The following is a 52681-nucleotide window of genomic DNA, read 5'->3' as shown; positions in this document are numbered from 1 at the left end:
CGGGCTGATCCAGAGCCAGGTGCTGCAGAACTATAACGGCCGCTTTCGCCTGGCGCTTAACGCCAGTGCCTCGCCGGATACCGCCAGCAACCGCTTTGTGCGCCAGTACGGTGGCTCGGGAATTCACCATGTCGCCCTGCGCACCAGCGCCATGCGTGACACCAGCGCAGGGCTGCGGCAGGCGGGCACGCCGCTACTGCCGATTCCCGGTAACTACTACCGCGACCTAGCCGCGCGCTTCGACCTACCGGCGCAAACCCTGCAATGGATGCAAGAACACCACATTCTCTTTGATCAGGATGGCGACGGTGACTTCCATCAACTGTATACCCAACCCGGCCGCCAGGCGTTCTTCTTCGAGCTGGTGCAGCGTGAAGGTTACCAAGGGCTGGGCGCACCCAATGCCTTTGTGCGCGTCACCGCGCAGCAGCGACTGGAAGCGGAAACTAACAGCAGCGCTCAAGATGCTGCTGTTTGATCCTAACCTTCTGCGGGATGAAAACATCGATTGCATCACCTCTGAACAGATCGATCCGCATGTGATACCGCTGCGTACACACTATATTGAGCAACTTGTCTCGCCTTCTGCTCACTCCATGCCATGAAGCGCCAGAGAAATAGCGTACACTTATTCGTTATTCGAACTTAACCAATTGCCTTCATGCGCTAAGGGGCCGCTATGCTCGCTATACTTGGGATTACCACGCCCATATTCCTACTTATTGGCTTGGGATATATAGCGAGATGGAGCGGCATTATCCAGCGCGATCAGATGCAGGGGGTGGGCGTCTTTGTGCTCTACTGCGCGCTGCCCGCGCTCGTGATTCGCGCGCTCACCCAGCAACCTCTCGAAGAGGTTTTCAAGCTCAACTATCTGGTGGCTTACGGGCTGGGCTCTATCGCCGTTTTCGGTGCAGGGTTCCTGCTCTGCTTAAAACTACAGCGCCAACCACTCAACGCCAGCGCCATGCAGGCGCTCGGCATGGCGGCCGCCAATAGCGGCTTTGTGGGTTATCCCGTGGCCGCCATGGTCATCGGTTCGCCTGCGGCGGTGCTGTTAGCGCTCAATATGCTCGTTGAAAACTTGCTGGTTCTTCCCGCAGCACTGATTCTGGCCGAAATGGGTAACCACCAAGGTGCTAGCGTATGGAGAACCGTTAAGAAGACCGCCCTAAGCTTAATAAAAAACCCGGTGCTGCTAGGTTTATTAATCGGCATTAGCATAGCCGTTACAGGCTTTTCGCTTCCGCTACCACTCTTTAAAGCCATTGATATGCTGGCCGAAGCAGCGGGCCCAGCGGCGCTGTTTGTGATCGGCGGCGCGCTCTTTGGCCTGCAGGTTAAAGGTATGGCGAGCGACGTAGGTCAAATTGTCATCGGCAAACTGATTATTCACCCCCTGCTCATCTTCATCGCCTTCTATTTTGTTCCAGGCATTGATCCGCTTTATATGGCCGGTGCCTTGCTGTTTGCTGCCGCGCCGATGATCAGTATTTATCCCCTGTTTGGCCAGCGCTATGGTTTAGGCGGCGTTAGCGCTGCGGCAATGCTGGTGGCGACAGTCGCTTCGTTCTTTACGCTTAGCCTGATCATCGGGCTGATGTCACTCTCAGGAATGCTAGCGTTTTAAAACTCTAAAAAACAAACACTTACCGTACATAAGGACAATAAAAAATGGGCCAACATTCTTATCAAGACAAAACCTCACAACAGCCCTGCGCCGTGGTTACCGGCGGGGCTAGAAATATTGGCCAAGCCATTGCTTTACGACTTCAACAGGATGGCTATCGCGTTATCGTGGCGGATATCGTCGCGCCGAAGGCCGACTCTTTACAAGAAGACGCCTACCAGGTCGACCTTGCCGACGCCAGCGCTACTCGCCGGGTGATGGAGGAAATCGCCGAACGATATGCGGTGTCCCGGCTGATCAATAATGTGGGTGTTGTGGCACCAGCGCTACTTGAAGAGGCACGGCTTGAGGACTTCGATAAGCTCATGCATCTGAACGTGCGCTCTGCGCTGGTCTGCACTCAAGCGCTACTGCCCACTATAAAGGCACAGGGCTTGGGCCGTATCGTCATGAATGCCAGTCGTGTGGTGCTCGGTAAAGAGGCGCGCACTATCTACAGCGCAACGAAAGGGGCACTGCAGTCCATGGCCCGCACCTGGGCGCTGGAGCTTGCTGAGCACGGTATTACGGTCAACTGCGTGGCACCCGGCCCTATCGCCACTAGTGCCTTCTGGCAAAACAACCCGCCCGACTCTGAGCGCGCCCGACGTATCATCGATAACATTCCGCTAAGCCGAATGGGACAACCTGAAGACGTGGCCCAGGCTGTCAGTTTCTTTTGCGACGAGCGTAGCAGCTTTATTACCGGCCAGACGCTGTTTGTCTGCGGTGGAGTGACGGTCGGTTAACTCAGCTTTGGCGTAACTCGTCAGTGCTATTCCGCGCGCCACGTCGGGAGGCGGCAAAGCGATAAACGGCCAGGCCGATGGAACCCACGGTCAGCGCGATGAATGCCCAGGTAATCGGCCCGCGCACAAAGATCGAGAGGTCGTTGGAGCCGATGAGTAGAGAACGACGTAGGTTGTCTTCGAACATCGGCCCCAGAATGAAGCCAATCAGAAACGGCGCCGCCGGTATGGCGACACGATTGAAGATATATCCCAACACCCCAAAAGCCAGCATCAGCCACACGTCGAACGTGGCGTTATTGACCGCATAGGCGCCGTAAACACAGAACATCAAGACGATAGGAAAGAGAATTGACTTGGGGATATCAGCAATTAACGAGAAGTACTTGATGGCAACGTTACCCACCACCAGCAGGATGACCGAGCTGCACATAATCCCCAGGAACAGCGCATAGATCAGCGACAGGTTTTCCTGGAACATAAGTGGGCCAGGGGTTAACCCGTGCACCATAAAAGCCCCCAGGATAATAGCGGTGATAACATCCCCTGGAATACCGAGCGATAACAGCGGAATTAGCGTTGCCCCAGCAACGCCATTGTTACCGGCCTCAGCCGCGGCCACCCCTTCTACCTCGCCCTTGCCGAAATTTGCTCTGTTAGGAGAACGCCGACGGGCATCGCTGTAGGAGATGAAGGCTGCCGCCGTCGCCCCGGTGCCGGGGATGGCGCCAATAATCACGCCAATTAAGCTACCTCGCACAATGCTTTTCATACAACGCTTGAGTTCAGAGAAAGCCAAACCCGCACCACTCGCCTTCGCCTTAATATGCGGGATCGCTTTCTTACGATAAAACTCGATGATTTCTGGAATCGCAAACAGGCCGATCAACAGGGGGATAAAGGAGATGCTGTCCATCAGGTTGTAGCTGTCGAAGGTCAGCCGCTGGGAACCGAAGACCTCATCCAGCCCTACCATGGATAACAAAATACCTAGCAGCGCTGCCATCAAGCCCTTGATCATAGAGCCGCTGGCTAGCGAGATGATAATGGTGAGCGAAAAACAGATCAGCCAGAAAAATTCGGGAGCCCCGAAGTTCAGTGCAATTTTGGCCAAGTAGGCGGCAAAAAAGATCAACGCTATGTTGGAGATAAAATCGGCAATAACCGATGAGTAAAGCGCAGCCTTTAGCGCTTTTTTTGCATGCCCCTGCTGAGCCATCGGATAGCCGTCTAGCAAGGTACAGGCCGAAGCGGGGGAGCCCGGGGTTCTGATTAGAATGGCAGTAATCGAGCCACCGTACATCCCCCCCTTATAGATGCCTACCAGCAGCAGGATAGCGGCAACTGGCTGCATGGAGAAGGTAAAAGGGAGTGCCAAGGCCACCGCCATGGTGGCGGTTAAACCAGGAATGGAACCCACCACCACGCCGATCACCACCCCTACGGCGATGGCCAGAAAGTTATCCAGGCTAAAGAATATACCAACCACTTCCGAAAAGTTTTCCATAGGACACCCAGAAAAATAAGTAGCGAATCAGAAACCGAGCGGCATTATCGGTAGTGGCACGTTCATTACTTCTACAAATAAGAGCGTCACAATAATAGGAAACAGAAATGCCAGGCTATATACCCACCAGGTGCGAACCGGGTGTGCTACGAAAAGAACGAGTGTTGCCAAAATACCGCAGAACACGGCACCCATCGCCTCAAACAAGGCAACATATATCACCAGTGACAACACCATTAGCACGAAACGCCGCGTAGAGCCTTTCTCAATCGCCCGCTCATCCTCCTCGGCTCTCTGTTCCATAATGAAGGCCTGAAGAATAAGCAGAACCGAAAACAGCAGGATCAGCCAGCCGATAATCGTCGGCAGCCATCGCGGCGACATCATGGGGTTTTGTAGGATTGGCGGTTCGTTTATATAGTTGGGTACCAGATAAAAGACCAACACTATGGCAAACCCCAGCAATACAATGCCGGTGATGAGGTCGCTGGTATCTTTTATTTTCACTCTGCGCTTGGAACCCGAGGGTGTCATCGCGGCCTTCTCCTGGGCAACAAGAGAGGCGAGGGTAGCGGCCCTCGCCTCTCTGTTATAACGGAAGAGTAGCTAGTTACTGGCTAATACCGGCCTGCTGTGCAACGCCTTCCCAACGTTCGACTTCATCGGCGATAAACTGCTTGAACTCTTCGCCAGACACCTGACCCGGTTCGGCGCCCAATTGATCAGCAAAGTCCACAAACTCTTCACGCTCCATCACCTTAGCCAGGGCATCCCGCATAACGTTTTGCGCCTCTTCAGGGAAAGAGCTGTGTGCCACCAGCCCAAACCATGCCGTTGTGACGAACTGGTCGAGGTTATACTCGCCCACTTCCGATAGCGTGGGTACATCAGGCAAATACTCTGACCGCTCAGCAGAGGTAACCGCCAGAGCACGCAAATCACCTGAGCGAATATGCGAAAGGACAGTCGGCATGTTCTCAAAGGAGACATCGACATCACCGCCCAATAGCGCAGGAAGCGCCGCACCACTGCCGGCAAAAGGCACTGCCGTCATATTGGTCTCTGTCAGCGTCTTGAATAGCTCACCGGACATATGGATGGAACTGCCCACGCCACTGTGGCTAAAGGTCATGTTCTCTTCCTTTGCGGCTTCAACGAACTCAACGACACTTTCATAAGGGCTATCGGCAGGCACCACCATGACATTGGGGATATCGATCATGTTCTGCAGGAAGACAAAATCTTCGACGGGATCGTAGCTAAGATCGGGATAAATAGCTGCACCGATAGTGTGGCCGGGTGATGCCATCAGAATCGTATGGTCGGCGTCACGCCCACCGCGGGCAAGACGACCGGTGCCCACCGTAGAACCCGCTCCAGGGCGATTCTCCACAACCACGTTAGCATCAAGCTCTTGCTGAAGAAGATCCGCGACCCGGCGGGATAATACATCCGTGGTGCCACCAGGGGCGTAGGGGACGACAAGACGAATATCGTCAGTAGGCCACTCATTGGCGCTGGCGGAGGAAACCGCTAGGCCCAGTGCCAGAGCGCTACCGAAGGCAGCCAGACATGATGCGCTAAGGAGTTTATTCATTGTTATCTTCCTGTGCGTTGCTAAGCGATTGCTTATACTTAATTATTGTTCGTAAGGCGTACACATATTCGTAACATCTAGCTGGAGATTACGTTGTTGCTAACCCTTTAAAAAACACAACTTTAGTAGTAAGAGGCGAGATAGTTGGCTGAAAGGGTGACTCACGTTCGCACTGCGAACTTTTTTACGCTAATCTTTTACCTCTCGTTTCAGAACAATGGATAGTAAAAATGCAGGAAGAAATGCTGAGTGAAGACAGTCGCGACTTTGTAACGGCGCTTGCTAGCGGCCTGGAAGTTATTCAGGCATTCGATCATGAGCACCCGCGTATGACACTAAGCGAAGTCGCCGCGCGCACGGGGATGAACAGAGCAAAAGCCAGGCGTTTCTTGCTCACACTGCATGCACTGGGATACGTACGAAAACAGCAACGCTACTTTGAATTGGCGCCCCGCGTGCTACAGCTCGGCTATGCCTTTTTATCGGCGAATAATTACCGGGATGTTATTCAGCAACATTTAGAAGACATTACCGCCGAAACCGGCGAATCTTCCTCCCTTGGTGTGCTAGATGGCAGCGATGTGATTTACGTCGCCCGCTCGGCAGCCAAACATCGCTTGATGGCGATTACGCTATCTGTCGGAACAAGGCTGCCAGCGGCACATACGTCCATGGGACGCATACTGCTGGCCCAGCTCAGCGAGGCGGATCTTGATCACTTCCTATCGTCGGTTGCTCTTGAGCCTTACACGGATAAAACGGTGACCGATGTTAATGAATTACGCAGTCAGATAATCAGTGCCAGGCAGCAGGGCTATGCGATTTCTGATCAAGAGCTGGACTCAGGTTTGCGCTCCATTGCCGTTCCTGTCTACGACGCCAAGCAGCATTTAATGGGCGCGATCAATATCAGCACTAACGCTGCTCGGGTCGATCTTGATACGTTGATTAATGTTTACTTACCTGTTTTACAAAAAAAAGTAGCTCAAGTAAGAGCGCATATTAATTAGATCCAACCATCACTGCCTCTAGCGCAGCTCGATAGCCTTGAACCCCTAGCCCGGCAATCACTCCATCAGCGCGCAGCGAGACGTAAGAGTGATGCCTAAACGCTTCCCGCTTATGCACATTAGACAAATGCACCTCAATCACTTTGCCATCAAAAGCATTGAGAGCATCAAGAATGGCCACTGAGGTATGCGTGTAGGCAGCGGGGTTAATAATAATCGCTTGGGTGCCATCCAGGCGTGCGGCGTGAATGGCATCGATTAGTTCGCCTTCATGATTGCTCTGCAGGCAAGTGATGTCCCAGTCGGCCATCACCGCTTTCTCCCGCAGGATGTTATTCACGTCGTCTAACGTATCGTACCCATATATTTCTGGCTGACGACTACCCAGCAAGTTCAGATTGGGGCCATGTAATACCAATACCTTTCCTTGACTCATAACTCTCTTCAACCTTATGGGTTAGTGGATAGATTGACCTAGCTGTCTGTTCTATCACTTAACCCGCCAACTGCGCCAGCGCCTGTTCAAGCGATGCTTCCTGGCGCTGGGCATACAGCTCGATTTCATCGATGACGGCTCTCCCCAGGGCCTGCTCAAATGCCTGCTGGCTTGCGCTGCTGGCGTAATGATCATGACTGCTTCCACCCAGGTTGGATTGAAAGATACCGGCCGCACTTACGGGTAAGAAATCTTCATAAATCATGGGGATAACGCTGAGGACGCCTTGTTCGATCAAGCTATCCACCTGCTCAACTGAAACCGGCCCTTGCACAGACGCTCCCGGAACCGCCTGGTAGTGGAAAAACGCTAACCCCTCACGGCGCAGTATTTCATACGCATCGGGAAACGCTTTAAATACGTCCGATAAATGCGTTTGATGGGCATCATTACTGGCTGCTGCGGGCGACTCTTCTTGGGCAGTTGCCAGCAGGCGATCATATAGCGCTCGCCCTTGATGCGTTAATGCGATGCCACGCTGTTCGATTTCGCCAAAGCGGGCGGTGTGTTTACCCTCAACATCGTCAGCGAAAGCAATCGTCTCCTCCAGCGCTTTAAAGCTGGTTTGGCGTAGCAGGATCGGACAGTCGCGACGTGGCGGGCCTTCAATAGTCGCTTTGGGGTTAATGCCCACACTGAGCATGCGCCGCTGCACTTCATCAATATCCAGCGTTCGCGGCGTTAGGTGGTTTATGTGCGGGCCGCGGAAGCAGACCACATCGGCAATTAAACGGTGTTCGGCATGCAAACGCTCATAGGTGGCCAAGTCGACCGTGGCGTTGTCGTGCCAGCGGAACGTTTCCAACGCTTCCTGGACAAACTGCTTGGCATCGTCGGCGCTTAGCCCCCCCTGCTGTTCAAAACGCTCGACCAGCATTTTGACGTTGGCAGTGAAGATATCACGGGCTTTTAAAATTTCACTCGCCTGCTCTCTTAGTTCCGCCTTTTCGATCAGCTCAAGGCGCAGCAAAGACGTAAAGACACGAAAGGGGTTACGCTTAAGTGCGCTATCCGCCACTGGCCGAAACGCGGTGGAGTGAACCGGCACGCCCGCCGCGGCTAAATCATAGTAGCCGACTGGTTCCATACCCATCACGGCGAACATGCGCCGTAGCATGGCAAGCTCGTCTGGGCTACCCACTCGAATAGCACCGTGGCGTTCAACGTTGATACGCGCCAGCTCATCGCTCTGCTTTAATTCACTGTTAAGTGCAGGATTAGTGGCGAGCACCTCTTGATTAACCGCCTCCACCAGCGACAGCAAGGTGCCGTATTGCGGCACCTCCTGCTGATACATTGCCGACATGGCGCGGGAAAACTGGTCGCGAATTTCATCACTGCTAACGTAAGCTGAACTCATCGGGCTGTCCTGTTTGTAAACGGCGATACCGGCCCATAAAGGGTGATACCTACATAGTAGCGCTATCGCCGTTTTAACAATTTCACTTTTTCCGCGCCTTGCTATAAATAAAAGCCATTTACACGCCGCCCTCAGCCCTTAACAGGAAGGTACCCAAACCTGTTAGATTAGCGCTCGATCTTGTTGACGCAGGCAGGCATCCATGACGCTTCCTCTTTATTTAGGCCTGCCTATGTGGGCCAATCAAGATTGGCTGGGCAATCTTTATCCCCGCCATGCCAAAACTGAGCTGCTCAGCGATTACGCGACGGTGTTTTCCAGCGTTGAGGGCAACACTACCTTTTATAGCGGTACCCCAAAGCCGGACACCATTGCGGCCTGGGCGCGTCAGGCACCGTCCCACTTTCGCTTTTGTTTTAAATTACCTGCCAGCGTCACTCACGACCAACGGTTAACGCGGTTAGAGGAGGCTTGGGCATTTTTAGCGGCCCTAGCACCGCTGCACGACCGCCTTGGGCCAACCATGGTGCAACTACCACGGGATTTCGGCCCCCAAGAGCTTCCTCAGCTCGAAGCGCTGCTCGCCGCTTGGCCTGCCCATTTGCCTTGCGCGGTAGAGGTTCGCCACCCAGAGTTTTTCCACAAGGGAGCCGCTGAAACAGCCCTTAACCGCCTGTTGATAACTTATTCGGCCAATCGCGTGATGCTCGACGTACGCCCGCTCTTCTCAACCCCGGCAAATGGCCATATGGGCTTGGCCCATGCCCAGCAAGAAAAGCCGAAACTCCCGCTACACGTGCTTTCCACGGCAAATTTTCCTGTCATTCGATTCATTGGCCATATTGACAAAACGATTAACAGCAGCTATTTCACCGCTTGGAAAGAGCGCCTAAAGCTGTGGATAAATCAGGGGAAAACCCCTTTCTTATTTGTGCATACTGCGGATAACCGCAAGTCTCCCCACATGGCTCGTATCCTCTATAACGCGTTAGGAGAAGTGACGCCCTTACCCGCTCTTGGCCCCTTTGCTGGCGAGAAGCAAAGCCAACTGTTTTAACCCACCTTTTTAGGTCAGCTAACTGGCATGCTTGCGGTCGATCAGATAAATTGCGCTTACTTTCGGAAAAGTACGCTGGCAATAACTCAATTTTCCGAAAACTAGCGTGTCCAGCACGCAGTAACTTACACAACAATCGACTTAATGGGTGATGTATGGCGAAGCTTGCGCATGCGCAGTGGTCATCGCGAATGACCTTTGTGCTGGCCGCCGCTGGTTCAGCGGTGGGTCTAGGCAATATCTGGAAATTTCCGTATATGGTGGGTGAAAGCGGCGGCGCTGCTTTCGTATTTGTGTATTTGCTCTGTATCGCGCTGATCGGCTTGCCCATTCTTGTCTCTGAGTGGCTTTTGGGGCGGCGCGGCCAGAAGAACCCCGCCAGCACGATGTCAGAGCTGGCGCGCACGGCTAAAAAGCCAAGAGCCTGGGCCATCGTGGGCATCAGTGGCATTGTCGGGGCCTTCTTGATTTTGTCGTTTTATAGCGTGATTGGCGGCTGGTCGCTCTACTACACCGTCAACTCGGTGAGCGGTGCTTTTAGCGGTCAAGATGCCGATGGCATTGGCGCGCTATTTAATGGCATGTTGAGTAACCCAGGGTTGCTGCTGCTGGGTCACTCGGTGTTTATGCTGCTGGTCATTGGGATTGTCGCCCGCGGCGTTACCAAAGGCCTTGAAGGCGCTGTACGCATTCTGATGCCAGTCCTCGCACTGCTGCTGGTCGTGCTGATCGGTTACGGCATGACGACCGGCCACTTTGGCGAAGCATTGACGTATATGTTCAACCCGGACTGGAGCAAGCTCACAGCAGAAACCGTGCTAGCCGCCTTGGGTCACGCCTTCTTCACCCTCTCATTGGGTATGGGCATCATGATGGCTTACGGCTCTTATCTGGGCAAAGAGATCGATCTGCTGCAAACCGCCCGCACGGTCATCATCATGGATACCGTCATCGCGTTAGGCGCAGGTTTAGCCATCTTCCCGATCGTCTTTGCTAATAGCTTGGATGTCGCTTCGGGCCCTGGACTGATTTTTGTCACCCTGCCGCTGGCTTTTGGCAACATGGGAGGCGGAACGATTTTGGGGTTGATGTTCTTCTTGCTGCTGACGTTTGCGGCATTAACGTCGGCCATTTCACTGCTGGAGCCCGTGGTGGAATTCATTGAAGAGCGCACGCCGCTGAGCCGTGTCATGGCTACCGTTGTGGCCGGTGTGGGTGCTTGGTTACTGGGTATTGCAGCGCTACTGTCGTTCAACGTGTGGAGCGAGCCGCTGCTGTTTGAATTAGGCGTGTTTGACTTACTGGATACACTAACCAGCAAAATAATGCTGCCGCTAACGGGACTGGGTGCGATTCTATTCACCGCGTGGTGCCTGGAGCGCAGCAGCGTGGAAGATGAACTGGGTCTTTCAGCGACCGGCAAGAGCGTATGGAACATCATCGCGCGCTATATAGCGCCCGCTGGCGTTATTGCCGTGTTCGTAACAGGGCTAATCTAAGCTTACGCTTAGCTTATTGCCAAGGCCCTGCTAATCGGCAGGGCGGCGCGATTGTGGAGAGATAACCGTTGCGCACTTAATCTCTTGGCAGCCTTATAGTTAGTGCAATTCGCTCTCTTGCCGATCTTCATCGGGCAAGGGGGCGATATCCCGCGATAATTTTTGAAACTCACGATGAAGCTCTATGCCCCGCCGCGCTCTTAAGCTGCGTTGGGCGGCGCTGCGCTGGCGTTGAGCATGCTCATCCACTTCCATACTCATAAAGATGTCGAGCAATTCGCTTTTAACCGAGGTGATTCGTTCGACGTTTCTCATAATCGACGTTCCTCCAGATGAATATGCCTTCGTCCACCTGCATCCGTGACGACTGTTATGATGCAGTGCGGCACTTCAATTATTACTATAACCTACTTGACAAAATGATGACCAATCTTAAAAAAACTGACTAACGACCTTTAAACGCTGTTGGAAGGCTGCCTAATAGTTCGTGGCCCAATGGACTCATTAAGGCATACTGTTGATTACCTGTTGGTTGAGCACCCAAGGAGCTGAACGTGAGTCGCGCCCTGTTTGATGAAATGAGACGCCGCATGGAGCACTTTCGACGCTCCGAACAAAAAGTGGCGCGGTTTGTGCTGCGCAACCCCGAAGAGGTCATCCACATGCGCATTGTGGATCTGGCCACCGAAGCCACCGTTAGCGAACCTACCGTGGTGCGCTTTTGCCGTGCGCTGGGGTGCAATGGCTTTCAGGACTTCAAACTACAGCTGGCGCAAATGCTGGCCAGCGGCAGTCAGTTCGCGCAGTTCTCCATGAACGATAGCGACTCGGTCGCTGAGTTTTCCCACAGCATCTTCGACTCGACGGTGGGTACGCTACTCTCGGTTCGTGACCGGTTGGATAACGACGCCCTGGGCCGTGCAGTCAACGCCCTGGCGATGGCCAATCGGGTCGAGTTCTATGGTTTTGGGGCCTCTGGCGCGGTGGCTTTTGATGCTCAGCACAAATTTTTCCGGCTACAAATTTCCACCTCCGCCTACGCTGACCCGCATATGCAGAATATGTCGGCGGTGACCTTGAACGATGGCGATGTGGTGGTGGCAATTTCACAAACCGGTCGTACCAAAGCGCTCGTCGCCAGCGTACGCCTAGCTCGCGAAGCGGGCGCGACCGTCATTGGCCTTTGCCCCAGCGGTTCGCCGCTCGCCGAAGAGGTCAGCCTGCCGCTGTATATCGATGTTCACGAAGACACCGAGATCTACACCCCGCTTAGCTCGCGGATTGCCCACCTGGTGCTTATCGATGTACTTGCCGTGGGCGTGGCCAAAACCCGCGGCCCGAAACTCGCCGAACAGCTTAAAGCGGTTAAAAAGAGCCTTAATACGCTGCGCTTTCCTGAAGACCCCTAACCGTTAACCTGTATACACAGCCAGTTCGCTGGCTGTGCTAGACTAGCCGCCTATTTTTTGATCCGGCAGCGGCTACTATGGACGACGTCACGGCGATTCTCGATCAGCTCAACTCCGCCCAGCGCGAAGCAGTGAGCGCCCCCCAAGGTAATTTGTTGGTGCTCGCAGGCGCAGGCTCGGGCAAAACCCGCGTGCTGGTTCATCGCATTGCCTGGCTGATGCAGGCCGAAGGGCTGTCACCCTACGCGCTGCTGGCGGTCACCTTTACCAATAAAGCCGCCAAGGAGATGCGCACCCGCCTCGAGGCGCTGCTGAGCATATCGATGCGCCATGTGTGGGTAGGCACCTTTCACTCCATCGCCCACCGCCTGCTGCGTACCCACTGGCAGGACGCCCGGCTGCCGCAACACTTCCAGATTATCGATTCTGACGATCAGCTACGCTTGGTCAAACGGCTGCTGAAAGATTACTCCATCGACGACGAACGCTATCCGCCCCGCCAGGTGCAGCACTTTATCTCCGGCTGCAAAGAGGAAGGACTGCGCCCGCATCAGGTCAACGTCGATGGCGATGCCTACATGGGTCAAATGGTTGAGCTCTACGAGCGCTACCAACTGACCTGCGAACGCGGTGGTCTGGTCGATTTCGGTGAACTGCTGCTGCGCAGCCTGGAGCTACTACGCGACAACCCGGCGCTGTTAAACCACTACCAGGAGCGCTTTGGTCACGTACTGGTAGATGAGTTTCAGGATACCAATACCCTGCAATACGCTTGGCTAAAACTGCTCACCGGCATGAAGACACCGATGACTGCGGTGGGTGATGATGACCAGTCGATCTACGGCTGGCGCGGTGCCAAGGTGGAGAATATCAGCCGCTTTGAGCAAGAGTTTCCGCAGACCCATACCGTGCGGCTTGAACAGAACTATCGCTCCACCAGCGCCATTTTGGAAGCCGCCAATACGCTGATCAGCCACAACAGCGAGCGGATGGGTAAAAACCTGTGGACCGAAGGCATCGAAGGCGAGCCGATCTCGATCTACGCCGGGTTTAACGACCTGGAAGAAGCGCGCTATATCGTCGACACCATCAAGGAGAAGGTCGACGAAGGCTTTAATCGCCGCGATATAGCCATTCTCTACCGCTCCAACGCCCAGTCGCGGCTGCTGGAAGAGACGCTGATTCGTCAAGGCATGCCCTACCGTATTTACGGCGGTCACCGCTTCTACGAGCGCCTGGAGATCAAGAATGCCCTGGCCTACCTGCGCCTGATGCTCAACCGCGACGACGATGCCTCCCTTGAGAGGGTGATTAACGTACCCACCCGCGGCATCGGCACACGGACGGTAGAGATTGTTCGCCTGCGCGCCCGTGAACAAGGCATTCAACTGTGGCAGGCGCTCCACGATGCAATTAACGATGGCACCTTGAAAGGCCGCGCGGCCAATGCAGTGCAAACCTTTGCCAACCTGATTGAGCAGCTCGATAACGATGCTTCCGGCATGGCACTGCATGAGATTATCGATCACGTCACGGTGCATACCGGCCTGATTGAGCACCACAAAAGTGAGCGCGGTGAGAAAGGCCAGGCGCGGGTCGAGAACCTGGAAGAACTGGTGACCGCCGCCCGCGCCTTTACCCAAGGCGATGTGTTTGAAGCACCTGAGGCGGGCGAAGGCATGGCGGCGCTGGAGGCATTCCTCTCCGAAGCCGCGCTTAATGCTGGCGACCACGAAGCCGAGGAGTTTGAGGACAGTGTACAGCTAATGACGCTGCACTCCGCCAAAGGCCTGGAGTTCCCGGTGGTGTTTATTGCCGGTGTGGAAGAGGGGCTGTTTCCCCATAAGATGTCCCTGGAAGAGCCGGGCAGGCTCGAAGAGGAGCGGCGGCTCTGTTACGTCGGCGTCACCCGCGCCATGCAGAAGCTCTACCTCACCCACGCCGAAACCCGGCGCCTGCATGGTAAAGAGGTGTTTCCACGTCCATCGCGCTTTTTGCGCGAGCTGCCACCGCACCTGCTCGAAGAAGTCCGCCTGCGGGGGCATATTTCCCGCCCGGTCACTGCGTCGCGCACCTCTTTCGCTCAGCAAAGCGTCGAGAGCAGCGGCGATATACCTAGCCTCCACGTTGGCCAGGGAGTTGAGCACCCGGTGTTTGGCGAAGGTATTATTCTTAATGCGGAAGGTGAAGGTGCCCGCGCCCGAGTGCAGGTCAGCTTTGAAGGTGAAGGCGTCAAATGGTTGGTACTCGGCTTTGCCAAGCTGACACCGCTTTAAGCCGCTAAGCGCGGGTGTTGAGCGCTATGGCTTGCCGAGTAAAACCCGCTTAGCGCATACTGGCGGACGGACACTGCGCTTTTTTGCGCGCTGACAAAAAAATCCTATAATTTCCGGAGTTTTGCTCGCCATGCAACGCCGTAACTTCCTTAAAACCGTCGGCCTAGGTGCTGCCGGTGTCGCTGCTGCCCCTTTTGTAACCCCCTCTAGCGCCCGCGCTCAAGAGACCTACACCTGGGATATGGTCACCTCGTGGCCAAAAAACTTTCCCGCCCTAGGCACCGGCGCGAATGATTTCGCCCGCCGGGTAGAACAGCTCTCTAACGGCCGCATGCAGATCCGCGTCCATGGCGCGGGTGAACTAGTGCCCGCCCTGGAAGTATTCGACGCAGTGGCTGCTGGAACCGCTGAGATGGGCCACTCTGCCTCTTACTACTGGCGCGGAAAAGTGGCTGCCTCGCAGTTCTTTACCGCCGTGCCGTTCGGCATGACCACCACCGAAATGAATGCCTGGTTGTATCATGGCGGTGGCCAGGAGCTGTGGGATGAGATCTACGCCAATCACAATCTGAAGCCATTCGCCGTGGGCAACACTGGCGCGCAGATGGCGGGCTGGTTCAAAAAAGAGATCAACTCACTAGACGATATGCAGGGGTTGAAACTGCGTCTGCCAGGTCTGGCCGGTGAGGCCATGAATAGCATTGGCGTTAGCACCGTCACTATGCCGGGGTCGGAAATCTTTACCTCGCTGCAAACCGGCGCGCTGGATGCTGCTGACTGGGTAGGGCCGTATAACGACCTGGCGTTTGGTTTGCATCAGGTAGCTGACTACTACTACACCTCGGCGTGGAACGAGCCCTCTGCGGTTCTGGAAGGCACGATCAACCTGGATGCCTGGAATTCGCTGCCGGAAGACCTGCAGGACGTGATCCGCGAAGCTGCACGGGCGTCTAACATGGCCATGATCAGCGAATTTGCCTTCCGCAACGCCCAGGCACTGGAAACACTGGTCGATGAGCATGGCGTTCAGCTACGCACTTTCCCCGAGGACGTAATGGCAGCGCTTTACACCTCATCGCTGGAAGCGATTCAGCGTCAGGTCGATAGCGACGAAGAGTCACGCCGTGTTTACGAATCTTATTCTGCTTTCCAGAAGCTGCTACGTCCGTTCAGCGATGTGGGTGAGTACGCCTACCTCAAGAACCGCGATAACGTCGAAGGTTAATGAGCCACTAGACCAATAAACGACAAGCACGGCAAAAGGGCGCACTAAGCGCCCTTTTGCTATTTCAAGTCAGCTCTTTTGAGGTGTATTAGTCGCTATGCACTGCTCGGATGCGCCCGTTATCGTCCAGCGCGACCATCACAAAGCGTGCCTCGGTGACTTTCTGGCGCTCCTCTATGCGTTGCCCATGGGGAGGACGCACCCAAACTTCCACATCAATCTTGATTGAACTATGGCCAATGTCTTGTACCTGGGTGTAAACGCTGACCATCGAGCCAACGCGCACCGGGCTTAAAAAGTCCATGGCTTCAATCGCCACGGTCGCCGTTCGCCCACCCGCTTCACGCCCGGCCGCCAGCTCAGCGGCTTGATCCATTTGATTGACCAGCCACCCACCGGGTATATCACCATAAAAATTGGTATCTTGGCGGGAAGCCAGTAATTTTAATGTTAGTTGGCCTTGAGGGGCGGGTACATCGTCCAAATCGGTTTCCAGGAGAGTCATGAGTTAGTCGCTTAGTCAGTTTATTGTTGTAAACGTTGCAGAGAGTCACGTTGTTTAGGCTTGTTGCTGCATCGCAACACAAAGAAGTAGTTTCAGTTAACCATAAGAGGACGCTTGTTTGAATACTCGTTGGACGACTCTTTTCAATAAGGGGGTAACTTTCGCTGTTTGGCGCACTTTATTGAGCTGGGCGGTGGTTATCCTGATGCTGTTACCCTCCCTAGCCTGGGGGCAACCCGCCACTATCAGCGGTACTTTGGGTGCAGTGGGCTCTGACACAATGGCGGGGCTAATGCTGCGCTGGGGCGAAACCCTCACCACCCGCTATCCAGAGGTAAAGCTGCAGTTCCAAGCAAGTGGTTCAGCCAGTGCGCCCACGGCGCTAATGGCCGGCACTACCCGGCTGGGCCCCATGTCTCGCCCGATGACCGGCGAAGAGCGCGATAACTTTATCGAGCGCTATGGCTACCCACCGCTGGAATTGAAGGTCGCCCGTGACGCGCTTATCGTTGTTGTACACCGCCATAACCCGCTGCGCGCGCTAACCCGTCAGCAGGTGGATGAGATTTTCTCAACCTCTCTGGCCTGCGGTGGCGAGGCGCCGATCAGGCGTTGGGAGCAACTGCCAGCGACCCGTGACTGGTCATTTGGCAGCATTGCGCTGCATGGGCGCAATCTTGCCTCGGGCACCCATGGGCTGTTTCAACAGCGGGCCTTATGCGGCGGACGTTTTCGCAACGATATCAGTGAACACCCCGGCTCATCGGCAGTGGTCGCCGCCGTTGGCGAATCCGCCAATGCGATGGGCTACGCCGGGTTTAACCACCTCACCCCGGCGGTGCACGCGTTGAGCCTGTATAACGATGAGGGCATTGCGATACCCCCCAACGAAGCGGCGATACAGAGCGGTGACTATCCGCTGTCGCGCTATCTATACCTCTATGTGAACCTACCGCCTGGAGAACGGCTTCCCCCCGCTGAGCAGGCGCTGCTGCGGTTGATTATGTCCGATGAGGGACAGCAGATTGCGCGCGCATCCGGCTTTGTCCCGTTAACCTCCAGTGTCCTTGACGACCAACAAAGGTGGTAAACCACTGTCATCTAACTGACACATAATTGTCTTAGGGTAGGGAATCTGTCTATGTCTGTTTTTCGTTACATCTTGTTTTTCACCTCATTTGGTCAGCGCTATGATCACCTCGGTTTTGCCATGATATCCACATGACCCTACCTCGGTTACCCTCTTCTCGACAGCCGCTTAGACTGCTGAAAGACCGCATGGCCACTGGTTTAATTACCGCTGGCGGTATAGGTGTGCTGCTGGCAATCCTGGCTATCGGTGTCTTTTTGGTGTGGGAAACCCTGCCGCTGTTGGCGATTGGCGATACCTTCGCGCTGGCTAAGTTCTCTCCCCTGGCATGGGGCACCCTCAAAGCCGCACTCGCCGCGCTGCTGTTCGCCATTCCCGTGGCCTTGGGGGCAGCCATCTACTCTGCGCTGTTTATGTCAGCGCGCCTGCGCGCGCGCATCAAGCCGGCGCTCGAAATGATGGAGGCGATCCCCGGGGTGGTGGTGGGCTTTATTGCCGGGCTTATTTTGGCACCTTGGGTCGAGCGTCATCTCGCCAGTGCTTTGATGCTGATCATTTGGCTCCCGCTCAGCGCCGCGCTAGCCGGTTTACTCTGGCAACTGGCCAAATCACGCCTTCGCCGCCGATTAGCGTTTTCCTGGGCAGGCCTTTGGCTAGTGCCCTGGCTTGTCTTCATGGTGGCGATAGCGCTATGGCTCGCGCCCTGGCTGGAGCAGCAGTGGTTAGGCGGTGATCTGCGCCAGTTGCTCGACCAGCGCTACGGCATGGATTACGCCGCCCGCAATGCGCTGATTGTTGGTGTCGCCATGGGTTTTGCCGTTATCCCCAGTATCTACTCACTGGCGGAAGACGCGCTGGCCGATGTGCCCTCGACCTTAATAGAGGGCGCCCAGGCACTGGGGGCCAGCCGCTGGCAGGCGCTGTGGAAAGTGGCGCTGGTGGCAGCGGGCCCAGGCATTTTCTCAGCGATAATGATTGGGGCGGGCCGGGCGGTAGGTGAAACCATGATCGTACTGATGGCCAGCGGCAATACGGCTCTGTTTAGCGCCAGCCCCTTCGAGGGTATGCGCTCCATGGCCGCGGCTATTGCCATTGAGCTGCCTGAAGCGTCCCCCGGTGGCCAGACCTATCATCTGCTGATCTTGGCCGCCCTGGTGCTGTTTATCTTCACGTTTCTGGTTAACACCCTTGCCGAGGTCGTCCGCCAGCGCTTACGCCGCCGCTTCCGCCAGATGGGGGGCACATTATGACCTCTGCGTCCCACGCCGCCTCTCTTCGCCGTCGTTTTAGCCGGGCAAATGATGTATGGCCCTGGCTTTGCGCAGCCAGCGTAGCGCTCTCCCTGCTGATGCTGGGCGCCCTACTCACGCTACTGCTGGTACGCGGGCTTGGCCACTTCTGGCCCGCCACGCTGGAAGAGATCACCCTTAGCTCAGGTGAAACCTTTGCTGGCGAAGCCGTGCGCGAGGTCGCGCTTCCCCAACAGGCGGGGGAAGAACGGCTCTACTTCACCGGCAATCAGGATATTGAGGGTGTTCGCTGGCGCTGGGTGGCGATTGATGAAATTGTCGAGCGCGCCCAACCCAAGGATCTGATCCGCGTCGAGCGCAGCCCCTGGGGAGACTTTATTGGCCGTTTGGTGGCTATTGAGCAGGGCGACCAGCGCTGGCAGGGAGACGCCGCTTGGCAGCAGTTGGCGACCCTATTAACGCTGCCCGCCAACCAGCGCCAGGAGAGCCAGCTACTACTCACTACCGTGGATGGCCAAATCCTGCGTCAACCGCTGGCCAGCGTGGTGAGCGCACAAGCCCCCAATGCCATGAGCGGCTGGCAGAAAACGCGCGCCTGGGGGGAGGCGGTTTGGCGGTTTTTAAGCGAGGGCCCACGAGCAGCCAATACCGACGGTGGCGTTTGGCCCGCCATATTTGGCACGGTGCTAATGGTGATTTTAATGTCGGTAATGGTGACCCCGTTTGGCGTGCTGGCCGCTATTTATCTCAATGAAATCGCTCATCAGGGGCGACTGACCCGGCTGGTGCGTATTGGCGTGCGCAATCTGGCCGGTGTTCCTTCAATCGTGTATGGGGTATTTGGTTTGGGGGTGTTTGTTTACGGCATCGGCGGTTCGCTGGATGAATGGTTTTTCAGCGATACGCTGCCTTCGCCCACCTTTGGCACCGGCGGCCTGTTATGGGCATCGCTCACCCTGGCACTACTCACCCTTCCAGTGGTGATTGTGGCCACAGAAGAGGGACTGGCGCGGATTCCCGAAGCGCAGCGGGAAGGTGCCGTGGCGCTCGGCGCTACGCGCTTAGAGATGCTCACCCGTATCGTGCTGCCCATGGCGGCCCCCGCCATGCTGACAGGCGTCATTCTAGCAGTTGCCCGCGCGGCCGGCGAAGTGGCGCCGCTCATGCTGGTTGGCGTTGCTAAGCTGGCGCCTCAAGTGCCCATTGATGGTGAGTTTCCTTACCTACATTTAGAGCGCAAGTTCATGCACCTTGGCTATCATTTATTTGATACCGCCTTTCACGGCGAAGATGTGCAGGCTGCCATCCCATTGGTTTATGCCACGGCACTACTTTTAGTGTTAATTGTGCTGGTGCTTAACCTAACTGCCATATTTCTGCGTCATTATCTTAGGCGTCAACGGGGAAACGAATGCTAGCGTCATTACATTCAGCTAATACCTCTCAGGCACCAGTGGCGCACTTTTCGTCCGAGCATAGCTGCCTGAGCATCGATCACTTTAGCCTCGCTTATGCGGGGAAAGAGGCGTTGCGCGGCTTAACCCTGAGCGTTCCCCGACATCGTGTCACCGCCTTCATCGGCCCGTCGGGTTGCGGTAAGTCGACGCTGCTACGGGCCATTAACCGTTTGCACGATCTTAATGAGTCGGTATCCCACAGCGGTCAAATCATGCTGGAAGGGCATGATATTCATAACCCGCACATGAATGTAACCGAGCTGCGGCGGCGTGTCGGGATGGTGTTTCAAACGCCCAACCCCTTCCCCATGTCGATCTATGAAAACGTGGCCTTCGGGCTACGACTGCAACAGCGCATGCCCAAGCGCAAAAGGGACGACATTATTGAGTGGGCGTTAACTTCCGCCGCTCTGTGGGATGAGGTGAAAGATCGCTTACACCGTTCCGCTTGGCAGCTTTCCGGCGGTCAGCAGCAGCGCCTGGTAATCGCCCGCACCTTAGCAGTTCAGCCCGACGTGCTGCTGCTTGACGAGCCAGCATCAGCACTCGACCCGATTTCAACCCTCAAAATTGAGGAGTTGATCCGTAACCTCAAATCGGAGCTCACGCTGATACTGGTCACCCACAATATGCAGCAGGCAGCGCGCGTATCAGATTACACCGCCTTTTTGCATCAAGGTGAGCTGGTTGAATACGGGCCTACCGATCAAGTCTTCACCAACCCCCGTTTGCAACGTACCGAAAACTACATCACCGGCCGCATCACCTAGGCCTTAGCGACGGAAACGTCAGGAGTGCTCCATGGATATTACTAGCGACTCTCACAGCCAGCATATCTCTCGCCAGTTCAACCAGGAGCTGGAAGAGCTGAAGACCCACCTGATGGCCATGGGCGGTCTGGTGGAAAAACAAGTGCAGGATGCTGTCTTTGCCCTCCTGGAGGGCGATACTCGCTTAGCCGAGCAGGTGCGTGACAATGACCGCCAAGTCAACGACCTGCAGCTGCAAATCGACGACGAATGTACCCGCGTACTGGCGCGCCGCCAGCCTGCAGCGTCCGATTTGCGCTTGGTGCTGGCCGTCATTCGCGCCACCTCAGACCTTGAACGGATTGGCGATGAAGCCAGCAAAATCGCCCGCAACGCGCTGCTACTGAGTGAAAACACCAGCACCATTCGCGGCTTGGTGGAAGTACGTCATATCAGCGAGCACGTGCGTAAAATGCTGCGCGATGCGCTCACCGCCTTTGCCCGCTTTGATACTGACCTGGCCATGCAGGTCGTGCGTGAAGATGAGCTGGTAGACGACGAATACAGCAGCGCTATGCGCTCGCTAATGACCTTTATGATGGAAGACTCGCGCTCTATTACCTCGGTACTCAGCATCATGTGGGTACTGCGTGCGCTGGAGCGGGTGGGTGACCACGCCGATAACCTCGCGGAGTACGTGGTTTATCTCGTCAAAGGACTGGATATTCGCCATAGCGACACCGACGATCTGGATCCGAAGGTACTAAAAAAGTCTTGACCTGATAGGGCTTTCCTCCTGCAATACGTCCAGGCTGCTAAGCGGTCTGGACGTTTGAATCACGAGGAGCTCACCAACATGCTGGATGCTGTCACTGCGCTTAGCCGAGGTACACGCTGTGTGTATCAGTCGGGTATGCGCCGCTATATTTTCCTGCCAATTTTAGTCAATCTAATTGTTTACGTAAGCATGTTCAGCTTTGTGCTCAGCCGCTTCGATGGCTGGTTAGCTTATTGGATGAGCATGGTACCTGCCTGGCTTGATTGGCTGGCGTGGCTAATCTGGCCCCTGTTTGTGATTTGCCTACTCGTCGTGGTGTTTTTTACCTTCACGCTGGTGACCAGCTTAATCGCAGCCCCTTTTTACGGCTTCTTAGCCGCGAAAGTTGAAATTCAAGCCACTGGTCGTGAGCCCCTGGATGACCGAAACCTGGCCAAAACAGCCATTGATGCCCTGGGCCGCGAATTTGTTAAGCTCGCTTATATTCTGCCCCGTGCTGCGGGCCTGTTTGTGATCAGCTGGATTCCCGGCGTGAATTTAGTTGCCCCACTACTCTGGGCGCTGTTTTCTGCCTGGGTAATGGCCATCACCTATTTGGATTACCCAATGGATAACAACAAGGTGACGTTTGCCGATATGCGCCAACGACTCGCTAAGCGCTGGTGGCAAAGCCTTAGCTTTGGCGGATTGGTCACGCTTATCACCTGGATTCCGCTGGCCAATCTGTTTCTGATTCCTGGTGCCGTAGCCGGTGCCGTGCTGCTCTGGGATGACCATTACCGAAATGTACATGGTGATACACGCGGCATCACACCGCAGTAGGCGCTTATTACCCAGGCCACGCCACTTTGCTACCTTGATGTTTTATTCGTCTTTCCTGGGTTCAATCCTGTGCTCAATTAACAACAAAGGAATCACCGCATGTTAAAACCGACGGCTTGGCTGGGTGGCATACTTTTGATTAGCGCTATGTCTATTTCGATGGCATCTATGGCCGTCGCCCACGACGTAAAAACTGAGGCTCTGCGCATTGCGCATCCCTTCGCTACCCCTACCCCACCGGGGGCGGTAAACGGCGCAGCCTACATCGATATCACCGCCTTTTCAGAGTCCGTTACTCTTATTGGCGCGAGCAGCCCTGTGAGCAGCAATGTTGAGCTGCACGATATGCAAATGGACGGCGATATAATGCAGATGCGGCATGTGGATGAGATTCGTATCCAGGCGGGGGAGACTTATACCATGCGGCCGGGTGGCGGCTTTCACTTAATGCTGCTTGGCTTAAACGAGCCGCTGAAGGAGGGTGAACGATTTCCCCTCACGCTCATCTTCGCTGAACAAGGTGACGTAGAGATCGAGGTCTGGATACAGAGCGCCCAAGAGGGTAGCGAAGCTGCTGATGGGCATCATCACTGATGTCGGTTGCTTTTTTTAACACATGGAAAAAACCCCGCTTCAGCGGGGTTTTTAGCGAGTAACGAATACATTAGCAGTTACACGTATTCTATTATTTACCAGTCGGTGCTATCGCCTTCATCTCGGTTGAGCTCGCCGGTGCTATAACCCTCTTGACGAGTGGTCGCGCCTTTTTCATTACTAGAAGCGCGACTGCTGGATGGAGAGAAGTCCAAACTATCGCCTTCATCGCGGTTCAAGTCATTAGCCGAGGTGTTAGCTGCGTTTGACGGTCTGTGTGACGTAGGCTTATCAATCACATTCTGACCAGCGGAACGGTCTTTATTCAATTCAATTGACGAGTTCGCCATTGCCAGCGGGCTCACGATTAGACCCAAAGCTGTCGCTACGATAGCGAGTTTTTTGCCTATTTCTTTTGATAACATGACGCTCTCCTCATTATTTCTTTATACCGCTCCATGATAATAAAAGCAGCCAATCCATCGTTAATAACGCACACTGTATACCAAACCCCATCAATAAATAAAAAATATAAATAAATCATTATCTTATGGGTTAAACATTGTGCGAAAAATAAGCTCTCACAAACTTATTTTACCAAAAATAATTGAGCAATAATTACACATGCGTCGCTCTATCTATACGAAAAACCAGCGTCAGCATCCCAACGAGCGAGCTGAGAGCGTGCGATGATGGAAAGTATCTAGCAGCGCGTAAGTAGCAGGTTAAGCTAAGAGAGGATCATCACGGGAACCTTGCATCGCAAAAAATCAGACCCCGCATCAGCAGGGTCTAAGGACACAAGATGTTGACAATGACTTGCGCTGGCTTCCTTTCCTTTTGCGGGGCTCCAACCTTGGAATTTAACCCTGACCAGCGCTCTGATTGTCGTTTGATTCATTCCGTGAATCGATGCGCATCCCTGTGGTGTGACACGCTTTGGCGTGTTTAGATCACTCTCTAATCGTAATATATTTCCTCAAAATTGCAAACTTTTGTTACCAAACGTTGCCATCACCCTCATCCTGGGTTAAATCTTTCGCTGTGAAGTCGGCTTGAGTGCTAGTGCGGTGAGACTCTGCCTTGATAACATTTGGCTGATCACCTTCATCGAACATCAAGTCAGATGGGCTAAAATCAGCTTGATCGTTCGTGCGGTGCGATTGAGCTTGAATGGGCTCATCATTAACGGATAAATCTTGATTCGCTTCGATAGAGATATGCGCAAAGGCAAGCGGGCTTGCCAGCAAACCCAAAGAGAGACCCACAACGGCTGCTTTTTTAACAAATACGTTAAACATACTTTTTACTCCTGGTGACTATTTGATACCGCTGAAGTGAAGTGAGGGCAGGCTTGCGGCCAGTTCTCACTGCGGTTAGCTTCACTACCCATAGATTGCATAAGCAATGCCAAAACCGTCTAAATAAAAATAAAATAAATAAAATCAACACTTTGAGACATATATATTGTGCACAATTATATGCTGGAAAAAACAAAAGCACGCTAATAAAATGCGCACTAATGACACATGCGCAAAACTGTCTGTGCCTTTATGACACATCATGCAAAATGCGCATTAGGTGGGTATACCAATACGATGCATACCAAAAAGACAGCACAATAGAGTTAAAAGCATCGTTTCGACGCCAGGGTGATGGGAGAAAAAGTGCGGATGGGAAAACGGAAGGAGAGCAATATAGAAAAGTCAGCAGCAAAAAATTAGGCCCTGCTAGCGCAGGGCCCGATATCAGAATTGGTTATAGGTAATGACTAACACTAGTTTCCACTCCTTGTGCGGGACTCCAACCTTGGAATTTACCCTGACTAGCGTTTTGATTTCCTATTGATTCATCCTTGAATCTGAAAAAACATCCTTGCATCACAACATCCTGTTGATTACTTCTTCATCCAATGAGAAAGCATTCAATGATATCTAAAAAAACACTAATAATTAGCTACCGCCATTTTCTTCAACAAGTTCATCTTTATCATACTCAGCGTCATCTGAGTGACTGCTCGACTGGGGTTCCATGTCGCTGACATCGTCGCCTTCGTCATGGGTTAAATCATTAGTCGTATCTTGTGTGCCACTGCTGCTAGAGCTACCAGTACCCTGTGCATCCATTGGCTGCTCATCAGCCGTGATGCCTTGGTTCTCATCAATTGCAGTGTTTTCATCTGTTTGTGCAAAAGCCAATGGGCTTGCCATCAAGCCAAAAGACACACCTAAAATGCCAGCTTTCTTGAGAAAATCCTTGGACATCATATTCCACCTCCGATCGCTGTTTTTTACCGCTTGGTTAAGAAAGAAGGGCTAACCAGTAGCCAGCAATTCCTGCGGTCATCTTCCTTACCTGGGTACTTGCAGCTGGCATGCCAAAAGCGACTATAATAAAATAAAACTAACAAAATCAAAAACTTAACTAATTAACGAAGTACCAGAGAGGTACTGCCCAAGCCGTCAATCAGCACTTTTAGCTGTATAAAAATGGCACATGGGTAAAGTTTTACCGACCTTGCATGCCAATATTACACACTTCTACAAATATTGTGCGTCGGACGTCTTTCTAAATTAAACGAGACGCGAGGAGGGGAAGGCACAACGAAACAGTGCGCCCTTGCCGGGGAGAGATTCAATTTGCAGCTGCGCATCGTGACGCAACAACACGTGCTTAACGATGGCTAAGCCTAAACCCGTGCCACCCGTCGCCGTGCTGCGCCCCTTATCGACCCGGTAAAAGCGTTCCGTTAAGCGGGGAATATGAACGGGATCAATGCCTTCACCATTATCTTCCACATCGATATAGCCGCCGCCTGAAGCGTCAGCTTTCCAGCGCAGTGTGATTTGGCTACCTGCTGGCGTGTAACGAACCGCATTAAAGGCAAGGTTAGAGACAGCACTACGGATTTCCTGCTCGCTGCCTAGTAACCGGGCGTCGCTCTCGAGCGCGACGGTGATGGTATGCCGTTGATGCGATAGGGCTAGCGCATCAGCACAAACGCTTTGCAGCAAAGGTTCAAGTGACATGGGGTGATGATCTTTCCCCCCCTGGTCAATCTCCAAGCGCGAGAGCAGCAATAAATCATTGACCAAATTCTGCATACGTTGAGTCTGTTCCTGCATCTGCTGGATACTGCGACCCAAGCGCGGCGGAAGCTGATCGGCGATATCGCTGTAGGTTTCCAAATAGCCAGAAAGGACGGTCAGAGGAGTGCGCAGCTCGTGGGAGACGTTGGCGACAAAGTCGCGCCGCATCTGCTCAAGCCGATGCAAGCGGGTGATATCGCGAGCCATGACCAAGCGTTCGTCGTCGCCATACAGGGTAATTTGATACTGCAGGATTCGTCGCTCATCAATCGGCGAGGTGAGCGTTAACGGCTCACTGTAGTTACGCGCATTAAAGTAGCTGATAAAGCTTGGGTCGCGCAGCAGGTTGGTGATGTGTTGGCCCCTATCGTGGGCCGTTTGTAGCCCCAGCATGGCGGTAGCGGCGCTGTTCCACCACTCCAGGTCGCCGTGGCGGTCAAGCATAACCACGCTGTCGCGCATCGCTTCAGACGACTCTTGAATACGCGCCAGAGTAGCGCGCAACCGGCTTTGGGTAATGCGCTGGCTTTTTTGATAGCGGTATAAGCGGTCAAATAGCTCGCCCCACATTCCGCTAGCGGCAGGCGGCTCATCGTGAGGGTGGAGGGTGAGCCACAGGTAGAGTTCGCGCAGTTGGCGCAAATGATAAAAAAGACATAGTGCAAGCCCTGCCGCGAGCCCTAGCCCTGCTGAACCCAATAACCAGCCCAGACAGGTGCCCAGCGTGGCCAGCCACGCTAGCCGCCACAGTTCACGGCTCCATAGGCGCACATTTACACCCGAGCAGAGAAACGGTAACCGGTACCCCGAACCGTTTGAATCAGGTTCTGATGCACATCGCCCAGTGCTTTACGCAAGCGGCGAATATGCACGTCGACCGTGCGCTCTTCGACATACACATTGCCACCCCACACTTGGTCAAGCAGCTGGCTACGTGTGTAAGCGCGCTCTTGGTGGGTCATAAAAAACTGTAGCAATCGGTACTCGGTGGGCCCCATTTCCAAAGCTTTGCCGTGGGCGCTTACCCGGTGACTCACCGGATCAAGCAGTAGACCGTTAATTTCAATCGGGTCTTCAACGCCACGCGGGGTCGCGCGACGCAGCACCGCTTTTAGCCGTGCCACCAATTCCCGAGGAGAAAAGGGCTTGGTGATATAGTCATCGGCGCCGGCTTCAAGTCCCTGAATTTTATTATCCTCTTCACCTTTGGCGGTGAGCATAATAATGGGAATTTCGGCGGTGGCTTCTTCACGCTTTAAGCGTCTAGCCAGCTCAATACCGCTAGTGCCGGGCATCATCCAGTCCAGCAGCAGTAGATCGGGCTGGTGGTCGACCACCATGGCATGGGCATCCTGGGCGTTATCCGCTTCGAGCACGCGATAGTCAGCCATTTCCAGCGCTACCGCGATCATTTCGCGAATCGACGCCTCATCATCGACAATCAGAACGGTCTTGGCGGTCATACCAGAGCCTCACGGTGTTCAAAGAAACCAGTTCAAAGAAAAGCACTTCAAAGATAAACAGATCAATGACATGTCAGTGACGATAACACCATGACTTGATGACAATTACATGACAATCGTTGCGATTAGCCCGCCACAGGCCACCAGCTTAGCGCGATACCGGCAAAAATCAGCAGCCCCGACCAGTGATTGTTGAGAAACGCCTGGAAGCAGGCATCCCGCTCCTGGTGGCGAATCAAGCGCTGCTGATGCAGAAAAGTCGCCCCCATTGCAGCAAGCCCTAACCAGAAGAAACCACCTAAACCAACCCGCCAGCCTACCCAGGCCAGCAACCCCAGGGTGGCTAGCTGGAGGAGGCCAATGATCAAACGGTCTGCATTTCCAAACAGCACGGCCGTTGATTTAATACCAATTTTTAAATCGTCGTCGCGATCAACCATGGCGTACTGGGTATCGTAAGCCACTGTCCAGCACACATTAGCGCAGAATAGCAGCCATGCTTCCAGCGGCACGTAGCCCAATACGGCGCCAAACGCCATCGGAATAGCCCAGGAAAACGCTGCGCCCAGCACCACCTGAGGAAAGTGGGTATAGCGCTTCATAAACGGATAAATAATCGCCAGCAGCACCCCGCCCAGCGAGAGCAGCACCGTAAACCAGTTGGTTAGTAGTACCAGAATAAACGCAGCGGCCACCAGGGCGATAAACAGTAGCTGGGCTTCGGTTTCACTGATCCGGCCTGTCGCTAGCGGACGATGCTTAGTGCGTTTCACATGGCCGTCAAAGTGGCGATCCGCATAGTCATTGACCACGCAGCCCGCGGCACGCATCACGTAAACACCGGCCACGAAAATCAGCAGCACATTTCGCCCGGGCACACCTTCTGCAGCCACCCAAAGTGCCCACAGCGTCGGCCACATCAACAGCCATGTGCCTATCGGCCGATTCAAGCGCATCAGCTGTAAAAAATCTGCCACGCGAGCCCATCCCTTCGGCCGCAACAATGAACGATCCATGCTTACCTCACGAAGAATAAGATGCAGGCGCTAGCCTAGCGCGAAGGCAGGCCAAGATCATCAGCCATTGCACCCAAAAAGTACTCTTGAACTAATAACGACAGAGAGTCGTGCTTACAGCCGTAATAAAAAACAGAGCGACGGCCCCAAGCAGCGTTTCCTTGTATACCGTTCACGCTAGCGAAAGTCGGCGCTTGCGTCGTCGCCTCTAATGACCCACGGATTAAACCCGGCTGACGGAATAACCAACTGCCTAGCGAGCGTTCCCCCAGACGATCCAAGCGCTGGCCCTTTAGCTGCGCGAGTGGGGCGACCGAACGCGCCACCACCCAGGGCGTTTCATCCAAGCACAGCGCTACTTCCCGCAGCCAGGCGTACCGCTTGGCCCTAATGCCCAGCGCCTGCGCCTCATCCTGTCGCGGCCAGCCGACGCCCTGGCGTAGTAGCCGTACGCGAAACGGCTTAGCTCCACCAGCTGCCATCAAGCGTGCGGTTAACGAATCGGTGGAGGCAACCCACTGCCACCAGGAAGCACTCATCGCCGGGCGCGCCGCATCAATCGGGCGCCAGCGGGAAAATAGAGGAGTTTGCCGAAAAGCAGCAGCCGTCACCGAGTTCTCCAGGGCAATTAACGGGCTGGCTAGTGTAACATGAGGCATTGGAGGCTTTGGTTTCAGCGACTTTTTTCACAAAACGGTTTAGCGCCTCTTATTGTCGGCAACTTTTTTTAGTCATTTTTTCTTTAGCAACTCTTTTGGTATCTGCATGCCCGCACCCCAGACACAAAAACCGTCGTCACACGCTGCGCTGGTGATTATTGGCACCGGCATGGCAGGGGTTGGCCTTGCCCGGGCACTGCGCCGCCTGGGCGACCAACGCTCAATCACGCTGGTGAGCGCGGACAGCGGCGATGACTACAGCAAGCCGTTGCTCTCCACCGGCTTCGCCAAGGGCCTCGCGCCCGAACAATTAGCCCAGCGCAGCGCTGCTGAACTAGGCGAAGAGCTAACTGCCCAGATGTTTATCCACACCCAAGTGGACGCACTGGATGTGGATAACCAAACAATTCTTCTTGAAGACGGCATGGTGCTCGGCTACGACACACTGGTGCTGGCCACTGGCGCTGCACCACGGTTGCCCTTCAGCCTTGAGCCCAGCGTAGCCCCACGCTGCTTTACCATTAATGACCTGGATGACTACCGCCACTTTCACTCGGCGCTAGGCCATGGCCCAGCACGGGTGGCGATTATTGGCGCAGGGCTGGTAGGCTGTGAATTTGCCAACGATCTTCACGCTGGCGGCCATCACGTCAGCGTCATCGCCCCTGAAGGAAGTCTGCTTCCTCGCTTGCTACCACCGCCTTTAGGAAACGCCCTGAGCGATGCCTTTAGCGAAGCAGGGATCAACCTTCACCTTGGCCGTTCGATTGATTCCATTGCGGCCGAAAGCGACGAAGACATCGTATTACGCCTGGATAACGGCGACACCGTCAGCGCTGACCTCGTACTGATGGCAACCGGCCTTGCCCCCCGCACGGCGCTTGCCGAAGCGGCTGGTTTAAGCGTATCGCCTAGCGGTATAGTCGTTGACCGGCAGTTGCGTACTTCGCACCCCCATATCTACGCCCTGGGCGATGTGGCCTGCGTAGACGGCGTTAATGCCATGTACGTACAGCCGCTGCAAGCCAGCGCAAAAGCCCTGGCAGCAACACTTTCGGGTACCCCCACACCGGTTAGCTTTGGCGCTTGGCCGGTAGTGGTAAAAACGCCGCTGCTACCGGTGGTTGCCTACCCACCAACGACCACTCCGGAGCGCTGGCGAATTGAAGGTGAAGGCGGTGATATCAGTGCCTTGGCTGAAAATAAAGACGGACGTTTGATTGGTTTTGCGTTGACAGGCGGCTGCGTGAGAAGGAAAGTGGAGCTTTCCAGAGCAGCACCTACGCTGCTAGGCTGATTTTCGTCGCGTTCACGACTAGGCTAGAGAAGCTAACCTAATCGGCTACGCACCCAACAACATGCATTTGTTTGATTTTTATTAACAAGGGGAGATTCCTTATGCGCAAACCTGAACTCGCTGCCGCCATCGCTGAAAGTGCCGACCTGTCCAAAGATAAAGCAGGCCAAGTGCTAAACGTTATTCTGGATGAAATCACCAACAGTTGTGCCAAGGGCGAAGATGTCGCTCTGATTGGTTTTGGCACCTTCACCGTACGTGAGCGCGCAGCGCGTACCGGCAAAAATCCGCAAACCGGCGCTCCGCTGCAGATCCCGGCCAGCAAAAACGTTGCCTTTAAACCAGGCAAAGGACTTAAGGACGCCGTTTCCTAATGAAGCTCAAGCTGACGCTGTGGCTGCTGGGCGTACTGCTCAAACGCGCCCTGCGCCGCAAACCGCGCTTTCGTGAACAGTTAGAACGCATGCGCGGCCTGGACTGGGGGATTGCCACGGAAGATTTAAGTATCGCCCGCCACTACCGGATGACGCCGAAAAGTGTCACTACCGGCAAAGGGCTACCTGTGGACTTGGATCTTGAGCTACGTTTCCGTGACCAGGATACCGCCTTAAAAGTACTCAAAAAGCCCACTCAGCAAGCCTTTCTAGACGGCATGATGAACGGCAGTGTGCGCCTGGTCGGTGACTCCGCCGATATGAATAAGCTGCAAAAACTACTCAAGTATTTATAGCGCTTCATATCGATGGACATCCCTCATCAACGCTTAGTGTACTTCCGCGTTACACTGGAGTCTGGTTCAGTGCGACGCGCAGCCGCGCGCTTGGATATAGCTCCCTCGGCGGTGAGCCGGCAGATAGTGCTGCTGGAAGAAGCCTTGGGAGCCACTCTAATGGAGCGTCAGCGTGACGGCATTTCGCCTACCCCGGTAGGCGAAATGCTGCTGGAGTACTGCGAACGTCGCGGAGCCCTTGATGAAGGCTTTATTGCATCGCTTGAATCCTACCAACGCCTGGAAACCGGCAGAATATCGCTCACCGTAGGTGAGGGGTTTGTCAGTGATTTAGTGGCATCCCCACTGCATGAGTTCACTCAGCTTTATGCGGGTATCCAGCTCGATATTCATATTGCCGGCACCTCGGGCATTATTGAAGCCGTAGTCGATGATCACAGCCATATCGGCTTAATGTTCCACGAAAGAACCCATCCTCAACTGCGTTTCTGGGCTTCCAGCCCACAGCCATTAATGGCCATCCTGTCACCGCAGCATGCCTTGGCCAACCAGCCTGCGCCGCTCTCTCTCAATCAACTGAGCGCCGAGCCCATGGCGATGTGGGATACCAGCCACGGGGTGCGCCAAATGGTCGATCAGGCCTTTCAGCAAGCGCGGATTGCCCCGCGCCTGGCAATGAACACTAACTCCATGGTGGTACTGGCACAGTACGTGCGCAGTGGCATGGGCATTACCCTGCTACCCGCCTTTGCCGTCGCCCACGACCTGGAGCTCGGCACACTCGTGGCGCGCCCGGTAGATAATCCGCTTTTTCAGCGCTCCCAGGCCCATATGGTCACCCGGGTAGGCCGCCAACAGCCCAAGGCGTGCATACTATTGCTGCGCCATTTGCAGCGCTGGATGCAGGCGTTCCGAGAACCCAGCTCGGTAAGCGATCAACCAACGCCACTGCCGTAACCAAACGCAACGCTGGCCTCTGGTGCGGTTTCCACCCAAACGCTTTGCGGCACCGTGTATTCGCGCAGGCCATCCAAGCCACTGGAGCGACCAAAGCCGCTGTCGCCAAAGCCTCCGAACGGCGACATCACGCTGATCGCCTTGTAGCTATTAATCCATACCGTACCCGCACGCAGTTGTCCGGCGACGCGATGCGCCCTTGCTACGTCCTGGCTCCAAACGGCGCCAGCCAAGCCAAAGCGGGTCTCATTGGCGAGTTGAATGGCCTCATTTTCAGTGTCGAAGGCCATGGCCACCAGCACCGGGCCGAACACTTCTTGTTGAGCGATCTCCATATCTGGGGTGACATTGACCAACACGGTAGGGGCGATAAAATAGCCCTGAGCCTCGTCAGGTAATCCCTCTGGCCGCTTACCGCCCGTTAGCAACGTTGCACCAGCGGCTACCGCCGCATCAATCATACGAGTGACCTGCTCAAACTGACGGCGATTCTGCAGCGGCCCCATCCGGGTCGCTTCATCGCTGGGCAGGCCCACCGCAATCTGCTCCGCCGCCCGCGCCACGCGGGTGGTGACCTGCTCAAACATTCCGCGCTCAATCAATAAGCGCGACCCTGCCACACAGCTCTGGCCAGCGGCGGCAAAAATGGCCGCCTGGGCACCCGCCACCGCTTCATCGAGCTTGGCATCGGCAAACACGATATTGGCGGACTTGCCCCCCAGCTCTAACACGCTGGGCACCAACCGCCGTGCGCCCGCCTCGGCAATCATACGGCCACTCTGGGGCGAGCCGACAAACACCAGTTTGCTGATGTTGGGGTGGTCGGTCAGCGCTGCACCGGTCGTTTTGCCCAGCCCATTGACGATATTGATCAGCCCCTTCGGCAACCCGCCGCCTTCCAGCAGCTTGGCAATCACCACCGATGAGAACGGGGTTAACTCAGAAGGCTTCAATACGGCGGCGTTGCCTGCGGCAATGGCCGGGGCCAGCTGCCAGGCGCAGGTGAACATCGGGGCATTCCAGGGGGTAATCTGCCCCACCACGCCGTAAGGCACATGGCGCACATAGTTAAGGTGCGAGGTAGGCACTGGAATCACTTCGCCATGCTGCTTGTCGCACCAGCCCGCGTAGTACTCGAACATCTCGCGCACTTTGCCTACTTCTGCGCGGCAGTCGCGAATCGGCTTACCGGCAACAACGCTTTCCAACTGCGCCAGCGACTCTTCATGGCCCTCCAGGCCGCGTATGGCGGCATTCATGCGCCGTCCACGCTCGCTGGCGGTTAGCACCATCCATTCACGCTGCCCACGCTCAGCGGCTTGGGTAGCACGCTCAATCAGCGCGGCCCCCGCATCGCGATAGCTCACCAGCGTTTCGCCGGTGGCCGGATTGGTCAGGGTGATCATTTCCCCCTCTCCCGCCACTAAACCGCCATCAATCCAGTTGCTTAACAGCGTGGTGGCCGTTAATCCAAAACCTTCGAGCAGCGTGGCAAGGTGATCTTGGGCATGTTGGCTAAGTGCATTCATGACTGCTCCTCCGCCTGGCTGGCACGCGTTAATATCGGCGTGGTGATATGGTTAAAGTCATCGCTATCGCTTGGTTGTTCGGGGTTAGCATGCCAGGCATCGACCACGGCCTGTAACAGCGGTAAGGGGATATCCAGCTGCTCAGCGGCATCCCGCGCCAAGCGCAGGTCTTTGCGCATCAAACCGGTGGTAAAGCCCGAATCGAAACGCTCGCTCAGCACCCACTCCGGGAAGTTCACCTCGCTAACCGCGCTGCGCCCTGAGCCGCTATTAAGGCCCGCCAAGCAGGCGGCGGGGTCGACGCCCGCTTTGGCTGCCATCGCCACGGCTTCGGCGGTGGTTAACAAGTGCGCGGCACACAGGTAATTATTAGCAAGTTTGACCACATGGCCGCTGCCCGGGCCGCCCACATGGGTGCGCTTGGCCGACATCGCTTCCAGCATCGGCAATACCCGTTCGATAGTGCGTTCATCGCCTCCCAGCAACATCCCCAGCTTGCCGCTGGCAGCTCCTTTCGGGCCGCCGCTGACGGGGGCGTCCAGCCACTCAAGGCCCGCTGCGATGACGTTTTCAGCCAGTTCGCGACTAACCTGAGGGTCACTTGTCGACGTATCTACAATCACACTGCCTTTCGGCGCTAGGTTGAGTAAGCCCGGTGATTGCTCGATCACCTCGCGCACATGGGCGGAAGTAGGTAGCGACAGCAGGTACACATCGCTTGCAGGCAGTTCTTCGGGCGCCACGACGGGTACCCCCTGGGCAGCGAGGCGCGACCGCGCCTGCTCAAATAGATCGCTACCCGTCACTTCAAACCCTGCTGCTTTGAGGGTGAGCGCCATATTGCCGCCCATCTGACCCAATCCAATCACAGTAATCGATAAAGGGGTGGTGACTAGAGACATAGTAAAGCTCCTTTAAACGTCATGAAGACGCTATGTTCCGGGTAGACGCTCCCCTACCCAGTGGGCATCAGAGAGCGAATAACGTGTATTAAGTCAGGAATTTAGACGAGCAGCGCCCTTACCAGCTCCACCCAGTAGCGTGCACCCAACGGTAACAATGCATCGTTAAAATCATAGCGAGGGTTATGCAGCGAAGCGGACTCCTCGCCGTTGCCCATCCAGATATAGGCACCGGGGCGCTCGGCAAGTAGAAACGAGAAATCCTCAGAGGCCATGCTGGGCGGCGGGTTACGAATTACATTCTCGCTACCGAGTAAGCTCTCCAGTACCGTGGCGCAGTGCTGCGCGTTTTCAGGGGTATTGGTAGTGGCGGGATAACAGCGTTGGTAATCCAGCTCAACGGTCAAGCCATGAAACTCCGCCAGGCTTGCAATCGCCTGCTTAAAGCGCGTCTCTAAGTGCTCTTTAAGTGTCATATCAAAGCAGCGCAGCGTGCCGCGCAACGCCACCTGTTCGGGAATCACGTTAAAGGTATCCCCCGCGTTAATGCTGGTGAAACTGAGTACCGCGGATTTATCCGGGGGCGTCTCGCGGCTCACCAGTCCCTGCAGTTGGCTGATCAATTGGCAGCTCGCCAATACCGTATCAGTCCCTAAGTGCGGCATCGCTGCGTGGCAGCCTTTGCCGGTCAGCGTCAGGCTAAAGATGTCGAAAGCAGCCATCACGTCGGTATCGTGCACTGCGGCAACGCCCACGGGCAGGCCCGGCCAGTTGTGCAGGCCGTACACGGCGTCCATAGGGAAGCGCTCAAACAGGCCTTCTTCGACCATCACCCGCCCACCGCCGGCGTTCTCTTCGGCGGGCTGAAAGATAAACACCACCCGGCCTTTGAAATCCGGCTGCTGCTTTAACGCCCAGGCGGCGCCCAATAACATGGTGGTATGGCCATCATGGCCGCAGGCGTGCATCTTGCCAGGCGTCTTGGAAGCGTAGGCAAGCGCCGTCTCTTCGCGAATATCCAGGGCGTCGATATCGGCCCGCAGGCCGATGGTTTTACCTTCACCCAAACGGCCATCCAAGGCCGCCACTACGCCGGTACCGGCAATGCCGGTGGTTACCTCAAAGCCCCACTCAGTCAGCAGCTCGGCAATACGCGCGCTGGTGCGGTGCTCCTCAAAAGCCGTTTCTGGGTGCTGGTGAAAATCATGGCGCCACGCTTTTAGTTCTGCGCTATCCGGTAAGTCTACTGAAGCAGTCATCGTCTATCCTTAAAGCATCACGTGAGCGACAACGGCAGAGCCGATAAAGGTACCGGTAAAGACCAGCAGGGCCACAATTACCAGCTTCCAGCCGGTTTGCTTGAACATGGCAAACTCACGGCCGGTCAGCGCCAGCCCTGCGTAGGCCAGTACCGGTGTGACCACCGCAAGAAAGTCCACTTCGGCCAATCGGGCGATTATCCAGCCGTTACCCGGAAAAAAGGGCAGCGTTGCGATAATGCTCACCAGCGACACCCAGGCCACGCTGGGTAGGTAAAATGGGCAAAACCGGCCAATCACCAAACCGATAATGACCATCACATACAGAATCAGCATGCCGGGCAGCGCGTCTAGCAGCGGCGAACCGTTGACGATATTGCTAAACCACGCAGCGATACACACGGCGGCCAGAACTAAAGCCGTTTTACCGAGTTGGTTTTCCGGGCGCAGCTCTTTCAGCGCTTCGGCATCAAACTGATCGACCGTGCTCTCATGAGTTTTCATGGCTAACCTCCTGACGCGAACCTTTTAAGCGCTTGTACATCCACTCGGTGATTGGGAGCGCGATAAATAGCGAGATATACAGGCCAGTGGCATAAGTAAGCAGGTTGCTGGCTCCGGCAAAGGCGAGCAGCTCATCCTTGGATGCCGGAACCGCTTCGGCTAACGCAGCCGAGCACGCGGCCACCATACTGCCACTGCCCACCCCACAGGCCATGGCCAGAGCACGAATATCGAGAATATCCAACGAGGCGATATAGCCCGCCATTAAGGCAAAGTAGAGCGTGCCGAACATGGTGCCCACCACATAAACGCCCATAATGCCGATACCTTCAGGGCTTCTTAGCCCGTAACGGTCTGAAATAATGGCAATATTGGGTTCGCGGGCGATAGAGTAGGTAGCACCGATCGCTTCCCGGCCCATTTTGAGCACTAATACCGCAAAGGGCAGCGCGATTAGCATGGTGCCCAGATTGCCCAGTTCCTGGAGTATCAACGCCGGGCCAGCGGCGATAATTTGCTCAATGGCGGGGCCGATGGTGGAGCCAAACTTGGCAATAAACGGCAAAATAGCGATCAGAATGATCGGGCCTGCGGCATTGCTGACCGGCTTGGGAATAACCTTGCCCATGGCCGAGAAAAGGTGAGGGTTGAACAGTACGCCAATCACAAAGGCATAGAGCAGCGGTAGTAACAGCAGTGTTCCAGGCCCAAGGGGGATACGTACGATGCCGATCCACTCGGCAAACATTGACGTCAAGATCACCGTGAGGTGCAGACGCCAGTCCAGCAGCAGTTTGAGATCCATAGGAGTGTCCCTGTTCTTTTTAGAGTCACTCCGAGTATCGAAAGGTTACTGTTTCAATCATAGGGCTTTAGTGCGCTATTTTTTAGAACACTCAAGCGTTGATAGCAGAGGTAGCGACATCCAGCACCCACAACGTTATACTAAAGTCTAACAACCACCTATAAGAGTTTCTATGCCCATTTCTTTGCCGCTACGGCGCCTTTGGACGCTGGATAAATTCGCCTACAGCCTGCGCGTTTTTATAGCGTTCAGCGGCGCATTGCTGTTCAGCGGTCTAATCGGCGATGTGGCGCTGGTCATCCCACTGTTTCTGGGCATCATCGCCTGCGCGCTGTCTGAAACCGACGACAGCTGGCAAGGGCGGCTGCAAGCGCTGCTGGTAACGCTGGTCTGTTTTACCTCGGCCTCCTTTATTGTCCAGTGGCTGTTTCCCTGGCCTTGGCTATTTGTAGTGGGGCTGGGACTTTCGACCTTTTGTCTGATCATGCTCGGCGCCATCGGCCAGCGCTACGCGACGATTGCCTCAGGTACGCTGATTCTATCCATCTACTCGATGATCAATATCGAGCAACATGGTGGCGTAGATGGCGACGTAGCGGCACGCCAACTGCTGCTGTTGGCCGGGGCAGCCTGGTATGGGCTGATTTCAGTGGTGTGGTGCGCGCTGTTTTCCCGCCAACCGGTCAAACAGAGCATGGCACGGGTGTACAAAGCGCTGGGTGAACTCCTGGTTTTGAAATCAGCGCTGTTTGAGCCCGTGAGAGGTGTCGATGTTGAAGCGCGTCGGGTGGCGCTAGCCCGCCAGAATGGCCAAGTCGTTGCTGCGCTTAATCAAGCCAAAGAGATGATTTTCAGGCGCTTAGAGGGCCAGCGCGGCGACCAAAAGCTTAACCGCTACCTGCGTATCTACTTTATCGCCCAGGATATTCACGAGCGTGCCAGCTCCACACACTACCCCTATAGTGCGCTCAGCAAGGCTTTTTTCCACCACGATGTGCTGTTTCGCTGCCAGCGGCTGCTGGATCAACAGGGTCGCTCCTGCCGTCAGCTAGCCAAATCACTGCTACTCAATAGACCGTTTGATCACCAGCAGAGCGAAGAGGCCCTGGCCGACCTTCACGCTTCCATCGAAAACCTGCGCGACCGGGGCAAGCCCGAATGGCGCCCGCTGCTCTACCCGCTCAGCGCGCTGGCAGAGAACCTGGCCACGCTGGAAAACCAGCTCGCCAGTGCCCACAATCCTGGTGTCAGCGATGAGCGGCGCGACAGTTCACTGTATGACCGCTCGCCATCCAGTTTGCTCGAAGCGTGGAAGCGGGTGCGCCTCAACTTTACCCTTGGCTCCCCCACCTTTCGCCACGCGGTGCGACTCTCTATTGCCCTCACCACTGGCTATGGGCTAATGCAGTGGATCGACCCTGAGCAGGGCTTCTGGATTCTGCTCACCACGCTTTTTGTCTGCCGGCCCAACTTTGCCACCACGCGACGATTTTTGTCACAGCGGATTATGGGCACGGTATTGGGCCTGACAGTGGGTTGGGCGTCGATCAGCCTCTTTCCGCACCCGCTGGTGCAGAGCATAATCGCCGTGGCCGCCGGGGTTTCCTTCTTCGCCAACCGCGAAAAACACTACGTCATCGCCACCGCTTCCATCACCCTATTGGTGCTGTGCAGTTTCAACCAGGTAGGCGATGGCTACGACCTGATCCTGCCGCGGCTGCTCGACACCCTGCTCGGCTCACTCATCGCGGGCTTAGCGGTGTTTTTTATTCTGCCCGATTGGCAGGGGCGCAGGCTCTACCGGGAAGCTGCCAATGCGCTTAATAACCACCGCCGCTACCTGGAAGAGATTATCCACCAGTACGAGGAGGGCAAGCAGGATGACTTGGCCTATCGCCTAGCGCGACGCAATGCCCATAACGCCGATGCAGCGCTCTCCACGCTGCTCACCAATATGCTTCATGAGCCGGGGCACTACCGAAAACTGGATGCGGACAACGGGCTACGCTTTTTAGTGCTCTCCAATACCCTACTCAGCCACCTCTCCGCCTTGGGCGCCCATCGTCACCAGTTAGCAGACGATGAAGATGACGCCACGCTAGTGCCAGTAGCAAAACGTATTGGTGAGCTGCTGGGACAAATCGCCGAGCGATTAAACCAGCGCCAGCCGGTTGAGCCACTAGCGAATAAAGCTGCCGAGTTATTAGCCCAGCTAGAAGAGCAAAGTGCGCTATCTGCAGATGAAAAAGCCGCCACGCTCTACCGCCCTATCCAGAGCCAGCTACGCCTTATTACCGAGCAGCTCGCCCCGCTGGGCGAAGCCGCTAATCGGTTGGTGGGAAGTGAAGAGCACGCGCCCAGCACAGCTAGCGCCTAACCACACTCACTACACCTGCCCATAGCGCCCTGCTGCCTCACCTAACCAACGGCGCACCAGCACGGCGGTGATGTCGGGGTTGCCCTGTAGCGTTTGGGCCATGGCCGTTACCCGCTCTAACAGGTCGGCATCGCGCTCCAGGTCGGCGATTTTCATCTGCGCCAGGCCGGTTTGGCGGGTGCCGAGCACTTCGCCGGGGCCGCGGATCTCCAGGTCTTTCTCGGCGATACGGAAGCCGTCGGTGGTTTCGCGCATCACCGCCAAGCGCTGGCGGGAGCTTTTCGACAGCGGCGGATGGTAGAGCAGCACACAGAAGCTTTCCGTGCTGCCACGGCCTACCCGACCGCGTAGCTGGTGAAGCTGCGAAAGCCCCAAGCGCTCCGGGTTTTCGATAATCATCAGGCTGGCGTTGGGCACATCCACCCCGACTTCGATTACCGTGGTAGCGACCAGCAGATCCAGCTCACCTGCTTTGAAGGCGGTCATGACTTCGGCTTTCTCGCTGGATTTCATCCGCCCGTGAACCAAGCCCACCGCCAGTTCAGGCAAGGCGACCGTGAGCTCGTCGCGGGTGACCTCGGCGGCCTGGCACTGCAGTACCTCGGATTCATCGATCAAGGTGCACACCCAGTAGGCCTGGCGGCCTTCGCTACAAGCTAACTGTATGCGTTTCACGACTTCCGGACGGCGTTCGTCGGGCACCACCACGGTTTTGACTGGCGTGCGGCCGGGGGGCAGCTCGTCGATCACGGAAACATCGAGATCCGCATAGGCGCTCATGGCCAGAGTGCGGGGAATCGGCGTAGCGGTCATGATCAACTGGTGCGGGGTTAGCCCGCCCGCCTCGCCCTTCTCGCGTAGCGCTAAACGCTGGTGCACGCCAAAGCGGTGCTGTTCGTCAATAATCGCCAACCCTAAACACTGGAAGTGCACATCGTCTTGAAACAGCGCGTGTGTACCCACCACCATGCGCGCGCGGCCATCGGCGATCGCCGCCTTGGCATCCAGCCGCGCTTTGCCTTTAAGCTTGCCCGCCAGCCACGCCACTTCGATGCCCAGCGGCTCAAACCAGGCTTTAAACGAGCGGTAGTGCTGCTCTGCGAGGATTTCCGTCGGCGCCATGATCGCCGCCTGGCAATTGCCCGCCAGGGCGCTCAGCGCAGCCATGGCGGCTACCACAGTCTTGCCCGAGCCCACATCACCCTGAATCAGCCGCAGCATGGGCGCCGGTCGGCTTAAATCGTGGCTGATCTCTTCCAGCACGCGGCGCTGCGCGCCGGTTAAGGCAAAGGGCAGTTGGGCCAAAAAGCGCGCCTGCAGGCTGCGCCCGGAGGGTAGCGTCGGTGCGCCATCCGCCTGAATACGCAGGCGCACTTCGCGCAGGCTTAATTGGTGGGCGAGCAGTTCCTCCAGCGCTAGCCTGCGCGTGGCCGGGTGCTGGCCGCTGGTCAACTGCTCTATATTCACATCGGGAGGCGGCTGGTGCAGCAAGTGCAGGCTGGCGTGTAGGCCCGGCAGTTGGAAGCGCGTGAGAAGCGCATCGGGTATCACATCGGGCAAGGCCTCGGGGGCGTCGTCCAGTAAACCCAGCGCCTGCTGAGCCAGGGCGCGTAGCCGCGGCTGGTTCAAGCCTTCGGTGGTAGGGTAAATCGGCGTGAAGTACTCTTCCACCGGGGTCTCACTACCGCCGCTGAGCCGGTATTCCGGGTGATAGACCTCTAAACCGGTCGCCCCGGCACGCGCTTCACCAAACGCCCGCACCGTGGCGCCAGGGCGCAGCTGCTGTTGCTGGGCGGGGGAGAAGTGAAAAAAGCGCAGGCTCAAAATACCGCTGGCATCGCGTAGACGCACCAGCAGGCTTCGCCGGCGCCCTTTGACCACATCGCAAGCGGTCACTTCACCCTCTATCACCGCCTCCTGGCCGGCGCGTAGCAGGCCAATCGGCGTCAGCCGGGTGCGATCCTGATAGCGCAGCGGCAGGTGAAACAGCAGATCGCTGACCCGCTCGATCCCCAGCCGGCCCAGCTTCAGCGCCAGCGCTTCGCCTACGCCCTTCAGCGCGGTTATCGGCGCGGAGAGGTCACTCATGGGGCGCTTTTCACGGCTTTGGCGGGTTGTCGGCAGTGGCTGATCGCCTGGATAAGGGCCTCGATGGCTTTGGGCCGGGGGAAGCTTGCCCGCCAGGCGATCGCCACGGTGCGCGACGGCGCTGGCTCCACAAAGGGTCGACTGACCAGCATGGCATTTTCGTATTGGTCGGTGCCGAGTGCAGACTGCGGCAATACGGTGATGCCCAACCGTGAGGCCACCATATGGCGAATGGTCTCGAGCGAGCCGCCTTCGGCGATCAGCGTATTATTGGGGCTATTAAGCTTTTGAGTAATCGCCGGGCAGGCTTCCAGAATTTGATCGCGGAAGCAGTGGCCTTCGCCGAGCAGCAGCAGGCGCTCTTCGAGCAAGTCCTCTTTATTGATCGCTTCCCGCTCGACCCAAGGGTGATTGGCGGGGATGAGCACTTCAAAGGCTTCGTCATAGATCGGCTTGGTCACCACATCGGTTTCGGTAAACGGCAGGGCGACAATAATCACATCCAGCTCGCCGCTTCTTAGCTTGCCGCGCAGGGTGCCGGTCATGCCCTCTTCAATATACAGCGGCATCTGCGGGGCGGCGCTAGCCAGGGCTGGCACTAGATGGGGAAACAGGTAGGGCCCAATGGTGTAAATCGCCCCTATGCGCAGCGGGTTGGCCAACTGATCCTTGCCCGCACTGGCGAGCTGAAAAATCAGGCTGCTCTGCTCCAGCACACGCTGGGCCTGGGCGACGATCTTTTCACCCAGCGGGGTAACCTGTACGGTGGATTTGGATCGCTCAAACAGCGGTGTTTCGAGCTCTTCTTCCAGCTTTTTCACCGCCACCGAGAGTGTGGGTTGCGAAACGTGGCAGCGCTCTGCCGCGCGGCCAAAGTGGCGCTCCTGGGCAAGGGTTACGATGTAGCGAAGTTCTGTTAAAGTCATAGCGGTGCCAGTGGCATCCTCTCGTAGCAGCGTGTGACTAACAAAGTGGCAGTCAGCGGGATGGAAAAGGACTAGCAAGCTCTGCCGTCGGTTTTCTTAACCGACAATCTCATATCTAGTAGAGACTTTGCATCTAATAGGGAATATTAATCAAGAGGAGTGAGCACGGTGAAGCTAACCGTACTGATTATCGGCTGTGGCGATATAGGGATCAACCTTGGGCGTGAGTTACTCGAGGAAGGGCACGAGGTGATAGGCCTACGGCGTAATGTGGAAGCCTTAAAAGGCACCGGCATTAAACCGCTGGCGTTAGACCTGGATAGCCTTGAAGATGCCGATGCCAAAAGCCTGCCCCAAGCTGACTATGTGGTGTATACCGTCAGCGCTGACCGTTTCGAAGAAAGCGCCTATCAAAGCGCCTACCCTGAAGGCTTAAAACGTGTGCTGGGCGTGATGGAACAGCACAAAATACCTCCGCGCCGGGTATTTTTTGTTTCTTCGACCAGTGTACACGGCCAGCAGGAGGGCGAAGTGGTCAATGAAGAGAGCCCCACTGACTCCACGAGCTTCTCGGGCATTCTGATGCGCGAAGCCGAACAGGCGCTAATCAATCACTCCCTGCCCGGCACGGTGATTCGCTTTTCCGGCATTTATGGGCCAGGCCGCGACCGGCTGATTCATCAGGTGGCTGAAGGCCGTGTGGCCGCGATCACGCCGGTGGTGTACTCCAACCGCATTCACCGCGATGACTGCACCGGCATTATTGCGCACCTGATTCGTTATCAGGAGCGAGGTGAGACGCTGGCGGATATCTACCTGGGTAGCGACTGCGAACCGGTCACCATGCATAACGTCATGATGTGGCTGGCCGAGCAGCTTAACGTCGAAGCTACCGAGACCATGCAGTCGCCTTTACGTCGGCGCACTAGCAAACGCTGCGATAACCAGCGCCTATTGAGCACTGGTTATCAGTTCCGCTTCCCCAGCTACCGCGAAGGCTATGCACAGGTACTCAAAGAGGGCGGCTTTCTAGAGCTAAATAAAGCCTAGTCACCGATAACCATCACCGCTTCCGCTTCCACCTGGCTGCCTTTGGGCAGCGCTTTAACGCCAACGGCGGCGCGGGCGGGGAAAGGAGCGGTGAAGAACTCTTCCATGACTTGGTTAACAATCGCAAAGTTATCCAAATCCACCAGATACAGATTCAGCTTAACGATATCGCTTAGCGAGCCCGCCGCTTCTTCACACACTGCTTGCAGATTGGTGAAGACTTGGCGTGCCTGGGCTTCAAAATCTTCAGACACAATCGCCATGGTGGCGGGATCAAGCGGAATTTGGCCGGAGAGATAAACCGTGTTGCCCGCTTTTATGGCCTGGGAGTAAGGGCCGATAGCCGCAGGGGCTTTGCTGGTGTTGATAACAGCCTTGTTGCTCATAGGTTGGTTCGCTCCTGTAGTAGGTAATACTTAATTATTTGATAATGAAAAATAGCGATCACTGCCAATTTTTTATCGGCATATCGTTATATAAGGCCGTTAATTGGCGAGTCGGGTTATCTTGCCAACGTTGGGAAGATTACGGATACGCTTAATAATACGCGCCAAATGCACGCGGCCTTTCACCGACAGGGTCAGATTGACGGTGGAAAGGTGAGCATCACGCTCTTCAATGCCAATCCGCTCAATATTGGCATCGGCATCGGTGACCAGCCCGGCAAGCTCTGCGACTAACCCGCGGCGGCTCTCAATCTCGATACGCAGCGCGACCGGGAAGTCTTCATCAATAGTGTCCGACCACTCCAGCGCGAAGAGCTTATCAGGGTCGTTTTTATCGGCGAAGTTCTTATCCACCACGTTTTTACACTCGGCGCGATGCACCACCAAGCCTTTACCCGTGGAAAGGTGGCCAACCACCGGATCGCCCGGCAGTGGGTGGCAACAGCGCGCAAAGTTAAGCACCATGCCTTCGCTGCCGCTGATCATCACGGCTTTGCTACCGTCAACGCCTGCAGGATGCTCATAGGTCTCATCACCATGGGCTGCATCCACCAGGCGGCGAGCCACCACGTGGGTCATGCGGTTACCCAGCCCTAGCGACTCCAATAGCGACTCTTCGGAAGTCACATCCAGCTCTTTGAAGGCCCGCTTGAGGACACTCTCATCCAGCTCTTCCAGGCTGGTATCGAAGGGCGCCAGCGCTTTATTGAGTAATCGCCGACCCAGCATGATCGCTTCTGTCTGCTGCTGATATTTTAGCGCGTGACGAATAGCTGAACGCGCCTTTGCCGTGGTCACAAAGTTAAGCCAGGCAAGATTTGGCTTAGCACCAGGGGCCGTAATAATTTCCAGCGTCTGGCCACTCTCCAAGCGCGTTGAAAGCGGTGCCAGATGGCGGTCAATACGGCAGGCGATGCAGTTATTACCAATATCCGTATGCACGGAGTAAGCGAAGTCGATTACGGTCGCGCCCTGGGGGAGCTCCATAATGTCGCCTTTAGGCGTGAACACGTAGATATCGTCAGGAAACAGGTCGTTTTTAACGTGTTCGATAAACTCCAGCGAGTCGCCAGCGTGACGCTGCATTTCCAGCAGCCCTTTCACCCAGGCGCGGGCGCGGGCGTGGCTGCCTTCAGCAATCGGATGCGAGGTCTGGCCCGCCTTGTAAAGCCAGTGGGCGGCGATGCCGTTATTGGCCATCGCTTCCATTTCGCGGGTGCGTATCTGCACTTCAATGGGCATACCCCGGGAGCCAAACAGGGTGGTATGCAGGCTCTGGTAACCGTTGGCTTTGGGGATCGCAATATAGTCTTTAAAGCGCCCCGGCACCGGCTTATAGAGGTTATGCACTACGCCCAGAATACGGTAGCAGCTGGCCACGTCTTCGGTAATGATGCGAAAACCAAACACATCCATGATTTCGGCAAAGGGCTTACGCTGGTCGCGCATCTTTTTATAGATCGACAGCAGATGCTTTTGGCGTCCTACCACCGTGCCGTTAAGTGCGTCGTCATCCAGACTCTTTTGCAGCGAAGACTGTATTTCGCGCATAGCGCTGCGCCGATGTCCCCGCGCACTGGCAACGGCGCGCTTGATACGCTCCGCGCGCATAGGGTGAATCGCTTGAAAGGAGAGATCCTCAAGCTCAATACGAATCGTATTGATACCCAGCCGCCCAGCGATGCGTGCGTAAATTTCCAACGTCTCACGGGCGATGCGGCGCTTCTTGTCCGGACGCAGGGCGCCCAGGGTGCGCATATTATGCAACCGGTCGGCCAGCTTAACGATGATGACGCGAATATCCCGCGACATCGCCAGCACCATCTTCTGGAAGTTCTCCGCCTGGGCGACGGCTTTGTCTTCAAAAGTGATTTGGGTAAGTTTGGATACCCCGTCCACCAGTTCGGCTACCGGTTTGCCAAACTGGGCCTCCAGCGCTTTTTTGGAAACCCCGGTATCTTCGATAACGTCGTGCAGCATGGCGGCCATCAGGCTTTGATGATCCATGTGCATATTGGCAAGAATATTCGCCACCGCAAGCGGGTGGGTAACGTAGGGCTCGCCGGAACGCCGCCGCTGGCCGTCGTGGGCCTGCTCAGCGTAGTAAAAGGCGCGTTTGACCTGCTGGATCTCATCCGGGGGTAAATAGCCGCCGAGTCTATCGGCCAGGTCATCAATGGTGAACATCTACCGCGCCTCTATCGGTTTCGTTGAAAACGTTAGTCGTCGATATGAGTAGGCGCCATCGCCGGGCGCGGACGAACAGCGGCTTCAACGGGCTCGTCGAGCACAGTGTGATCGACCAAGCCTGCGGCAATTTCACGCAGCGCCATCACCGTGGGTTTATCGTTTTCCCAGGGTAGCAGCGCATCACGAGAGCCGCGTGCCAACTGGCGAGCCCGCTGGGTGGAAATCATTACCAGCTTGAAACGGTTTTCAACATTTTCAAGACAATCTTCAACGGTTACGCGAGCCATGGGAGCCTTCCTGTTATGACGGAACCGGGCCGACGCCGTTAAAAAGTTGAAAACGGCATCGACCCAGCGGAAAAAACGCATTTAAAGCCGTATTTAAAAACACGGTAGAACCGAATAGATTACTCGACCGTAGGCGCCTGTGACAAGAGCGCAGCCAACAGCGGCGCGTGACGCTCGCTCATTACCGGGAGGCTTAAGCGACGGCTGATCACCAGCGACTGTAACTCCTGCAGTGCCGTGGTGAAGTCATCATTAACAACGAGGTAATCATATTCATGGTAATGGGACATTTCACTCACCGCATCGCGCATGCGCCGGGCAATCACCGCATGCTCATCGGTGCCACGGCTGGCAAGGCGCCGCTCAAGCTCGTTGCGAGAAGGCGGCAGAATAAAAATCGACACCGCATCAGGCATTTGTGTGCGTACCTGCTGAGCGCCCTGCCAGTCGATTTCCAGAATGACGTCCTGGCCTGCCGCTAGCAATACCTCTACTGCCTGGCGCGAGGTGCCGTAGTAATTATCAAATACTTTGGCATACTCGAAGAACTCACCCCGCGTGATCATCGCTTCAAACTCGGCCACATTGGTGAAATGGTAATTCACGCCATCCACCTCACCCTCACGCTTGGCACGCGTGGTGTGCGACACCGATACTTGAATCCCATCCAGGCTTTCGATTAGCTCGCGCACCAAGCTAGTCTTGCCAGCACCCGACGGGGCAGAAACGATAAACAGCGTACCTTGGGACATGAAGTACTTTCCCTTCAGTTAGCGAAAAATAAGTGGCGGAATACGAAGTAAAAGCAAGTTGAGCGACTGCAGCAGAGCAGTAAAGCTGCGCAGTATCGCACACCCAGCGCGACGACTGTAGCGTTTGGCGATGACATACAGGGAGGTAGGCATGCGCAGTACGCTATTTATTTTAGCCTTGATTGGCTTGGGCGTAGCCCTTCAAAAAGGCATCATTGAGATTCCCCGCCACTGGGCGCCCTGGGCACCGCTGCATATTGATGACCCGATCACCCCGGTGACTAAACTTAAGCTAAGCCGCCTAGCAGATGACCGTGAGGGCTGTTTAGCGGCTTTAGATACCGTGCCTGATGGCGAACTTAGCTACACGCCGTTAGCAGATTACTCCCCTACGGCAAGCTGCCCGCTTACCAATGTCGTGCGTATGCAAGCCAGCGGCGTTTCTTTTAACCAGAGTTTTGTGGCGACCTGCCCCTTGGCGCTGGCCTGGGTCATGTATGAACGCCATGCGTTACAGCCTTCAGCGGAAGAGATTATGGGTAGCCGGATAAGTCAGGTTAACCACGTGGGTAGTTTTGCCTGCCGTAATGTTTACGGGCGTGAAACAGGCCGACGCAGCGAACACGCCACCGCCGAGGCGCTGGATGTAACGGGGTTTCAATTTGAGAATGGGCAGCGCATTACACTGATTAACCATTGGGATGATGAAGGTGAGGTGGGGGAGTTCTTACGGGCCGCCCGAGATGGAGCCTGCGATGCCTTTGGCAACGTGCTAGGGCCTGACTACAACGCCGCACATGCCGACCACTTTCATATGGGCATGCGCGGATTTAGGCTGTGTCGCTAATGGATCAACGCCTACTTATTCCAGGTTGATGTCATCTGCATCCGTGGCGGCCCCCGTTGCAGCACCAACGCCACCGCCGATAACGGCGCCTTGAACGACGCTACCCCCGGTCACGGCGGCGGCACCCGCGCCAACGGCTGCACCAATGCCGGCACCGCTAGAGGCACGCTCTCCGGTAGAGGTACCGCAACCGGCCAGGCCCATGGTTAACGCCATTACCGCGCCGAGTGTCGCTATACGTGTCGAATTCAATACCTGAATCTGCATGGTCATCTCCTTATGGGTTACTGCTCTTACACATTAGAGAGAATTCGACTTTTTAGCCATGTTAATTATCACTGTTCGATAACCATGCAGCGTCAGGCACGCTGGGTCATGGCGCCATAAGTACGCTTTTCCAGCCAGCGCCCAGCGGCAAAAATCACCAAGCCGCAGAGCGCCAAACCAGCGCCCACTAGCCCCGTACTCGACCAACTAAAGCCAGCGCTGATCGCAAGCCCGGCAAGCCACGCCCCTAGCGCATTAGCGCCGTTAAAGGCTGCATGGTTAAGGGAGGCCGCCATGGTTTGGGCATCTTCCGCCACATCCATTAAGCGGGTTTGTAGTGAAGGCGCTAACGCCATACTGGTACCCACCAAGCCGACGAACAGCAACCCCGTCCAGACATTATTGGCGGCAAAGTAAAATAGCCCCTGAACCACGCCACACCAGATCAGGATGCGTGGAATAGCGCGCATCAGATTTTTATCCGCCATGCGCCCGCCAATTAAATTACCGGCAATAGAGCCCAGGCCGAAGATCACCAGCACCAGCGGCCCCAACGCCTCGCTCATACCCGCCTGCTGGGTTAACGTCGGCATCACATAACTAAAAATGGCAAACATGCCGCCGCAGCCGATGCAGGCAAGCGCCAGGGTGACCAGGACTCGCTGTTTAAGCAGCGCTGACAGCTCTCTCACGGGGCTTGCCAGGGTATCAATAGGCTGAACCGGCACATACAAGCGGATTAACAGCGCGGTGAGCAGCGCAATGCCACCCACGCCCGCAAAAGCGATTTGCCACCCCAAGAGATTACCCGCCCAAGTCCCCAGCGGTGCACCGATCAAAATCGCCACGGTTAAACCCATCATCACCCGGGAAACAGCCCGGGCCCGTTGGTCTATCGGTACGGCCCCCGCGGCCACCAGCGCGGCGATACCAAAATAGGCGCCGTGGGGCAGGCCAGCGAGAAAACGCAGGCCCACAAACGATAAGAACCCCGGCGCCATGGCGCTGGCAATATTGCCCACCGCAAATACCAGCATCAGCACGATCAACAGCGTCCGCCTAGGTACCCGCGCCGCCAGCGCTGAAATCAGCGGCGCACCGACCACCACGCCCAAGGCGTAGCTGCTTATTGCGTAACCCACCTGGGGCACGGTCACCGCTAAATCTCCCGCCACGCGGTTCATCAGGCCCATAATCACAAACTCGCTGGTGCCAATCCCAAAGCCACCCAGCGCCAACACAAATTCGGCCAGCCGCGGGTTGCGCGCCAGCCCTTGAGACGACGATGCTGTCGAATCCTGCATGCTTAACTCCTTGGGATACCGCCCGATTGGTATCACGATGGCGCAAATGATCGCAGGATTAGACGAAAGTAGAAACATGCTGCGTTTAAAAAGTTAGCGGGCGAACACAATCATTAAATTGGGCTGAATAGGAAATGTGTGGAGATAAGGTGTGTGGCGGTTAGGCGCTAGGAGCTTCCACTGAAAGCAAGCGCTCACGCAGATGGCGGTTACGCGGCACCAAGCCGGTTTGCAGACCCAGCGGGTGGAATACTTGGTTTAGCAAAGCCAGTGTAGGGCTTGCTTTATCGGCTTCCAGATCAGATAAAGTGCGGCGACTGATACCCACCAGCTCGGCATATTGTGTCTGCGACATTCCCAACACGTCGCGGCGCAGTTGGCGCAGCACCTGCCCTGAGCTGATCTCTTCACGCAGCAGCTGGGACAATAGCGCCATAAGCAGTGCCTCGCGCTCAATGCTAGAGAGTTCTTTGCGTTTCATACCAGCCCCCAGCGGCGCAGCTTAGCGTCCAGATAATCCAACCCCAACGCATTCAATGCTAACAACGATTCGGGGACACCCCGAGCAGCAAGTCGTTCTTTTAGCCCGACTAACTGATTCCCCAGCGCTTTTAGCTCTGCCATCAATTGTTCGGGGGGTACATAGGCATTTAAGTTCTTTGCAATAGCTACCCAGCTGAATTCAGAACCCTCTTCAAACGGCGAGCCCCAAGTAGTGGTGCGAATAATGCCTTCTGGGTCAGCCTTCATGGGCGCAAAATCGTAGACTGGCGCCAGCCATATCCCCTGAGGCGTTTTCAACAGCGCCGTATTGCGGCCATGGTTATCGCTATTAGCAAAAGCGACATTAAGCAGATCACGTTTCACCCACTCGCTCACGAAACGTGCCGTATCAAAATGACCTCCTAACTCGCGAACGCGGTATTGCTGGCTCAACAGACCAACCAAAGCCTCAATCACGGCAAAATGGTTTAAGAAGCTTCCCGGCTGACACTCCATGACGGAATAAACCGACTCCAGCCCATACAGTGCTCGCTTCCCAGCGAGGTAATCAACATCAAAGCGGGGCAACCACAGCGATGGATAGCGCTCGCCTTCCAGTAGCCGCATCCCTTGAGTGTCGATGGTCGCCACGCCGAGTGACGCCAGCTCATGATAGAAATGGTACTCCGCACGGAGGATATTGTTATCAAGCTCGGTGCGTTGGCCGCGAGGAAATTTCACCAGATAGTGCTGGTCTGTATTCGCCGTATCATCCTGATAGGTATCGATCCAGACCTGATCGTCTGGCGAACAGCGAAGCAGTAGCTTAGGCGCTTCGCCGCCAGCCCCGGTAGCTCCCCCCCCGGCAGCGCCCATCTGCTGCGCATAGGCAAGAAAATCGCTATCCCGATCCACAACATCGCGTAAAGCAAAACGCTGCTGCTCTAGCGTGCTACCTACTGGACGCTCGGGAAGCGCCTCTTTAATACGTAAATTACCCACCGGCGCAATCGTCCCGTTAGCCAATAGGGCGTAATCTTGTTCAGCCTCGGTAAGCGCCGATATCCCTAACTGCGTGACCCAGTAACGACGGCTGGCCCCGGAAGGCATGATATCGTCTAAAAAAGCGAACCAGCGTGGCGATTGATGGGTATTCATTAGCTCAATGGGCAAGCGCAGGCTGCAAGCATGCTCGTCATCGCGATCCAGCCATTCAAGCGCATAATCGGTGATATAGCCCAAACGCGCAGAACCTCGGCGACCTTGCGCTGTATGCTCAATCACCAGCTCGGCGGCATCGTGCCACTGGCCATGATGAAATGCCTGGATGGTTAGCAACATGGGCCACCTTAATTGGGCAGTTAATAACTGAGTAGTTTAATGCTCAATAGTGTAGTTCAAGGCACCTAAATGTGCATTTTAATGCTCATAAATATATTAAAACCCAAATAGTGAGCAGTATAATACTCATTTTAGCCAGGAGTAATAATGTCACCTGATAACCCATCTTTTAACACGATCGAACACGCCATGGCTGAACTCGCCAGGGCCGACCCCGATATTGCCCGCGCCTACCCATTGGTGGGCGCCCCTGCCCCACGCCAGCGCGACCAGGGTTTTGCGACATTTTTCTCGACCATCGTTAGCCAACAGCTATCCACCGAAGCGGCCCGAGCGATTATGGGTCGTGTAAATACACTGCTGCCCGAGCTGCACGCCAAAGCAGTGATGGAGGTAGAGGATCAAGCGCTGCGCGATGCGGGGCTCTCCTGGCGCAAGATTGAGTACGCCAAGGGCCTGGCAAAAGCGGAGCTGGCAGGCACCTTTAGCGCCGAGGGGCTTGAGCAACTAAGCGACGACGAGGCGATTGCCGCGATTACCCAGCTGCGTGGCTTTGGCCGCTGGAGTGCGGAGATCTACCTAATGTTCTCGCTAAAACGCCCGGATATCTTCCCCGCTGATGATCTTGCTCTGCGAGTGGCGCTTGGCCGCTTAAAAGGCATGGACGACAAACCCACGCCTAAACAGGCCCGCCAGCTGGTGGAGCACTGGTCGCCCTGGCGCAGCGTGGGTTCGCTGTTTCTGTGGCACTACTATCGCGGCGAGCCGCTTTAAATACTAGGCATCCAGTCCGCCAAACTTACCGTTCTGATAGTCCTCGACCGCCTGAACGATCTCTTCGCGGGTGTTCATCACAAAGGGGCCATGGGAGTAGACCGGCTCATCAATTACCTCGCCGTGACCAAACAGCAAGCGCGCGTCGCTGCTGGCTTCAATGACGAGGCTATCGCCGTCACGATCTACTTCAATCAAATGGTGCGGCTTGACCGACTCGCCGCCTACTGAGACATCGCC

53 protein-coding genes and 1 pseudogene are annotated in these 52681 nt (G+C 55.7%); 24 read left to right on the top strand and 30 right to left on the bottom strand.

Annotated elements, in window-relative coordinates; translation table 11 throughout:
* The 3 genes and pseudogenes from JI62_RS22540 to JI62_RS00795 form a co-directional block, all read left to right on the top strand.
* Window positions 1-478 (top strand): annotated as a pseudogene (locus tag JI62_RS22540) (hypothetical protein); the annotation flags it as partial.
* Between the two features lie 201 nt (window positions 479-679).
* Window positions 680-1630, top strand: coding sequence for an AEC family transporter (locus JI62_RS00800; protein WP_088698335.1), 951 nt, complete (start codon window positions 680-682; stop codon window positions 1628-1630).
* Between the two features lie 44 nt (window positions 1631-1674).
* The gene (locus JI62_RS00795; RefSeq protein ID WP_088698334.1) at window positions 1675-2418 is read left to right on the top strand and encodes an SDR family NAD(P)-dependent oxidoreductase; all 744 of its coding nucleotides are present in this window, start codon (window positions 1675-1677) and stop codon (window positions 2416-2418) included.
* Between the two features lies 1 nt (window position 2419).
* On the opposite strand, the gene JI62_RS00790 is transcribed toward JI62_RS00795, so the two are convergent.
* From JI62_RS00790 to JI62_RS00780, 3 genes are all read right to left on the bottom strand, one after another.
* A complete protein-coding gene (locus JI62_RS00790) occupies window positions 2420-3925 on the bottom strand; it encodes a tripartite tricarboxylate transporter permease (RefSeq protein WP_088698333.1) in 1506 nt (501 codons plus the stop codon).
* A 27-nt stretch (window positions 3926-3952) separates the two neighbouring features.
* Window positions 3953-4459 (bottom strand): tripartite tricarboxylate transporter TctB family protein, encoded by a 507-nt coding sequence (locus JI62_RS00785; RefSeq protein ID WP_088698332.1) that lies wholly within the window; start codon window positions 4457-4459, stop codon window positions 3953-3955.
* Window positions 4460-4535: 76 nt separating this feature from the next.
* Window positions 4536-5522 (bottom strand): Bug family tripartite tricarboxylate transporter substrate binding protein, encoded by a 987-nt coding sequence (locus JI62_RS00780; RefSeq protein ID WP_088698331.1) that lies wholly within the window; start codon window positions 5520-5522, stop codon window positions 4536-4538.
* Window positions 5523-5752: 230 nt separating this feature from the next.
* Here JI62_RS00780 and JI62_RS00775 point away from each other — a divergent pair, with 230 nt between their 5' ends.
* The gene (locus JI62_RS00775) at window positions 5753-6532 is read left to right on the top strand and encodes an IclR family transcriptional regulator domain-containing protein (protein ID WP_088698330.1); all 780 of its coding nucleotides are present in this window, start codon (window positions 5753-5755) and stop codon (window positions 6530-6532) included.
* Here JI62_RS00775 and aroQ read toward each other — a convergent pair.
* Window positions 6525-6968, bottom strand: a complete 444-nt coding sequence (aroQ, locus tag JI62_RS00770; RefSeq protein ID WP_088698329.1) for a type II 3-dehydroquinate dehydratase — start codon at window positions 6966-6968, stop codon at window positions 6525-6527. The genes JI62_RS00775 and aroQ overlap by 8 nt on opposite strands.
* Window positions 6969-7026: 58 nt before the next feature.
* Window positions 7027-8388: a 2-oxoadipate dioxygenase/decarboxylase HglS gene (gene hglS / locus JI62_RS00765; RefSeq protein ID WP_088698328.1), complete on the bottom strand. Its 1362-nt coding sequence runs from the start codon at window positions 8386-8388 to the stop codon at window positions 7027-7029.
* Between the two features lie 202 nt (window positions 8389-8590).
* Between hglS and JI62_RS00760 the strand changes: the two genes are divergently transcribed.
* Complete coding sequence (locus JI62_RS00760; protein WP_088698327.1) at window positions 8591-9445, top strand: DUF72 domain-containing protein; 855 nt, start codon at window positions 8591-8593, stop codon at window positions 9443-9445.
* 155 nt (window positions 9446-9600) lie between these two features.
* Window positions 9601-10944 (top strand): sodium-dependent transporter, encoded by a 1344-nt coding sequence (locus JI62_RS00755; RefSeq protein WP_088698326.1) that lies wholly within the window; start codon window positions 9601-9603, stop codon window positions 10942-10944.
* Window positions 10945-11043: 99 nt separating this feature from the next.
* Here the strand turns inward: JI62_RS00755 and JI62_RS00750 are convergent, their stop codons facing one another.
* A complete protein-coding gene (locus tag JI62_RS00750) occupies window positions 11044-11259 on the bottom strand; it encodes a PA3496 family putative envelope integrity protein (RefSeq protein WP_022521120.1) in 216 nt (71 codons plus the stop codon).
* 239 nt (window positions 11260-11498) lie between these two features.
* Here JI62_RS00750 and hexR point away from each other — a divergent pair, with 239 nt between their 5' ends.
* The 3 genes from hexR to JI62_RS00735 all read left to right on the top strand — a co-directional run bounded on the left by hexR (window position 11499) and on the right by JI62_RS00735 (window position 15854).
* Window positions 11499-12353: a transcriptional regulator HexR gene (hexR, locus tag JI62_RS00745; RefSeq protein WP_088698325.1), complete on the top strand. Its 855-nt coding sequence runs from the start codon at window positions 11499-11501 to the stop codon at window positions 12351-12353.
* A 77-nt stretch (window positions 12354-12430) separates the two neighbouring features.
* Window positions 12431-14629 carry a DNA helicase II gene (gene uvrD / locus JI62_RS00740; RefSeq protein ID WP_088698324.1) on the top strand — a complete coding sequence of 733 codons (2199 nt, stop codon included), beginning with the start codon at window positions 12431-12433 and terminating at the stop codon, window positions 14627-14629.
* 130 nt (window positions 14630-14759) lie between these two features.
* Window positions 14760-15854 (top strand): TRAP transporter substrate-binding protein, encoded by a 1095-nt coding sequence (locus JI62_RS00735; RefSeq protein ID WP_088698323.1) that lies wholly within the window; start codon window positions 14760-14762, stop codon window positions 15852-15854.
* Between the two features lie 88 nt (window positions 15855-15942).
* Here the strand turns inward: JI62_RS00735 and JI62_RS00730 are convergent, their stop codons facing one another.
* Entirely contained in the window at window positions 15943-16359 is a 417-nt protein-coding gene (locus JI62_RS00730; RefSeq protein ID WP_088698322.1) for an acyl-CoA thioesterase, read from the bottom strand.
* Between the two features lie 205 nt (window positions 16360-16564).
* Between JI62_RS00730 and JI62_RS00725 the strand changes: the two genes are divergently transcribed.
* The 7 genes from JI62_RS00725 to JI62_RS00695 all read left to right on the top strand — a co-directional run bounded on the left by JI62_RS00725 (window position 16565) and on the right by JI62_RS00695 (window position 23099).
* A complete protein-coding gene (locus JI62_RS00725; protein ID WP_088698341.1) occupies window positions 16565-17449 on the top strand; it encodes a PstS family phosphate ABC transporter substrate-binding protein in 885 nt (294 codons plus the stop codon).
* Between the two features lie 131 nt (window positions 17450-17580).
* On the top strand, window positions 17581-18699 hold the full coding sequence (locus tag JI62_RS00720) for an ABC transporter permease subunit (RefSeq protein WP_088698321.1): 1119 nt from the start codon (window positions 17581-17583) through the stop codon (window positions 18697-18699).
* Window positions 18696-20117 (top strand): phosphate ABC transporter permease PstA, encoded by a 1422-nt coding sequence (gene pstA, locus JI62_RS00715; protein WP_088698320.1) that lies wholly within the window; start codon window positions 18696-18698, stop codon window positions 20115-20117. Before JI62_RS00720 ends, pstA begins: the two co-directional genes overlap by 4 nt.
* Complete coding sequence (pstB, locus tag JI62_RS00710; RefSeq protein ID WP_088698319.1) at window positions 20111-20926, top strand: phosphate ABC transporter ATP-binding protein PstB; 816 nt, start codon at window positions 20111-20113, stop codon at window positions 20924-20926. Before pstA ends, pstB begins: the two co-directional genes overlap by 7 nt.
* A 31-nt stretch (window positions 20927-20957) precedes the next feature.
* Window positions 20958-21683, top strand: coding sequence for a phosphate signaling complex protein PhoU (gene phoU, locus JI62_RS00705; RefSeq protein WP_088698318.1), 726 nt, complete (start codon window positions 20958-20960; stop codon window positions 21681-21683).
* Window positions 21684-21761: 78 nt separating this feature from the next.
* Window positions 21762-22505, top strand: a complete 744-nt coding sequence (cysZ, locus tag JI62_RS00700) for a sulfate transporter CysZ (protein ID WP_088698317.1) — start codon at window positions 21762-21764, stop codon at window positions 22503-22505.
* A 99-nt stretch (window positions 22506-22604) separates the two neighbouring features.
* Window positions 22605-23099, top strand: a complete 495-nt coding sequence (locus JI62_RS00695) for a copper chaperone PCu(A)C (RefSeq protein WP_088698316.1) — start codon at window positions 22605-22607, stop codon at window positions 23097-23099.
* Between the two features lie 95 nt (window positions 23100-23194).
* Here the strand turns inward: JI62_RS00695 and JI62_RS00690 are convergent, their stop codons facing one another.
* The 7 genes from JI62_RS00690 to JI62_RS00660 form a co-directional block, all read right to left on the bottom strand.
* Window positions 23195-23524, bottom strand: a complete 330-nt coding sequence (locus tag JI62_RS00690) for a hypothetical protein (protein ID WP_088698315.1) — start codon at window positions 23522-23524, stop codon at window positions 23195-23197.
* Between the two features lie 573 nt (window positions 23525-24097).
* The gene (locus tag JI62_RS00685) at window positions 24098-24400 is read right to left on the bottom strand and encodes a hypothetical protein (protein ID WP_088698314.1); all 303 of its coding nucleotides are present in this window, start codon (window positions 24398-24400) and stop codon (window positions 24098-24100) included.
* Between the two features lie 651 nt (window positions 24401-25051).
* Window positions 25052-25366, bottom strand: a complete 315-nt coding sequence (locus tag JI62_RS00680; protein ID WP_170938447.1) for a hypothetical protein — start codon at window positions 25364-25366, stop codon at window positions 25052-25054.
* Window positions 25367-25672: 306 nt separating this feature from the next.
* On the bottom strand, window positions 25673-26959 hold the full coding sequence (gene phoR, locus JI62_RS00675; protein ID WP_088698313.1) for a phosphate regulon sensor histidine kinase PhoR: 1287 nt from the start codon (window positions 26957-26959) through the stop codon (window positions 25673-25675).
* Window positions 26960-26961: 2 nt separating this feature from the next.
* On the bottom strand, window positions 26962-27651 hold the full coding sequence (phoB, locus tag JI62_RS00670; protein ID WP_007112280.1) for a phosphate regulon transcriptional regulator PhoB: 690 nt from the start codon (window positions 27649-27651) through the stop codon (window positions 26962-26964).
* A gap of 125 nt (window positions 27652-27776) precedes the next feature.
* Window positions 27777-28667: a 4-hydroxybenzoate octaprenyltransferase gene (gene ubiA / locus JI62_RS00665; protein WP_088698312.1), complete on the bottom strand. Its 891-nt coding sequence runs from the start codon at window positions 28665-28667 to the stop codon at window positions 27777-27779.
* 35 nt (window positions 28668-28702) lie between these two features.
* Entirely contained in the window at window positions 28703-29326 is a 624-nt protein-coding gene (locus JI62_RS00660) for a chorismate--pyruvate lyase family protein (RefSeq protein ID WP_088698311.1), read from the bottom strand.
* A 106-nt stretch (window positions 29327-29432) separates the two neighbouring features.
* Here JI62_RS00660 and JI62_RS00655 point away from each other — a divergent pair, with 106 nt between their 5' ends.
* The 4 genes from JI62_RS00655 (at window position 29433) to JI62_RS00640 (ending at window position 32310) form a co-directional block, all read left to right on the top strand.
* On the top strand, window positions 29433-30623 hold the full coding sequence (locus tag JI62_RS00655; RefSeq protein ID WP_088698310.1) for an NAD(P)/FAD-dependent oxidoreductase: 1191 nt from the start codon (window positions 29433-29435) through the stop codon (window positions 30621-30623).
* Window positions 30624-30724: 101 nt separating this feature from the next.
* Window positions 30725-30997, top strand: coding sequence for an HU family DNA-binding protein (locus tag JI62_RS00650; RefSeq protein WP_064232353.1), 273 nt, complete (start codon window positions 30725-30727; stop codon window positions 30995-30997).
* Window positions 30997-31353, top strand: coding sequence for a hypothetical protein (locus JI62_RS00645; RefSeq protein ID WP_088698309.1), 357 nt, complete (start codon window positions 30997-30999; stop codon window positions 31351-31353). The genes JI62_RS00650 and JI62_RS00645 overlap by 1 nt, the downstream gene beginning before the upstream one ends.
* A gap of 12 nt (window positions 31354-31365) precedes the next feature.
* A complete protein-coding gene (locus JI62_RS00640; RefSeq protein ID WP_088698308.1) occupies window positions 31366-32310 on the top strand; it encodes a LysR family transcriptional regulator in 945 nt (314 codons plus the stop codon).
* On the opposite strand, the gene JI62_RS00635 is transcribed toward JI62_RS00640, so the two are convergent.
* The 5 genes from JI62_RS00635 to JI62_RS00615 all read right to left on the bottom strand — a co-directional run bounded on the left by JI62_RS00635 (window position 32289) and on the right by JI62_RS00615 (window position 37309).
* Window positions 32289-33839: an aldehyde dehydrogenase family protein gene (locus tag JI62_RS00635; protein WP_088698307.1), complete on the bottom strand. Its 1551-nt coding sequence runs from the start codon at window positions 33837-33839 to the stop codon at window positions 32289-32291. The two genes, JI62_RS00640 and JI62_RS00635, sit on opposite strands and share 22 nt — an antisense overlap.
* Window positions 33836-34741, bottom strand: a complete 906-nt coding sequence (locus tag JI62_RS00630; protein WP_088698306.1) for an NAD(P)-dependent oxidoreductase — start codon at window positions 34739-34741, stop codon at window positions 33836-33838. Before JI62_RS00630 ends, JI62_RS00635 begins: the two co-directional genes overlap by 4 nt.
* Window positions 34742-34842: 101 nt before the next feature.
* Window positions 34843-36000 carry a M20 aminoacylase family protein gene (locus JI62_RS00625; RefSeq protein ID WP_088698305.1) on the bottom strand — a complete coding sequence of 386 codons (1158 nt, stop codon included), beginning with the start codon at window positions 35998-36000 and terminating at the stop codon, window positions 34843-34845.
* Window positions 36001-36009: 9 nt separating this feature from the next.
* A complete protein-coding gene (locus JI62_RS00620) occupies window positions 36010-36504 on the bottom strand; it encodes a hypothetical protein (protein WP_082934300.1) in 495 nt (164 codons plus the stop codon).
* Window positions 36491-37309, bottom strand: a complete 819-nt coding sequence (locus JI62_RS00615; RefSeq protein WP_088698304.1) for a DUF3100 domain-containing protein — start codon at window positions 37307-37309, stop codon at window positions 36491-36493. The genes JI62_RS00620 and JI62_RS00615 overlap by 14 nt, the downstream gene beginning before the upstream one ends.
* 172 nt (window positions 37310-37481) lie before the next feature.
* Here JI62_RS00615 and yccS point away from each other — a divergent pair, with 172 nt between their 5' ends.
* Window positions 37482-39686 carry a YccS family putative transporter gene (yccS, locus tag JI62_RS00610; RefSeq protein WP_088698303.1) on the top strand — a complete coding sequence of 735 codons (2205 nt, stop codon included), beginning with the start codon at window positions 37482-37484 and terminating at the stop codon, window positions 39684-39686.
* A gap of 9 nt (window positions 39687-39695) precedes the next feature.
* Here yccS and recG read toward each other — a convergent pair whose 3' ends face one another.
* The gene (gene recG / locus JI62_RS00605; RefSeq protein ID WP_088698302.1) at window positions 39696-41774 is read right to left on the bottom strand and encodes an ATP-dependent DNA helicase RecG; all 2079 of its coding nucleotides are present in this window, start codon (window positions 41772-41774) and stop codon (window positions 39696-39698) included.
* Complete coding sequence (locus JI62_RS00600; protein ID WP_088698301.1) at window positions 41771-42700, bottom strand: hydrogen peroxide-inducible genes activator; 930 nt, start codon at window positions 42698-42700, stop codon at window positions 41771-41773. The genes recG and JI62_RS00600 overlap by 4 nt, the downstream gene beginning before the upstream one ends.
* Before the next feature lie 168 nt (window positions 42701-42868).
* Between JI62_RS00600 and JI62_RS00595 the strand changes: the two genes are divergently transcribed.
* On the top strand, window positions 42869-43750 hold the full coding sequence (locus JI62_RS00595) for an SDR family oxidoreductase (RefSeq protein ID WP_088698300.1): 882 nt from the start codon (window positions 42869-42871) through the stop codon (window positions 43748-43750).
* Here JI62_RS00595 and JI62_RS00590 read toward each other — a convergent pair.
* The 4 genes from JI62_RS00590 to gmk form a co-directional block, all read right to left on the bottom strand.
* On the bottom strand, window positions 43747-44136 hold the full coding sequence (locus tag JI62_RS00590) for a RidA family protein (protein WP_022521094.1): 390 nt from the start codon (window positions 44134-44136) through the stop codon (window positions 43747-43749). The two genes, JI62_RS00595 and JI62_RS00590, sit on opposite strands and share 4 nt — an antisense overlap.
* 99 nt (window positions 44137-44235) lie before the next feature.
* Window positions 44236-46383, bottom strand: coding sequence for a RelA/SpoT family protein (locus JI62_RS00585; protein ID WP_088698299.1), 2148 nt, complete (start codon window positions 46381-46383; stop codon window positions 44236-44238).
* A 32-nt stretch (window positions 46384-46415) separates the two neighbouring features.
* Window positions 46416-46673, bottom strand: a complete 258-nt coding sequence (gene rpoZ / locus JI62_RS00580; protein ID WP_007112267.1) for a DNA-directed RNA polymerase subunit omega — start codon at window positions 46671-46673, stop codon at window positions 46416-46418.
* A gap of 119 nt (window positions 46674-46792) precedes the next feature.
* Entirely contained in the window at window positions 46793-47425 is a 633-nt protein-coding gene (gene gmk, locus JI62_RS00575; RefSeq protein ID WP_088698298.1) for a guanylate kinase, read from the bottom strand.
* A gap of 151 nt (window positions 47426-47576) precedes the next feature.
* Between gmk and JI62_RS00570 the strand changes: the two genes are divergently transcribed.
* Complete coding sequence (locus tag JI62_RS00570; protein ID WP_088698297.1) at window positions 47577-48272, top strand: extensin family protein; 696 nt, start codon at window positions 47577-47579, stop codon at window positions 48270-48272.
* 15 nt (window positions 48273-48287) lie between these two features.
* On the opposite strand, the gene JI62_RS00565 is transcribed toward JI62_RS00570, so the two are convergent.
* The 4 genes from JI62_RS00565 to JI62_RS00550 form a co-directional block, all read right to left on the bottom strand.
* Window positions 48288-48539: a hypothetical protein gene (locus tag JI62_RS00565; RefSeq protein WP_088698296.1), complete on the bottom strand. Its 252-nt coding sequence runs from the start codon at window positions 48537-48539 to the stop codon at window positions 48288-48290.
* Between the two features lie 92 nt (window positions 48540-48631).
* Complete coding sequence (locus tag JI62_RS00560) at window positions 48632-49843, bottom strand: MFS transporter (RefSeq protein WP_088698295.1); 1212 nt, start codon at window positions 49841-49843, stop codon at window positions 48632-48634.
* A 160-nt stretch (window positions 49844-50003) separates the two neighbouring features.
* A complete protein-coding gene (locus JI62_RS00555) occupies window positions 50004-50324 on the bottom strand; it encodes a helix-turn-helix transcriptional regulator (protein ID WP_088698294.1) in 321 nt (106 codons plus the stop codon).
* Window positions 50321-51664: a type II toxin-antitoxin system HipA family toxin gene (locus JI62_RS00550; RefSeq protein WP_088698339.1), complete on the bottom strand. Its 1344-nt coding sequence runs from the start codon at window positions 51662-51664 to the stop codon at window positions 50321-50323. Before JI62_RS00550 ends, JI62_RS00555 begins: the two co-directional genes overlap by 4 nt.
* A gap of 150 nt (window positions 51665-51814) precedes the next feature.
* Here JI62_RS00550 and JI62_RS00545 point away from each other — a divergent pair, with 150 nt between their 5' ends.
* The gene (locus tag JI62_RS00545) at window positions 51815-52441 is read left to right on the top strand and encodes a DNA-3-methyladenine glycosylase family protein (RefSeq protein WP_088698293.1); all 627 of its coding nucleotides are present in this window, start codon (window positions 51815-51817) and stop codon (window positions 52439-52441) included.
* 3 nt (window positions 52442-52444) lie between these two features.
* Here JI62_RS00545 and JI62_RS22795 read toward each other — a convergent pair.
* On the bottom strand, window positions 52445-52681 hold a 237-nt coding region (locus JI62_RS22795; protein ID WP_276206538.1), incomplete at its 5' end, for a pirin-like C-terminal cupin domain-containing protein.

The sequence above is a fragment of the Halomonas campaniensis genome, assembly GCF_002211105.1.
Lineage (GTDB): Bacteria > Pseudomonadota > Gammaproteobacteria > Pseudomonadales > Halomonadaceae > Vreelandella > Vreelandella campaniensis_A.
This window is presented reverse-complemented; position numbering and strand designations above follow the sequence as displayed.

Excerpts from the sequence above, each read along its gene's own strand:
- JI62_RS00685 (WP_088698314.1), bottom strand. The coding sequence starts at position 24,400 with ATGTTTAACGTATTTGTTAAAAAAGCAGCCGTTGTGGGTCTCTCTTTG.
- JI62_RS00630 (WP_088698306.1), bottom strand. The coding sequence starts at position 34,741 with ATGTCTCTAGTCACCACCCCTTTATCGATTACTGTGATTGGATTGGGT.
- JI62_RS00645 (WP_088698309.1), top strand. The coding sequence starts at position 30,997 with ATGAAGCTCAAGCTGACGCTGTGGCTGCTGGGCGTACTGCTCAAACGC.
- JI62_RS00730 (WP_088698322.1), bottom strand. The coding sequence starts at position 16,359 with ATGACTCTCCTGGAAACCGATTTGGACGATGTACCCGCCCCTCAAGGC.
- JI62_RS00600 (WP_088698301.1), bottom strand. The coding sequence starts at position 42,700 with ATGACTTTAACAGAACTTCGCTACATCGTAACCCTTGCCCAGGAGCGC.
- JI62_RS00615 (WP_088698304.1), bottom strand. The coding sequence starts at position 37,309 with ATGGATCTCAAACTGCTGCTGGACTGGCGTCTGCACCTCACGGTGATC.
- JI62_RS00590 (WP_022521094.1), bottom strand. The coding sequence starts at position 44,136 with ATGAGCAACAAGGCTGTTATCAACACCAGCAAAGCCCCTGCGGCTATC.
- JI62_RS00660 (WP_088698311.1), bottom strand. The coding sequence starts at position 29,326 with ATGCCTCATGTTACACTAGCCAGCCCGTTAATTGCCCTGGAGAACTCG.
- gmk (WP_088698298.1), bottom strand. The coding sequence starts at position 47,425 with ATGTCCCAAGGTACGCTGTTTATCGTTTCTGCCCCGTCGGGTGCTGGC.
- JI62_RS00795 (WP_088698334.1), top strand. The coding sequence starts at position 1,675 with ATGGGCCAACATTCTTATCAAGACAAAACCTCACAACAGCCCTGCGCC.
- JI62_RS00780 (WP_088698331.1), bottom strand. The coding sequence starts at position 5,522 with ATGAATAAACTCCTTAGCGCATCATGTCTGGCTGCCTTCGGTAGCGCT.
- JI62_RS00650 (WP_064232353.1), top strand. The coding sequence starts at position 30,725 with ATGCGCAAACCTGAACTCGCTGCCGCCATCGCTGAAAGTGCCGACCTG.
- JI62_RS00635 (WP_088698307.1), bottom strand. The coding sequence starts at position 33,839 with ATGAATGCACTTAGCCAACATGCCCAAGATCACCTTGCCACGCTGCTC.
- phoU (WP_088698318.1), top strand. The coding sequence starts at position 20,958 with ATGGATATTACTAGCGACTCTCACAGCCAGCATATCTCTCGCCAGTTC.
- JI62_RS00760 (WP_088698327.1), top strand. The coding sequence starts at position 8,591 with ATGACGCTTCCTCTTTATTTAGGCCTGCCTATGTGGGCCAATCAAGAT.
- JI62_RS00755 (WP_088698326.1), top strand. The coding sequence starts at position 9,601 with ATGGCGAAGCTTGCGCATGCGCAGTGGTCATCGCGAATGACCTTTGTG.
- JI62_RS00695 (WP_088698316.1), top strand. The coding sequence starts at position 22,605 with ATGTTAAAACCGACGGCTTGGCTGGGTGGCATACTTTTGATTAGCGCT.
- phoB (WP_007112280.1), bottom strand. The coding sequence starts at position 27,651 with ATGACCGCCAAGACCGTTCTGATTGTCGATGATGAGGCGTCGATTCGC.
- JI62_RS00725 (WP_088698341.1), top strand. The coding sequence starts at position 16,565 with ATGCTGTTACCCTCCCTAGCCTGGGGGCAACCCGCCACTATCAGCGGT.
- pstA (WP_088698320.1), top strand. The coding sequence starts at position 18,696 with ATGACCTCTGCGTCCCACGCCGCCTCTCTTCGCCGTCGTTTTAGCCGG.
- JI62_RS00800 (WP_088698335.1), top strand. The coding sequence starts at position 680 with ATGCTCGCTATACTTGGGATTACCACGCCCATATTCCTACTTATTGGC.
- JI62_RS00565 (WP_088698296.1), bottom strand. The coding sequence starts at position 48,539 with ATGCAGATTCAGGTATTGAATTCGACACGTATAGCGACACTCGGCGCG.
- JI62_RS00750 (WP_022521120.1), bottom strand. The coding sequence starts at position 11,259 with ATGAGAAACGTCGAACGAATCACCTCGGTTAAAAGCGAATTGCTCGAC.
- recG (WP_088698302.1), bottom strand. The coding sequence starts at position 41,774 with ATGAGTGACCTCTCCGCGCCGATAACCGCGCTGAAGGGCGTAGGCGAA.
- JI62_RS00720 (WP_088698321.1), top strand. The coding sequence starts at position 17,581 with ATGACCCTACCTCGGTTACCCTCTTCTCGACAGCCGCTTAGACTGCTG.
- JI62_RS00560 (WP_088698295.1), bottom strand. The coding sequence starts at position 49,843 with ATGCAGGATTCGACAGCATCGTCGTCTCAAGGGCTGGCGCGCAACCCG.
- JI62_RS00585 (WP_088698299.1), bottom strand. The coding sequence starts at position 46,383 with ATGTTCACCATTGATGACCTGGCCGATAGACTCGGCGGCTATTTACCC.
- hglS (WP_088698328.1), bottom strand. The coding sequence starts at position 8,388 with ATGAGTTCAGCTTACGTTAGCAGTGATGAAATTCGCGACCAGTTTTCC.
- yccS (WP_088698303.1), top strand. The coding sequence starts at position 37,482 with ATGCCCATTTCTTTGCCGCTACGGCGCCTTTGGACGCTGGATAAATTC.
- pstB (WP_088698319.1), top strand. The coding sequence starts at position 20,111 with ATGCTAGCGTCATTACATTCAGCTAATACCTCTCAGGCACCAGTGGCG.
- uvrD (WP_088698324.1), top strand. The coding sequence starts at position 12,431 with ATGGACGACGTCACGGCGATTCTCGATCAGCTCAACTCCGCCCAGCGC.
- JI62_RS00655 (WP_088698310.1), top strand. The coding sequence starts at position 29,433 with ATGCCCGCACCCCAGACACAAAAACCGTCGTCACACGCTGCGCTGGTG.
- JI62_RS00555 (WP_088698294.1), bottom strand. The coding sequence starts at position 50,324 with ATGAAACGCAAAGAACTCTCTAGCATTGAGCGCGAGGCACTGCTTATG.
- JI62_RS00790 (WP_088698333.1), bottom strand. The coding sequence starts at position 3,925 with ATGGAAAACTTTTCGGAAGTGGTTGGTATATTCTTTAGCCTGGATAAC.
- JI62_RS00680 (WP_170938447.1), bottom strand. The coding sequence starts at position 25,366 with ATGATGTCCAAGGATTTTCTCAAGAAAGCTGGCATTTTAGGTGTGTCT.
- JI62_RS00625 (WP_088698305.1), bottom strand. The coding sequence starts at position 36,000 with ATGACTGCTTCAGTAGACTTACCGGATAGCGCAGAACTAAAAGCGTGG.
- cysZ (WP_088698317.1), top strand. The coding sequence starts at position 21,762 with ATGCTGGATGCTGTCACTGCGCTTAGCCGAGGTACACGCTGTGTGTAT.
- aroQ (WP_088698329.1), bottom strand. The coding sequence starts at position 6,968 with ATGAGTCAAGGAAAGGTATTGGTATTACATGGCCCCAATCTGAACTTG.
- JI62_RS00620 (WP_082934300.1), bottom strand. The coding sequence starts at position 36,504 with ATGAAAACTCATGAGAGCACGGTCGATCAGTTTGATGCCGAAGCGCTG.
- ubiA (WP_088698312.1), bottom strand. The coding sequence starts at position 28,667 with ATGGATCGTTCATTGTTGCGGCCGAAGGGATGGGCTCGCGTGGCAGAT.
- JI62_RS00570 (WP_088698297.1), top strand. The coding sequence starts at position 47,577 with ATGCGCAGTACGCTATTTATTTTAGCCTTGATTGGCTTGGGCGTAGCC.
- rpoZ (WP_007112267.1), bottom strand. The coding sequence starts at position 46,673 with ATGGCTCGCGTAACCGTTGAAGATTGTCTTGAAAATGTTGAAAACCGT.
- JI62_RS00690 (WP_088698315.1), bottom strand. The coding sequence starts at position 23,524 with ATGTTATCAAAAGAAATAGGCAAAAAACTCGCTATCGTAGCGACAGCT.
- JI62_RS00785 (WP_088698332.1), bottom strand. The coding sequence starts at position 4,459 with ATGACACCCTCGGGTTCCAAGCGCAGAGTGAAAATAAAAGATACCAGC.
- JI62_RS00545 (WP_088698293.1), top strand. The coding sequence starts at position 51,815 with ATGTCACCTGATAACCCATCTTTTAACACGATCGAACACGCCATGGCT.
- JI62_RS00775 (WP_088698330.1), top strand. The coding sequence starts at position 5,753 with ATGCAGGAAGAAATGCTGAGTGAAGACAGTCGCGACTTTGTAACGGCG.
- JI62_RS00735 (WP_088698323.1), top strand. The coding sequence starts at position 14,760 with ATGCAACGCCGTAACTTCCTTAAAACCGTCGGCCTAGGTGCTGCCGGT.
- JI62_RS00640 (WP_088698308.1), top strand. The coding sequence starts at position 31,366 with ATGGACATCCCTCATCAACGCTTAGTGTACTTCCGCGTTACACTGGAG.